Below are 55,985 nucleotides of genomic sequence, written 5' to 3'. Positions count from 1 at the left end.
GGATGAGCCGGGCCACGCCCCCTCCGTCAGCCGCTTCGCGGCTGCCACCTCCCCCAGAGGGGGAGGATTTAGCTCACACGTCGAATTCCAGCTCGCGCGGTTCGGCGCCGCTGGCCAACTGCCCATGGATCGACACCAGTATGCCGCACAGCAGCACGGCCGTGAGCGCTCCGACCACGCCCGACAGCAGCCCGAGCACGAGCGCGGTTCCGCCCGCCGGCTGCGAGCCGGCAACGAACCCGAACGCGCCGAACACGATGAACAGCAGCAGGCTGATGACCATGTAGGCGACGAACAGCAGGGCGAAGAAGGCGAAGATCGCCCCGGCTCGCGGTTTGGTGAGGCGCCATGACCGCCGCAGCGCCGCGACAGGTCCGAGCCGTTCGAGAACGATCGCCGGCAGCGTCAGGCAGAAGCGCACCATGACGTAGAAGATGATGACGATGAGCACGGAGGACATGATCGCCCCCAGGCCCGCTGCGGCGCTCTCGCTCGCCATGCCGAACAATGCCGCGACCAGACCGACGACAAGGCCGAAAATCAGGGTAGCAGCCAGGTAGCCGACCGCGAAAAGCAGCACCGCGCCGAGCAGCGCCGGCAGCCCCTTGATCCCGCGAACGATCGACTGGCCCACGGTCGGCCGGCCATTTCCGATCAGCGCGACCATCGCCATGTAGCCGACCATCTGCAGCAGCAAGGCGGCCAGCCCCGCGATCGGGAGCTGCGGCATCATCGCCAGCATCTGCCCCTCGACCGCGTCCGGGTCTGCTGTGACCGACATCATCGTCAGGATCTCGGGAAAGGCGACGTAGAACAGGACCGAGGGCAGCAACATGAAGACCCCGGCGATCAGCGCCAGGAGCTGGAAGTTCCTGCGTACCAGCGCCAGCGCCTGGGACCAGGTCCGGTTCATGTCGAATTGCATGGGTGCATTCCCTTCTCGCGGGCCTTGATAAACGGGCGCCGCCCCGGCACGCAATCGGGGCGATGAACGAACAGCCCATAGAATGGCGGCGCGACTATGCCCAGGTGCCTTACCGCACCGCGCTGGCCGAGCAGGAGTCGCGCAACGCGGCGATCGCCGCCGGCGAGGCACGTGAGCTCGTCTGGCTGCTGGAGCATCCGCCGGTCTACACCGCGGGCACAAGCGCGGCGCTGGCCGAACTGCTCGATCCGCGCTTCGAGGTGGTCGAGACGGGGCGGGGCGGGCGCTACACTTACCACGGCCCCGGCCAGCGCGTCGGCTATGTCCTGCTGAACCTCGCCGCGCGCGGGCGCGACGTGCGGCGCTTCGTCCATTCGCTCGAAGGCTGGGTGATCGCCACGCTCGGCGATTTCGGCGTCGAGAGCTGGCGGGCCGAAGGGCGCATCGGCATATGGACGCGCGACATCGACGGCACCGAAGCGAAGATCGGCGCTATCGGCGTGCGCATCCGCCGGTGGGTGACGATGCACGGGTTTGCCGTGAATCTCGCTCCGGACTTGTCCCATTTCGGCGGCATCGTGCCCTGCGGCATCGCCGAGTACGGCGTCACCAGCCTTGCGAGGCTGGGGATCGAGGTTGCGCCGGAGGAGTGGGATGAGGCATTGGAGCGCCGCGCCGGCGAATTCATCGCCGCGCTGACCGCTACGGAGTGACGAGCTTGGCCCTGACGCGTTTCCTTGCCCCTCTCGTGCCGCTGGCGCTGCTCGCTGCGTGCGGCGACGAGCCCGCAGCGGACGGCGACGGGCGCTCGGCTTCGGGCCAGGTCCTCGAAGGCACGATCAGCGACGACATGCTGCCGCTGGACAAGCTCCAGTCGGAACCGCCCCTGCTCGCGCCGGAATTGGCGCCATCGCGCGACGGTGCCCGCGGCGAGGCAGGCGAAGCAGGCGCGGCGGGCGGCACGCCTGACGAAGCCGAGCCCGCCGGTGACGAACCGGCAGAGGCCGAGGCAAGCCAGCCGGAGCCCGAGGACGAGCCGGCGGCGGGATAGCCCACACCCTCCGTTCGTCCTGAGCCCGTCGAAGGACGCGAGGCCGAGCGCGTGGTTCGACAAGCTCACCACGAACGGACACGGGAACCTGGTTCCGAGACACAGATCCGTTCGTCCTGAGCTTGTCGAAGGACGGGAGGTTGCGCGCATCGTGGTTCGACAGGCTCACCACGAACGGACATGGGGCTCTTTAGATCGGATGATACGCACCGTTCGTCCCGAGCCCGTCGAAGGACGCGAGGCCGGGCGCCTCGTGGTTCGACAAGCTCACTACGAACGGATCGGGGGGTAGCGATCCCAAAGAACCAAACCCGTTCGTCCTGAGCGTGTCGAAGGACGCTCTAGCCCAGCCCCGCCAGCAGCTTGCGGGCTTGCTCCAGGTGCGGCTGGTCGAGCATGCGTCCTTCGAGCGAGAGCGCGCCCGTGCCGGGGGAGGCGGCGAAGGCCTCGACGATGCGGCGCGCTTCGGCGATTTCCTCCTCGCCAGGCATGAAGGCGGCGTTGATCACCGGCACTTGCGCGGGGTGGATCGCCAGCATGCCGGCGAAGCCGTCCGCGTAGCTCTCCCTCGCGACGCGGTTAAGGCCCTCCACATCGCGGAAATCGGCATGGAGCGTGTCGATCGGCAGGACGCTGCAGGCGTGCGCGGTCAGCAGGACTTGCGCGCGGACCATGCGGAAGACGTCGGTCCAGCGGCCGGCGCTGTCGCGCTTGCGGCTCGCGCCGATGGCCGCCGAGAGGTCCTCCGCGCCCCAGGTGAGCCCCGCCAGCCGTGGGAGCGAAGCGGCCGCGTATGAAGCGATACCGACCGCGGCGGCGGGCGTCTCGCTGACCAGGGGCAGGAGCCTGGTGCTGCCGGCGGCCAGGCCGTGGCGCTGTTCGAGCTCGCCAATCTCCGCCGCGAGCGCCTGAAGCTGATCGGGGCCGCTGGCCTTCGGCACCATGATCCCGTCGGGAGCGCCGGGCATGACCGCCGCGAGGTCCTCGCGCCAGAGCGCAGTGTCCAGGGCGTTGATGCGCACCCAGCGCCGGCTTGCGCTTGCCCGGTTCCCGGCGAGCCACTCGCAAGCGAGCGGCCGGGCGGCGGCCTTGGCCTGCGGGGCGACCGCATCCTCCAGATCGACGATCACCACGTCGGCGCCGCACTCCGCCACCTTGCCCAGCTTCTTCTCGCTGTCGCCGGGTACGAAAAGCCAGGATCGCATCGGCATCGTTCCGCCTCCCTTTCGTTTCCCTATAGCCAATGCCGCCGCCGCCGCTAGACGCACCTCCGATGAATCCCTCGGCCCCTCCCGCGCCGCGGCACCGGTTCCTGCCGCTCGCCGCGCTGCTGATCGGCAACGCCGCGCTGGCGCTCGGCCCGTGGCTGGTGCGGCTGGCCGATACCGGCCCGGTCTCCGCCGGCTTCTGGCGCCTGACATTGGCCCTGCCGTTCCTGCTGCTGCTCGCCCGGCGGGAAGGGCCTCCGGCGGTGCCGATGACGCGGGCGATGATGCTGACGGTCATCGCTGGCGGGGTGTTCTTCGCACTCGACTTGGCCGCCTGGCACGTCGGCATCGGCTACACCCGGCTCGGCAATGCCGCGCTGTTCGGCAATTCGGGCAGCGTGATCCTGATGATCTGGGGCTTCATCGCCTGGCGCCGCTGGCCCCGCCCGAAGGAGGGGCTGGCGATCTTCGCCGCGTTGACCGGGGCCGCGATCCTGCTCGGCCGCAGCTTCGAGGTTTCGGCGCAGACCCTGCAGGGGGACTTGTTCTGCCTTCTCGCGGGCCTGTTCTACGCCGGGTACCTGATCATCCTGAAAGACGCGCGCCGCGGGCTCGGCAGCTGGCGACTGCTCAGCTGGGCTACCGCCGCCGGCGTGCCGGTGCTGCTGGCAGCGGCGCTGCTGGCCGGGGAGCCGGTCTGGCCGCAGAGCTGGGGGCCGGTCGTCGCGCTCGCTTTCTCGAGCCAGCTCGTCGGGCAGGGCCTGCTGGTCTACGCCATGCGGCACTTCACGCCGCTGGCCATCGGCCTCGCGCTGCTCAGCCAGCCGGCGATCGCCGCCCTGGCCGGGTGGCTGGCGTTCGGCGAGACGCTGGGAGCGATCGACGTCGCCGGGATGCTGCTGCTCGGCATGGCCCTGGTCATTGCCCGGGTGGCGCGCGAGTCGACGCCCGCCGCACCCGCTGTTAATCCGGTCCTGACCAGTGGGAGACGTGACGAGTGACCAAGCGCCTCATGACGATGATCGCCGGCCTCGCCGTCGCTGGATGCACCGCGGCAGGCGAGCTCCCGCCACCGCCGGCTGCCGGCACCGCGCAAACGATCGCGGCGCCCACGCCGGCCGAAGCGAATGCCGCCTTCGAGAAGCTCGGCGCGGCCTACATCGACATCGTCACCGCGATGAACCCGGTCGCCGCCACGCAGATGGGCGATCACGCGCACGACGGCGAACTGCCGGCGATCGACGGCGCCGCCCGCACCCGTCAGGCAATGATGGACCGCGAGCTGCTGCAGGCGCTGGCAGCGATCGATCCGGCGCTGCTGACGCGCGACAACCAGGTCGACTACGCGCTCCTCAAGAACGCCGTCGAATACGATCTGTGGGATGTCGAGACGCTGCAGACCTGGGCGTGGAACCCGCAATATTACAACGATATCGCCTCCCAGGCGCTGTACTCGCTCGTGGCGCGTGACTTCGCCCCCTGGCCGGAGCGCTTCCGGCACATCGTGGAACGGATGGAGAAGCTGCCGGCGTTCCTGGCGGAAGCGCGCGTGCAGCTCGATCCGGCGCGCGTGCCGAAGGTCCACGCGGAAACGGTCGCGCGGCAGAACGCCGGCATCATGGAGATCGTCGATGCCGCGCTGCTGCCGGAGGTGGAGCGCAGCGATGTCGACCGCACGCGCTTCGACGCGGCTCTGAGCAATCTCAAGGCAGCGCTCGCCGAGCACCAGAACTGGCTCGACAATGTGCTGGTGCCCAATGCTCGCGGCGAATTCCGTCTCGGCACCGAGCTCTACGACACCAAGATGCGGTTCGCGCTGATGAGCCCGATGACCAGGCCCGAGCTGAAGGCCCAAGCCGAAGCGGCCTTTGCGGAGGCGCGCTCCGAAATGGAGCGCCTCGCCCGCACGTTTCCCGATTGCGACAACGGCAGCCAACAGCAGGCGATCGAATGCGCGCTGGCCAAGAGCTATGCCAAGCGCGCCACGCGCGAGACGCTCGAGCAGACTGCGCGCGAGACGCTCGCCCAGGCCACCGCGTTCACCGCGGAAAAGGGCTTCGTGGGCATGCCGGAAGGCCCCGTGCAGGTGATCACGATGCCGAAGTTCTGGCAGGGCAACGCGGTGGCTTACGACGACGCGCCGGGCCCGCTCGAGCAGGACTTGCCGAACTACTACGCCGTCTCGCCGATCCCCGAGGACTGGACGGACGAGCAGGCGGAAAGCTTCCTCACCGAATACAACCTCTACATGCTGCACGATCTCTCGATCCACGAAGGCGTGCCGGGGCATTACCTCCAGCTCGATCACTCGCGGCGCAACGACAACCTGCTGCGCGCGGTGCTGATGAGCGGTCCCTTCGTTGAAGGCTGGGCGGTCTATGCCGAGCGGGTGATGGCGGAGCAGGGCTATCTCGGCGGCGAGCAGAGCGTGGACGGCAAGCTGTTCGCCCTGACGATGCTCAAGATGCGATTGCGGTCGATCACCAACACGCTGCTGGACATCGGCATTCACACCGAAGGCATGACCCGCGAACAGGCGATGACGCTGATGATGGAGGGCGCCTTCCAGCAGGAGCGCGAGGCCGCCGGCAAGTGGACCCGCGCGAATCTCTCCTCCGTCCAGTTGCTGAGCTACTTCACGGGGTACGAAGAGCACATGGCGCTGCGGCGCGAGGCGATGGAGCGCTGGGGCACGTCGTTCGACTTACGCCGCTACCACGACACGGCGCTGAGCTTCGGTTCCCCGCCGGTGAAGTATGTACGGGCTCTGATGTTCGACCTGCCGGTCGAGTGAGGCCCTATCGCGCGAACTTCGTCGTGAAGCTGGCGTAGCGCGCTTCGGCGAGCTGCAGCTCAGGGCCCTGCAGGTGCACGCGGGCCTGCTCGATCAGCGCTTCGCCCTGCTGTTTCAGCTCGGCCCTGCGGGTCTCATCCTGCAGGGTCGTCGCGGCGTCGGCCAGAGCGTCGAACATCACCATGGCGGCGATTCGGTTGGTCGCAACGGCGCTGCGGATCGCGCCGAACCCGCGGGCCACGAAGTGCCGGTAATCGTCGTCGAGCGGGATCACGAGCGCGGCGTCCAGCATGACCTCGCGGTCGAGCCGCAGGCGCAAGTCGCGCTCGCCCAGCCGGGCCGTGGCCGCGCCAAGCCAGTGCAGCGCGGTGATGGCGGTGAACGGATCGTTGATCCCGGGCGAAAGGGCGCGCAGCCCGATCTCGACCAGTTCGTCGATCAGGAACTGCAGGTCCTGGTGCGGCGTGCGTGCGCTGCCGAGGGCGAGGCAATTGCGGATCGTGTCGGCCGGCGGCTCGGCATCGCTGGTGCCGTCATCGGGGCACCAGTAGGCGATCGGGACCGAAGGGTGGACGAAATCGCCGGTCCGCACGGCCATGACGATCCGCCCGCCGTGCTTCTTCGCCACCGTGTGCAGCCGGGCGAAGTCCAGCACTTCGATATAGCCCGCTCCGAGCGCGCACACCGCCACGCCTTTGCCGTGCTCCGGGAGGCGCACACCGCTGTTGGGTTCGGGATAAGTCTTGTCGATTCCCTGCAGCAGCCGCAGCCCGATGTCCTTGAGCACGCTGTTGATGCGGATCGACGCGGGGATGTGGTTGAGGAAGTAGACCAGCACCGCGACCGCCAGGCCCATCAGCAGGTAAGCGGTCAGCAGCGAGATCTGCGGCACGAAGTCGGCCTGTTGCACCGCGCTGCCGGCTGCCGCGGCCGCCTGTCCGTCGCCCTGCCGCACCGCCCGCAGGATGGTGAAGGCATAGACGAATGTGCCCATGAAGGTGCCGAGGCTCAGCTGGTTGCCCCGGTCCTCCATGAAGTTGTTGAGCAGGCGCGGGCCGTAGCTGCCGCTGGCATAGACCACCGCCGCGATGGTGATCGAGAACACCGTCGCCGCCACGCCCATCATCGACACGGCCATCGCGTTGAGCATCGTGCTCGCGCTTTCGGCATTGGCTGGGCGCAAGATCAGATGGTCCTGCAGCCAGCCTTGCGGGGTGCGGCCGTCGATCCACAGGGTCAGCGTAGCCAGCGCCAGCGAACCCGCGACGAACAGCGCCGGGTAGAACCAGTAGCTGGCGTTGACATCCTGCCAAAGCGCCCGAAGGCGTGTGAACATGGTCGCTCCCCCTGCTGCGCGTCACTGCTCAACGCACGGCAGGCGGAAGCGTTGCGTGGGCGTCAGGCCCGCCCGAGGTCGCCCTTGCCGATCGTGCCGCTGGCCATCTCCAGCATCCGGTCAAGGCTTCGCTTCGCCGCCAGGCGCAGGCCTTCCTCGATCTCGATGCGCGGCTCCAGGTCCCGCAGGCAGGTGTAGAGCTTCTCCATCGTGTTGAGCGCCATGTACGGGCAGATGTTGCAGTTGCAGTTGCCGTCCGCCCCGGGCGCTCCGACGAAGTTCTTCTCCGGCAGGGCCTTCTGCATCTGGTGGATGATGTGCGGCTCGGTCGCCACGATCAGCGTGTCGCCGGTGAACGTCTTGGCGAACTGCAGGATCGCGCTGGTCGACCCGACGTGATCGGCATGGTCGATGATGTGCGGCGGGCACTCCGGGTGCGCGGCGACGGGCGCGCCGGGATACTGCGCCTTGAGCTTCATCAGCTCCCGCTCGCTGAACGCCTCGTGCACGATGCACACGCCCGGCCAGAGCAGCATCTTGCGGCCGAACTTGCGGTTCAGATAACCGCCCAGGTGCCGGTCGGGCCCGAAGATGATCGGCTGGTCTTCGGGGATCTGGCTGATGATCGTCTCCGCGCTGGAGCTGGTGACGATGATGTCGCTGAGCGCCTTCACCTCGGTCGAGCAGTTGATGTAGGTCAGCGCGATGTGGTCCGGATGCGCCTCGCGGAAGGCCTTGAACTTGTCCGGCGGGCACGAGTCCTCGAGGCTGCAGCCGGCTTCCATGTCCGGCAGCACGACGATCTTCTCGGGGCTGAGTATCTTGGCCGTGTCGGCCATGAACTTCACGCCGCAGAACGCGATCACGTCGGCATCGGTGTCGGCAGCCTTGCGGCTGAGTTCGAGAGAGTCGCCCACGAAGTCGGCCAGATCCTGCAGTTCCGGCTTCTGGTAATAGTGCGCCAGGATCACCGCGTTGCGCTCCTTGCGCAACCGGTCGATTTCGGCACGCAGGTCGGTGCCGGTCGGCATTCTGGTCTGGACGGACATGTGGGGTCTCCTCTTGCCCGCCATATAGGGACCGGCGCGCGAAATGTCGCGGGGTCGGCGGGCGAGATTTCGCACGGCGAGGGCGCGGAAAACTTTCGGCCGTGCAACCTGCACTACCGGTTGCGGCCTAAGCCCTCCCGTCCTTCGACAAGCTCAGGACGAACGGACCTAGTTTATTGCACCCTACGTGTGAGGGGCACTCCCCTTTGTGCTGAGCCCCCCCGGTTTGTGCTGAGCCCCCCGTTCGTGCTGAGCCCCCCCCGTTCGTGCTGAGCCCCCCGTTCGTGCTGAGCCCCCCGTTGTGCTGAGCCCCCCCGTTCGTGCTGAGCCCCCCCGTTCGTGCTGAGCCCCGTTCGTGCTGAGCTCCGTTCGTGCTGAGCCCCCCCTTCCGTTCGTGGTGAGCTTGTCGAACCACGATGGGCGCGACACATCCGTTCGGCCGGGCGGAACTCACCCCGGCATGAACGCCGCCATCGGCCGCTCGGCGCCGGGCGTGCCGGCGAGGAACCATTCGGTGAACTGCGGGCCGAGGGGGCTGTAGGCGAGGAGGTCGGCGACGATCTGGATGCCGATCACCACGCCGATGCCCCAGAACCAGGCAGGATGCGCGCGGCCGTAGCGCCGCCGGTCGGCCAGGATGCCGACTACCGCGAACAGGATCGGCGGCAGCACGGCTGCGATGTACCAGGCGTAAGGAATGAGCAGCGGAGCCGGGATCAGGCGGCCGACGCCGGGCCCCAGCAGCATGGCGAAGCCGCAGTACATCAGCCGGCGGTGCCAGCCGGTGTCGCTGCGCACCGTCACAGCCCAGGCGACCATGCCGGCAAAGCCGAGCAGGTGCAGCGGGTTGCTGATCAGGAACTGGTTCTGGTCGAAGAAAGGCGGCCCACCGCGCTCCTGCAGCGAGATCTGCGTCAGCAGCAGTCCGCTCAGCACCATCAGCGGCACCCAGCCCGCGGCGATCCATCCCAGCCGGCGATGCAGCGCCACGTTGCCCGCCAGGATCAGCGAGTTCTGCGCCACGTAGAGCCCGAGCCCCGCCATCATGACGATGCCGTGGAAGTGATAGACCAGCGGCAGCGAGAAGCTCGAGCGGCCGGTGACGATATTGAAGGAGAAGCCGCCGACGATGATCGCCGCCAGCAGGCAGCTCATCGTGAAGAAGAACCGCGCCTCGCCGCGATCGGCGCCCGTTGCAAATGGAACACTAGCCATCAACCGAACTCCCCGTCCGGCGACCCACCGCATATTTACGCTCTGCCGATGAGTCGCGGAAGCCCGAAAGTCGACTCAGTTCGGAACCGCTGCCGGCTCCTGGCCTTCGAAGTGAACGTTGACGGTCACGTCTCCATATCCGGCCACCTGGAGCGGAATGGCGAGGTTCTGGCGGATCGCCTGGGCGGCCGCTTTCCGGGCCATTGCCAGGATCTGCGGGTTCCTGGCGAACGTGGCCGCGCGTTCCGCCGCCTGGCGCGAGTTGTTGCGGCTGAGCGCGACCGATGCGTCACGGCTGACGTAGAGCCCGTCGGTGAAGTAGCGGGCGGCGGCCTCGTCGATATTCGGGGGCGAGACACGCAGGCCGGGCAGGACGACGTCGAGCGTCTCGGTCTCAGGGTCCCAGGCGAAGTCGCTCCGCTCCATCTGCGACAGGTCGAGCCGGTATTCGACCAGCGCCGGCACGATCATCGCCTGGCGCGCTTCCAGCGCGGCGATGTCGAGCGGGCCGACGGAGGGCGTGTTGACGCTTTCCGCCACCACTTCGAACCGCGAGCTGAACACCGTCAGCGAGTTCTGCTCCTCGAACGCGAGCATGGCGCTGCCGACGATGTCGCCCTCCTCCTCGTGGAAGAACGCCCGCCAGCCGAGCCAGGCGACGGCGGCAAACAGGACGATGACGATCAGCCAAGGCACCGCCTGCACGCGGGCGAGCCCTGGATCGTGGCGGGGAGCGTGCTGCAGCCGGTCGCCGGCGGCATCGCGCTTGATCAGGTTCGGATCGTCCATAAGTCCCCTGAACGGACGACGCGCCTACGCCGTTCCAGGTCCAGGAGATGCGCGGTAACCGATAGGCCGGCCGCGCCCCAGAGACGTTCGCTCACGCCTTTGTACATCTGCGGCACGAGTTCGAGGACGGTCTGCGGCGTCTCCGCCAGCAGGCGTAGCACCTGCCGCTCGCGCAGGCGGCGGTGGCCGATCATCCCGCGCACCAGCTGCCGGGGCTTGTGCACCGCCGGGCCGTGGGCCGGATAATAGACCCGGTCGTTCCGCGCGTGGAGCCGCTCCAGGCTCGCTATGTAGTCCGCCATGTCGCCGTCCGGCGGCGCGACCACGGTGGTCGACCAGCCCATCACGTGATCGCCCGTGAACAAGGCGCCGGTCTCCTCCAGCGCGAAGCACAAGTGGTTCGAGGTGTGCCCGGGGGTAGCGAGCGCAGTCAGCGTCCAGCCGGGCCCGGCGATCTGCTCGCCGTCGGCCAGCACGCGGTCGGGCGCGTAGCTCTGGTCGAACGGCGCATCCGCGCGGAGTTCCCCGCCTTCGATCGCCAGCGGAGCGCAGCCGACGATCGGCGCATCGGTGAGGGCGGCGAGCGGAGCGGCCGCGGGCGAATGGTCGCGGTGCGTGTGGGTGCAGGCGATCGCCAGCACCCTGGCGTCGCCGATCGCCCGTTCCAGCGCCTGCAGGTGCTCGGGCTCCGCCGGGCCGGGATCGATCACCGCCAGCCCCTCGGCGCTGCCGACCAGGTAAGTCTGCGTGCCGGTGTAGGTGAACGGGGAGGCGTTCGGCGCGAGGACCCGGCGGACGAGCGGTTCGAGTTCGTCGACCGCGCCGGTCGGCCAGGGTTGCGGGGGCAGTGCCATGGGCTCCCCTATCCGACCGCCTTGCGCGAAGTCGAGGATCTAGAGCGCGCCCATTTCCTGGCTGAGCCGCTCGCGCAGCCGGTGGATAGCTGACGGGTGCATGGCGAAGTGCTCCCGCCAGGCGCCGTCCAGGCGGGCGATCCGCGCGTGGAACCGCTCGGTCCGGCGGATCAGCTCGTGCATCTCCGGCCCGAGCATCGCCAGCTGGTCATCGCTGCTCGGCGGCTGTGCGGCGGGCAGGCGGCCGTGCTGGCGCAGCTGGAACTCGGTCAGGTCGCCGGCGAAGAAAGCGCGCTGGTTCAGCAACCAGGCGATCGCGTGCATCATTCGGGTGGTCGTGCGCAGCGCCTCGCAGCTGAGCGCGACCCGCGCCAGGGCGTGGTCTTCGCCGATCACATCGATCCGGCCCGACAAGTCGAAGGCCGCGCGCGCCTCGTCGGCGAGCTCGAGCGCCTCGCAATAGAGCGATTCGATGATCGTCGGGCTGAGATCGGCAGTTTCTGTCATAATCGAGGCGAAGCTAAATCAGATTCGCCGCCCCCGCGCCAGAGTCGCACGGGCGCGTTTCCCGGCGCAGGCTGGCGCTGCCCCGCGCTGGGACGGGTCAGGCGATGATATCCGGCGTAAGGAAATCCTCGATCGCGGCGATCTGATCGCGCAGGCGCAGCTTGCGCTTCTTCAGCCGGGCGATCTGCAGCTGATCCTGGCTTTCGGTGGCTGTCAGCGCCGCGATCGCGGCATCGAGATCGCGGTGCTCGGTCCGCAAGATCGCCAGCCGCCTGCGCTGTTCCTCTTCGTTCACCGGGCGCAGAACCTTTCCGATAACCATTCGCGGCCAAGCGCTCACGCTTCGCCGCTCCAGCGTTTGCCGATCCATGAAACTTGTGTTTTGATACCAATTGCGCGGCCGGGTCGCCAGTACGAGTCGAAGCGGATCGCGCCAAGGGACTCGCAACACTCCCCGTAGAAGATCAGGAGAAAGCTATGGAAACCTCGCACGTCGCTGCCCTTCAGGCCAAGCACGAGGGGCTGGAACGCCGGATCCGCGAAGAACTCAACCGCCCGGCACCCGACGAGTCGATGGTCCAGGTACTCAAGAAACAGAAATTGCGCATCAAAGAAGAAATGTCGCAGTTCTGAGGTGTCGCGCCCGGTTCCTTGCGGAGCCGGGCAGCAGCGTTTCCAAACGCTTCCGGATGCGATAGGCGAACTTCATGTCCGCCGTCGCCGCCGCCCGATCGATCCTCACCCAGCTGCATGAGCTGATGGCCTCGCGTATTTCCGCGCAGGGCAAGCTCAACCAGGTGGTCGACATTATCGGCGAGGCGCTGAACAGCGAAGTCTGCTCGATCTACCTCCTGCGCGACGGCATGCTGGAGCTGTTCGCCACCCGCGGCCTGGAGCAGGCGGCGGTCCACGTCACCAAGCTCGGCGTGGGCGAGGGCCTGACCGGCACGATCGCCGCCAATATCGAAACGCTCAACCTGGCCGAGGCGGCCGCGCATCCCGAGTTCCAGTACCGCCCCGAAACCGGGGAGGAGAAGTTCCACAGCTTCGCCGGCGTGCCGATCGTGCGGCGCCAGCGGGCGATCGGCGTCCTCACCGTGCAACACGTGGAGCCGCGGCGCTATGAGGAAGTCGAGATCGAAGCGCTGCAGACGGTCGCCATGGTGCTGGCCGAGCTGATCCAGAACGCCGGCCTGGTGGACGACGAGCACCCCGGCTCGCTGTCGAGCAACCACACCGGCCAGGAAGTGCTCGACGGCCTGCAACTCGTGAAGGGCCTCGCGCTCGGCCAGGCAGTGTTCCACCAGCCGCGCATCAACATCGAGCAGACCGTGGCCGAGGACGTCGAGGCCGAGCGCCAGCGCGTCTATCTCGCGTTCGACAAGATGCGCGAGCAGATCGACCAGATGACCGGCCAGGCGGAGTTCGGCGTCGGCGGCGAGCACGAGGAGGTCCTGCAGACCTACAAGATGTTCGCCTACGACGAAGGCTGGAGCCGGCGCATCAACGAAGCGATCGATTCCGGCCTCACCGCCGAAGCGGCGATCGAGCGCGTGCAGCAGCGCACCCGCATGCGCATGCGCGAGATCGACGATCCGCTGCTGGCCGACCGGATGCACGATCTGGAGGACTTGGCGAACCGCCTGCTGCGGATCGTCTCCGGCCAGCTCGGCACCGCCGCAAGCGTGGGCTTGCGCGGCGACTCCATTCTGATCGCCAAGAACCTGGGGCCGGCGGAGCTGCTCGAATACGACAAACGCCGGCTAAAAGGCGTCGTGCTGGAGGAAGGATCGCTCACCTCGCACGTGGTGATCGTCGCGCGGGCGATGGGGATCCCGGTTCTCGGCCGGGTGCGGAACGCCCGCGGGCTGATCCGCGAAGGCGACACCCTGCTGCTCGACGGCGACTTTTCGAAGCTCACCGTCCGCCCTTCCCAAGGGGTGCTCGATGCCTTCGAAGCGCGCTTCGTGCGCAACCGGGAGCGTCAGGCCGCTTACGCCAAGCTGCGCGATGTCGAACCGTTCACGCGCGACGGGCAGCGCATCCAGGTGATGATGAACGCCGGCCTGCGCGACGACATCCCGATGCTCAGCCTGACCGGGGCCGATGGCATCGGCCTGTTCCGCACCGAGTTCCAGTTCCTCGTGTCCGCGGCGCTGCCAGCGCGCGACCGGCAGACGCGGCTCTACCGCGATGTGCTCGACGCCGCCGGCACCAAGCCGGTGATTTTCCGCACGGTCGACATCGGCGGCGACAAGCAGCTGCCCTATCTCAGCAATGAGTACGGGCGCGAGGACGAGAACCCGGCGATGGGCTGGCGCGCGCTGCGCCTGGCGCTCGAGCGCGAAGGGCTGCTGAAAGTCCAGGCCCGCTCGCTGCTCGAAGCGGCCGGCGGCAAGGCCCTGAACGTGATGTTCCCGATGGTCTCCGAACCCTGGGAGTTCGAGGCGGCCAAGGCCGTGTTCGAAAAGCAGATCGTCTATCTCAAGACGCTCAAGCGCAAGCTGCCCGAAGCGATCAACTACGGCGTCATGCTGGAAGTGCCGTCGCTGGCGGAGATGCTCGACCAGTTGATCCCGCAGCTTTCTTTCATTTCGATCGGCACCAACGACCTGACGCAGTTCCTGTTCGCCGCCGACCGGGCCAACCCCAAGCTGGCGGAGCGTTACGACTGGCTCAGCCCGGCGATCCTCCGCTTCCTGGCGCGCGTGGTGCAGGCGACCGCGGGGCACCGGGTGGAGCTGGGCGTGTGCGGCGAAATGGGCGGGCGGCGGCTGGAGGCGCTGGCGCTGATCGGGCTCGGCATGCGCCGGCTGTCGATCACGCCGGCGGCGGTCGGCCCGATCAAGGAACTGGTGCGGCAGATCGACACGGCGCAGATCGGCGCGGCGATGTCGCGCTGGCTGGCCAATCCCCCGCCGGACATGCGGGCGGCGCTGTCCGACTGGGCGGTGCAGCAGGGCATCGAAATCGACTAAATGGAGGCCCATGGGCCGGGGCGGGCAAGCCGCACTTGACTTGAACCTCGCGGGACAGTCTCTTGGCAACCTAACGGGTTCGCCAAGATGAACCATAACCGCCAGACTGGAGCGGGAATGGACGAGAATTTCATAAGCACGGAAGCAACCGGAACGCCGATGGGGATCGGGGCCCAGCTTCGCGCCGCGCGCGAGGAGAAAGGCCTCTCGCTGGAGCAGGTCGCGGCGCAGACCCGAATTCCGCAGCGCCACCTCGTCGCCATCGAGGCCGGAGATTTCGGCCGCCTGCCAGGCCGCACTTACGCGGTCGGCTTTTCGCGCACCTACGCCAAAGTGGTCGGGCTCCAGCAGGAGGAAGTCGCGGCCATGGTCCGCGCCGAACTCGACGCCCAGCTTGGCGAGGAAGAGTACCGGCCGGCCACTTTCGAACCGGGCGACCCGGCCCGGGCTCCGTCGCGCGCGCTGTTCTACTTCTCCATCTTCGCGGCAATCCTGGTCGTCGCCGGCATCGCCATGTTCCTGAGCACGCTGTTCACCCCGGCGGCCGAGCTGCCCTCGCTGATCGAGCAGGAGCAGGCGAAGCAGGCTGCTGCACAGCGCGTCGCCCCGAAAACCGGGACTCCGGCGGCCCAGGCAGCCCCGCGGGCCGCCGGCCCGGTGGTGTTCACCGCGCGGGAGGAGGCCTGGGTCCGCTTCTACACCCCGCAAGGCACGCTGATGGAAGCCGTCATGGCTCCGGGCGACACATATACCGTGCCGGCCGACGCGGTCCAACCGATGCTGCGGACCGGCCGCCCCGATGCCCTGCGCATCACCGTCGGCGGACGCGAGCTGCCGCGGTTGTCGGAGCAGCAGCGGGTCGTCAGCGACGTGCCGGTCACGGGCGAAGCGCTGGTGGCGCGCGGGCGGGCCGCCCCGGCGGCTGCCGCGACGGGGGAAAACACCCGCTCCGGCACGAACTGAGGGCTGTCGCTCCCTCGACAAGGGAATCCCGCCTTGGCACATTCGCGCATGCGTCGTTCAGCCGCCGTTCGCCCGCTTCCGGCGAATACGGGCGGCGAACTCAGGAGGAATAAGGACAGGATGAGCTTCACTCATTGGCAGACGTCGCGCACGGTCATCGCCGCCCTGCTGCTGGCAGGCGGCGCGGTGATCGCCGCTCCCGCCGCTGCTCAGGCGGACGATGCCCGGCTGCGCAAGATCGAGGCCGAGATCCGCGCGCTGCAGCGGCAGGTCTTCCCGAACAGCGACGGGCGCTTCTTCACGCCCGAAGTGGTTACGCCCGGGCAGGCCACTCCGCAGCAGACCGGCGCCCCGTCCGAGAGCGCCGTCACGGACATCCTCGCTCGCCTGCAATCGATCGAATCGCAGCTCGCGCAGTTGACCGCCCGGGGCGAGGAGAACGCCAACGAGATCCGCCAGATCCAGGAGCGGTTGGGCATCCTCGAAACAGCGGCGGCACCGGCCCCGGTGGCGCAGCCCAGCGGCGCGATCCGCGTGCCCGAGGTCGGCAACGGCTCCAGCAGCAGCCCCGCGGCGCCCGCAGCCGCGGCCGGGCCAAGCCCCGAGCGGCTCGCCCGGGTTCAGGCGATCGCCAAGCCGGACACTGGCGATGCAGGCGAGGACGAATACAGCTACGGCTTCCGCTTGTGGGAGGCGGGCCTGTTCCCCGAGGCGCAGCAGCAGCTCAAGCTGTTCGTGGAGCGTTACCCCAGCCACCGGATGATCAGCTATGGCCGCAACCTGCTCGGCCGGGCCTATCTCGACGATGGCCAGCCGCGCCTCGCCGCGCCGTATTTCCTGGAGAACTACCAGTCGGCCCCGACGGGCGCGCGCGCGCCGGACAGCCTGCTGTTCCTGGCCGGCGCGATGGTCGCGCTGCAGGACACCACGCGCGCCTGCCGGGCCCTCGCCGAGTTCAGCGAGAAGTATCCGGCGCTCGCCACCGGGCGGCTGAAGGACCAGTATGAAAGGGAGCGCCGGCGCGTCACGTGCCGCTGACGGAGTGACCGCGGCCGAGGCGGCGCGCTTCGCCGCCGCCCTCGATCGGCTGTGGCCGGAGGGTGGCCGGCTGGGCCTGGCCGTCTCCGGCGGGCCGGACAGCCTAGCGCTCCTGCTGCTTGCGCATGCCGCGGTTCCCGGACGGTTCGCCGTGGCCAGCGTCGATCACGGCTTGCGCCCGGCGGCGGCGGAAGAGTGCCGGGCGGTGGCGCGCGTCTGCGCGGAGCGGGGGATCCTCTGTGCGATCCTCACGGTCCAGACCGGTACAGGCAATCTCCAGACCGCCGCGCGCGAGGCTCGCTACGCGGCCCTGGCAGGCTGGGCGGAACGAGAGGGACTGGGGGCGCTCGCCACCGCCCACCATGCCGACGACCAGGCCGAAACGCTGATCATGCGCCTCAACCGAGCCAGCGGCCTCTCCGGGCTCGCCGGGGTGCGCCGGCGCGGCGTCGTGCCCGGCACGGCCCTGCCGCTGCTGCGCCCACTGCTGGACTGGCGCCGCGCCGAGCTGGCGGAAATCGTCTCACGCGCCGGTCTGGAACCAGCCGCCGACCCCAGCAACCGCGACGAGCGCTTCGATCGCGTCCGCATCCGCGCCGCGCTAGCAACCGCGGACTGGCTCGATCCGCCCGCCCTGGCGCAGAGCGCGGCCCACCTGGCGGAAGCGGACGCGGCGCTCGAATGGGCGGCCGAGCGGGAATGGGCGGAACGGGTCGTCACCGCGGCCGACCGGGTTCGCTACAACCCCAGCGCTCCGCGCGTGATCGTGCTGCGGGTGGTGGCGCGGATCATTGCTCACTTCGGCGGAGAGGGTCGGGGAGCTGCGGTCGCACAGCTCGTAGACGGTCTGGCGGCAGGGCGTACCGGCAACCTCGGTGGTGTCATGGCAAGCGTGGAGAAGGACGCTTGGCTCTTCCGCCCCGAGCCCCCGCGTCGTTCGTTCTGAGCCTCTCCTCCAATCCGTTACCTCAGCCAAACCTCGTCACCCTGAACTCGTTTCAGGGTCCATCTCTCCACCTTCACCGCCGTGACGGCGGAGGCATGGATGCTGAGACGAGCTCAGCATGACGATCAACTCATCAGCGCGTCGCCCAGGCCCGCCATCCTGCCGCGGGTGATGATCACCTTGTCACCCTTGCGGGCGGCGGCGAACAGCTTGGAGACGAACCCGTCCGGGGCGCCGATGCAGCCGTGGCTGGCCCAGCCGTTGCGCACCTGGCTGCCGCCGTGGATCGCGACGCCGTCCCAGGTCAGCCGCAAGGTCCAGGGCATCGGCGCGTTGCCGTACTTCTCGGAGATGTTGTGCCGTTCCTTGCTCAGGATCGGGAACACGCCGAGCGGGGTAGGGTAGTCGTCGGTGCCGAGCAGGACGGCCGTGGCGCCGATCTCATAACCGCCGCGGAAGACCGAGAGCACTCGCGCTTCGAGGTCGACCGTCATGACCAGTGGACCATCGGGCACACCTTCTTCGTCCCAGTGCCATTCGCCATACCTGATCGGCCCCTCGATCGGCAGGATCCGCTTGATCACGAATGGGGATTCGGCCGCCGCGGGCGTGGGCAGCGGCTGGACCATAGCCACGTTTTCGATCGCCGGCTCTTCTGGAGCCACGACCCGATCGTCCGCGACGAGCACGTCCTCGGCCGTCAGCCAGGTGTCAGGCCTGCTCTCCTGCGCCTCCAGCGCATTGCTGCCGACAACGGCCGAAGCGAGCAGCACCAATACCGCCGCGGTCGCGCCGCCGATCCATTTCAATCCGGCCTCCATAGATATGGATAATGCCAGATTTACCAAATCGTGCCACGGCCGCCTGTCCCGCGTCCCGCTGCGAGACGCACCGGCGCCGGTGCGTCAACCGTGGGCGCCGAAGAGGTTGGCGATGGCGGTCGAGATCCGCAGCGACAGGGCGTGGGCCTGCTCGATCGGATCGATGAACCTGCGCCGCAGGGCCTCGTACCCTTCGTCGGCGCCTTCGGGATATTCGGTCGGCTCGTCGAGATCGAAGTCGGCCAGGCGGGGGAACTCGGTCGGGAAGGCACGCCTGAGCTGCGCCAGGGCATCCTCGATCCGCAGCGAGAAGACCATCTCCAGCACGTCGTCGCGGCTGATGTCGTTCGCGCGGCTGAAGGCCGGGACCGAGACCGCCCGCAGGAACATGTGCTGCATCAGCGCCAGCCGCAGCGCGTGCAGCGCGCCGATCGTGCGGCGCAGGTGCTCGCGGTCCTCCCCCGGCTCCTCGGCGGGCAGCAACGCGAGCAGGCGGTGGAGCTTCAGCGCATCGATCCGCAGGCGCGAGGCGAGGCGGCGGAACACGCCGACACGGTCGTCCTTGACCAGGTACTCGGCCAGGGCTTCGCATGGGGCCGACAAGTGGCTCTCCGTGCCGCGGTATGGCCGGCTCGACCAGTACGCCGAGTTGAACAGCTCGCCCCATGCGGCCACCGTCTTCACGCTGGCGAGCGCATTGGCGGCACGCACCAGCCGCAGGATCTGCCCGCCGCGTTCGCTTTCGCTCAGCAGCTCGGCAATTTCCTCGTAATTCCCCTCGGCCGCGCTGCCGACCCCGGCGATGACGTTCACCGGATAGCCGAGCTGCTGCAGGACCGCGTTGTGCGGGATCGCGCGGATCTGCCGCAAGCTCATCTCGCGGTCGGCGGAAATGTCGCTCTGCCGGCGCGAGACACGGCTGCCCGTGGGGTTGAGCAGGCCGAGCCCGAAGGCGGTCACCGCGCGCGCATACGTGCGGCTTTCGAGGTGCGAGTGCTGGTGATCGCGGATCGCGCGGTAGAAATCGAGGCTCAGGTCGGTCCGGCGGTAGAACGGGTCGGCCGGCGCATCCGTATCGGCCTCGCCCGGATGCAGCGCGGCGATGCGGGTCAGCGTCGCCAGCGCCAGCTCCGGCGTGGCGAAGAACAGGTAGCCGTCGCCGCCCTGGAAGCTGACTTCGGGCTCCAGCGCGATGCCCGCCCGCCCGAACCGTCGCCGCGCCCAGGGGCTCAGCGGCCAGTCGAGCCGATCCTTCAGGCCGCACGGATGCGCCCCGCGGCCCATGCTCTCGCCGTGGGTGTCGAAGATCAGCGCGGCGACATCCGCCAGCCCGTTCGCCGCCATCGCCGCGGCCAGCCGCCCCTGCAGCCGCTCGATCGCAAGGCTCGCGGGTATCTGTCCAACGAACCGCCCGGCGTCGGAGAAACCGGTCTGGATCGCCACCCGCCCGCGCGCGCGGGCGTAGCTGCGGTAGTCCTTCTCGGCGAGCAGCTCGTCGAGGAACCGCCCGCCGTGCTCCAGCGCGCTTTCGGTCTCGAACAGCGGCGAGATGTCGACTTTGTCCTCGATCCCGAACAGCTTGGCGAAGTAGAGCGCCGCGAGCATCGTCGCCGGCTGCTCGCACTCGGCCACCAGCATGCGGATCGGCGCGTCGGCGTCGATGTGGGCGAGGATCTGCGCCATCGCCAGGAACTGCCGGATCGCCGTGCTGCTCTCGATCGCCAGCGCGGCGAAGTTGGAACGGCGCGGCTGCACCTCGGCGATGGCCTCACGCAAGTGCACGACAGCGCTCTTGCTGGCGAGATCGAGCTCTCCCTTCGGATCGAGCCGCCGGCGCACGGCGTTGTGCAGCTGCTTGGCGTTCACCCGGAAATGGATCCAGCCCATCCCGAGCCCGTCTGCGCGCATCGCGGCGGCGAGGGTCTTGAGGGCCATGGCGCGCTGCGGATCGGCTTCGAGTGCCTCCTCCTCCAGCCGCTCGATCCAGTCCCGCAGAGAAAGCAGCTTGTGCGGATGGTCGGCAGTCAGCCGGTTCGCCGCCGCGGACAGGGCCGCGGGCTCGGACAGATCCGCCGCAAAGTCCCGCGCGCGGTCGGTGGCATAGTCGGCAGCAGCGCGCATTTCCCCGAGTAGCGGGTGGCCGGCATCGATCGCCTCCAGCGACGCGGCATAGCGCGCCAGGCGCTCGGCTTTCTCGGATAGGCGGAAGCCGATCGAATCGTGCCAGGCGATGTCGGTGCGCCCGTCCATGTCGTAGCCGACCCAATGGGCGAAGCGGAACGGCAGCGGGGAGAAATCGTGCCACTCGTCGGGCCAGCGCTCGCGCGCAGCGCCGAGCAGCGTTGCGACGATCCGGTCGCGCGCATCCTGCGCATTGCCGATCGCGCGCATCGCCTCCGCATGTTCGAAAGCGAGCGTGATGCCTGTGCGGTCCGACGGAACGGCGCAGGCTTCAGGCTTGATTGGGCCCTCGCGGCTTGCCTGCTCGGCCACAGCCTCGGCCTGGGCTGGCGGGAGCAGGAACGTCGGATGAGCGGTGAAGACCGCGTGCAGCCGGGGCTTCTCCCAGCGCGCTCGAAAGGCGGAGAAATCGCCCGCCTCGTCCGCCAGCGTTGCTTCCAACTCGGCGATGTTCGCCGCAGGATCGACCGGCGCGACGAGCCGCCGCAGGCGCCGCGCACGGCTGGTCAGGGCCTCGCATTCGAGCTCGGCTATCAGGTCTCCGCACTCGTCGAGCGTCAGCTCGCCGCTCTCGATCTGCCGCGAGAGGTCCAGCGAAAGCTGGAACACGGGGTTGAACAGCGGCGTCTCCTCGGTGCGGCGGTGCAGCGCCTGCAGCCGGTCGAGGAGATCGCCGACCGATTTCATCCCAGCCGGCTCGCCCTGCGCGCGGCTTCCGCGATGGCAATATAATCCGGCGGCCCCTTCGGCACGATCCAGCTGCCGCCGACGCAAAGCACCGGATCGAGCGCGAGCCACTCCGGCGCCGTCTCCTCGCTGATCCCGCCGGTCGGGCAGAACCGCACTTGGCCGAACGGCGCGGCAAGCGCCTTCAGTGCCGGCGCTCCGCCGGCAGCCATGGCGGGGAAGAACTTGAACCGGTTCAGGCCCAGGTCCATCCCGCGCATGATGTCGCCAGCGCTGGCGATGCCGGGCAGGAAGGGCACGCCGCTGGCCACCGCCGCCTTGCCGAGCGTCTCCGTGAGGCCTGGCGAGACGATGAACTCGCTGCCCGCCTCGAGCGCCGCCTCCAGCTCGGCTGGGTTGGTGACCGTACCCGCGCCGACGATCGCCCCTTCGACCTGCTTCATCTCGCGGATCACATCGAGCGCCGCCGGCGTGCGCAGAGTCACTTCGAGCACGCGCAGCCCGCCGGCGACCAGCGCCTCGGCCAGGGGGCGGGCCTGCCGCACGTCCTCCACCACCAGCACCGGAATCACCGGGGCGGTGCGCATGATGTCTTCGATGGTGCTCACAGGTGCTCCCTGGCGAAAGCCGCCGCGGCGCCGAACAGGCCCGGCTGCGGGTGGATGATCAACTTGATCGGAATGCCCTGCATCATCCGCTCGTAGCGGCCCTTGAACAGGAATCGCTCGGCGAAGCCGGAGCGCGGCAGGACGTCCTTGAGCTTGAGGCCGAGCCCGCCGGCCAGGACAACGGCGCTCGCCCCTTGGGCCAGCGCATAGTCGCCGCACACGCTGCCCAGCGAGAGGCAGAAGCGCTGAACGGCGGCAACGCACAGCGGGTCCTCGCCCGAGAGCCCGAGCTGCCAGATCGTCTTGTCCTCCAACTCGGCGAGCTGCCGCCCCTCGATCGCGCCGAGCACGGCGCGGATCTCCACGATCCCGGGGCCGGAGACCACGCGTTCGAGCGAGACCCGGCGGTGGCGTGCGCGCAGGCGCGCCAGCAGCCGGTCGTCGATCGCGTCGACCGGCGCGAAGTCGACATGGCCGCCTTCGGTCGCCTGGACGTGATAGCCGCCGGGAAACCGGTGGAAGTGCGCGACGCCGAGGCCGGTGCCCGGGCCGACCACGCTCACAGTGCCGCTTTCGGGCAGCGGCAGGTCCGGCCCGGCGATATGGACCAACTCACTCGCCGGAGCGCGCGCAACGGCATGGGCGACGGCGCCGAAATCGTTGAGCACGGTGACTTTCTCGATCCCGAGCTGCTCGTCGAGCGCGCCGGTGTGCAGGACCCAGCTGTTGTTGGTCATCCGCACTGTCCCGCCGGTCACCGGCCCGGCGATGGCGATGGCCGCCGCGCCTGGCAGCGGCCCGCCGGCCTGGGCGGCATAAGCGTCCCAAGCGCCTTCGATGCCGGCGAAGTCGGAGGTCTTCAACGTAACCGGCTCGCCCAGCTCGATCGCCCCATCGGTTATCACCGCGCGGGCGAAGCGGGCATGCGTGCCGCCCACGTCGATGGCGATGAGCTCGGTCACAGCCCACCCACCGCCAGCATGGCGGAGCCTCCCCGCTCGGCCTCGTCGGCGAAGTTGCGGAACATGCCGAACAGCTCGCGCCCGGTGCCGAGCTCGATTTCGCGCATCTGCGCCGGCTCGCGGGACGCGAGGTTCGCCGTGGTCGAAAGCGTGCCGTCCTCGGCCGAGAGGCGCACTATGTCCCCATCGCGCAAGCGGGCGAGCGGTCCGCCGCCAAGCGCCTCGGGGCTGACGTGGATCGCGCCCGGCACTTTGCCGCTGGCGCCCGACAGCCGCCCGTCGGTCACGAGCGCCACACGATAGCCGCGGTCCTGCACCACGCCCAGGATCGGGGTCAGCTTGTGCAGCTCCGGCATGCCGTTGGCGCGCGGGCCCTGGAAGCGCATGACCACCACCACGTCACGGTCCAGCTCGCCGGCCGCGAACGCCTTGGCCACATCCTCCTGCCGCTCGAACACCAGGCATGGGGCCTCGACGGTCCAGCGCTCCGGATCGACCGCGCTGGTCTTGATGATCCCGCGGCCCAGGTTGCCTTGCAGCAGCCGCATGCCGCCTTCGGGGAAGAAGGGATCGGTCGCCGGCCGCAGGATGTCCGCGTCCCCGGAAGGGCCCGGATCGCGCCAGGCGAGCTCTTCGCCGTCCAGCCACGGCTCTTGCGCGAAGGCGCCGAGATCGTCACCGAACACCGTCATGATGTCGCGGTGGAGCAGCCCGGCGCTCAGCAGTTCGCGCACCACGAAGCCGAGCCCGCCGGCGTTCTGGAAGTGGTTCACGTCGCTGGCGCCGTTCGGATAGACCTTCGCCAGCATCGGCACCGCGCCGCTGAGTTCCGACAAGTCGTCCCAGTCGATGATCACGCCCGCCGCCCGCGCGAAGGCGGGCACGTGGATCGCGTGATTGGTCGATCCGCCGGTCGCCAGCAGGCCGACCGCCGCGTTGACGATCGAGCGCTCGTCGACGCACTGCGCCAGCGGGCGGTAGTCGTTGCCGTGGCGGGTGATCTCCGCCAGCCGGTGCACCGATGCGCGGGTCAGCGCCTGGCGCAGCGGCGTGCCGGGATTGATGAAGGCCGCACCGGGCAGCTGCAGGCCCATCATCTCCAGCATCATCAGGTTGGAGTTGGCGGTGCCGTAGAACGTGCACACGCCCGGCGAGTGGTAGGACCCGCTTTCGCTTGCGAGCAGCTCGGCGCGGGTCGCCTTGCCCTCCGCATAAAGCTGGCGAATGCGCTGCTTCTCCTTGTTGGAGATGCCGGTCGGCATCGCCCCGGCGGAAAAGAACACCGTCGGCAGGTACCCGAAGCGCAGCGCGCCGATCAGCAGGCCCGGCACGATCTTGTCGCACATGCCGAGCATGGCCACGCTGTCGTACATCGCGTGGCTCAGGCTGACGGCGGTCGAGAGCGCGATCACGTCCCGGCTGAACAGCGACAGCTCCATGCCGTCGGTGCCCTGCGTCACCCCGTCGCACATCGCCGGGGTGCAACCCGCCACCTGCGCCGTAGCGCCGACTTCGCGCGCCCAGATCTTCATCTGCGGCGGATACGCCCCAAACGGCTGATGCGAGGAGATCGTGTCGTTATACGCGCTGACGATGCCGATGTTCGGGCCACGCTGGGTAGCGATCGACTCCTTGTCCTCGCCCATCGCCGCGAAGCCGTGAGCGAGGTTGGAGCAAGGCAGGGCGACATTGCGGTCGGCATGCTTCTCGCCCTCGATCCGCATCAGCTCGAGATAGCGGCTGCGGCTGTCGCGCGACCGCTCGATGATCCGGTCAGTGACCCGGGCGATGGTGGGGTGAAGTGTGGTCATCAAATCCTCCCCGGCACGGGGAGGGGGACCATGCGTAGCATGGTGGAGGGGGCCCGAGAGAACGTCGGGAGCCGCTGCGGGCCCCCTCCGTCACCGGCCTCCGGCCGGCGCCACCTCCCCGTGCCGGGGAGGATTTTTGTCGGCACGCGGAGCCGCGGAGCCGCGGAGGTTTTTAGGGCGCTCGCAGAGGCGCAGAGGCGCAGAGTTGTTGTGGCTGCGGCGAAGCCGCTTTCAAAGCCATGCGCTTCGGCTCGAATTCGAACCAACGTCCGAGGAGAGCGCCTGCGGCGCGAAATCGTCCCTCTGCGCCTCTGCGCCTCTGCGAGCGCACAAAGAGACGCAGCGATCACGCCGCGGATTGCCCCCTCCGCATCTCCGCGTCTCCGCGTGAACAAATCACTCATGCCAGCTCACTCCATCGCGCTCCGCCAGGGCGATCGCGGCGCTTGGGCCCCAGCTTCCGGCCGAATAGGGCTTCGGCTGCAGCTTCTCCTTGGCCCATTCGGCGCGGATCGCGTCGATCCAGCTCCACTGCGCCTCGACCTCGTCGCGTCGGACGAACAGGGTCTGGTCGCCTTCTATGAGGTCCAACAACAGACGCTCGTAAGCGATCCGCTTGTATGTGCCGGTGAACGCATCCGGCATGGCGATATCCAGCGGGACGGGGCGCAAGGCGATCCCCTCCCGGTCGAGCCCCGGCACTTTGGCCATCAGCGAAAGCGTAATGTTCTCTTCCGGCTGGATGCCGATCACCAGGCGGTTGGGTTGCATCCTGGCGCCTTCGAAGATCGAGTGCGGCACGCTGCGGAACTGCACGACGATCTCGGTCACCCGCTCGGGCAGGCGCTTGCCGGTGCGCAGATAGAACGGGACGCCCTTCCAGCGCCAGTTGTCGACATGGGCCTTCAATGCCACGAACGTCTCGGTGTCGCTGTCGCGGCCGAGCTCCTCGTCATATCCGGGCACGATCTTCCCGCCCACCGCGCCGCCGCGGTACTGGCCAGTCACGCTCTCGCCGGCCGACAGCGGCCTCAGCGCGCGCAGGGCTTTGACCTTCTCGTCGCGCACCGCGCCTGAACCGAAGCTCGTCGGCGGCTCCATCGCCACCAGCGCGAGGAGCTGCAGCATGTGGTTCTGGACCATGTCGCGCAGGGCGCCGGTCTGGTCGTAGAAGTCGGCCCGGTCTTCCAGGCCGACCGTCTCGCCCACGGTGATCTGCACGTGAGCGATGTGCTGGGCGTTCCATAGCGGCTCGAACAGGATGTTGGCGAAGCGCAGGGCCAGCAGGTTCTGCACCGTTTCCTTGCCCAGGTAGTGATCGATGCGGAAGATGCGCCTTTCCGGGAAGGCCGCGGCCACCGCATCGTTGATCTCGCAGCTCGACGCGAGATCGACCCCGAGCGGCTTCTCCAGCCCGATGCGCACGCCCTCGCCGGCCAAGCCGACGCGGCTCAGCCCGGCGATCGAGGTTTCGAACAAGCTCGGGGCGGTCGACAGGAAGATCGCCAGCTTGTCCTTTGAGTCGCCGACCTGCTTCGCCAGTTCGTCGAATCCTTCGGACGTGGTCACGTCGTTCGGCTGGTAGTGCAGCCGGTTGAGGAAGTCGGCGATGCCGCCGCGGCGGTCGTGCGGGAGGAACTTCTCCACCGCCTCGCGCGCGAAGTTGCGGTACTCGCTGTCGCTCATGTCTGATCGGGCGGTGCCGACGATACGCAGGTTCTCCGGCAGCAGGTTCTCCGCGTCCAGCGCGCAGAGCGAAGGCAGCAGCATGCGCCGCGCCAGGTCCCCGGTGGCCCCGAACAGCAGCAAAGTGTCGGCGGTGAAGCTCATTCTCGTCAGTGCCTTCCTTGTGGAGGTCGTTCGCCTCTCTCGTTCACGTGTGACGCTGCACTGCAACATTGGCAGGGGCAAGGGCAAATCACGGCGACAGCGTCACCCTGACATCCTTCTCCCTGAACTCGGCCATGCCGAACACGGTCATGAAGCTGACGTCGGCCGCGTCGCGCCCGACGCCGATCTTCACCATGTGCTCCGGATCGGCCATGCCGGTCGCGTCGACCAGGTGCCAGGCCCCGCCGCCAACGATCGTGTGATCGGCCAGGAACACCTCGGCCACGGCGTGGAAGTCCGGCGGCTCCACCCCAGGCGCATAGACGCTGACGTAGCGTGCCGGGATCGAGGCCGCGCGGGCGAGGGTGACCATGACATGCGTATAGTCCCGGCAGATGCCGCGCCGTTCCACGAAGCTGTCGAGCGCCGTGGTGTTCGAATTGCTGCTGCCCGGCTCGTAGGAGAAATTGCCCGCCACCCAGTCCCGCATGGCGGCAATCAGGGCGCCGCCTTCCAGGTCGGCGAACTCGGCGGTGACGAACGGATGGAACCGGGTCGCCGGACAATAGCGGGAATCGAACAGGTACTGCACCGTCTCACCGGGCAGCGCGTGCGGCTGCAGCCAGTCGAGCCCGGCAAGGTCCGGAAGCATGCGGCCCACAGACACTCGGGCGCGGTATTCGACCTCGTACACCCCTTCCGCCCGCAGCCACACGCGTTCGCCGATCCCGTCCTGCGCCGGCACGCGGACCAGCTTTTCCGCCGTGCTCAGCCGGCATTCGCTCGACAGGATCCGCTGCTCCGGGATCCTCGCCGCCTCGAACTGCAGGAGCACGTCGGTCGGTTCGGACAGCCCGAAGGAGAAGCTGGCGGCGATGTCGATGGGCATATCCGGGCCAACGTATACCGGCCCAGGTTGTTTCGCGCCCGCTATGTTTCGCGTCAGTCGCCGAGCGCGTGGGCGACGACGTGGCGCCTGTGCGGCCGCCGGCGGTGCTCGGCCAGGTAGATGCCCTGCCAGGTGCCCAGCATCATCCGGCCGTTCGCCACCGGGATCGTCAGGCTGTTGCCGGTGAGCATCGCCTTGATATGCGCCGGCATGTCGTCCGGCCCCTCGGAGTCGTGCTCGTAGCCTCCGCCCTCGGGCACCGCCTGGTCGAGCCAGCGCAGCAGGTCGCGCTGCACGGCCGGGGCCGCGTTCTCGTTGATCAGCAGCGAAGCGGAGGTGTGCTGGCAGAACAGCGTGACGAGGCCCGTACGAATTTCGGCCGAGCCCAGCCACTCCGCCACCTCATCGGTGATCTCGTGGAGGCCCCGCCCGGCGGTGTCGAACGTAAGAGTGGCAAGCGTCTGGTGCATCGCCACCCTATATAGGCAGGATGCCACAGCAGGGTGAACTGTTTGCTCCGCCTCCACCGGTCCCCGGCCTCCGGCTGGTGCGCGAGGCTGTGAGCGAGGCCGAGGAGGAGCGGCTCGCCGCCCTCATCGACGCCGCACCGCTCGCGCCGTTCCAGTTCGGCCAATGGGAAGGCAAGCGCCTCACGGTCAACTACGGCTCCGCCTACGATTACCAGCGCGCCCGCCCGACCGAAGCGCCGCCGCTGCCTGCCTGGCTGGCCGACTTGCGCACCCGCCTCGCGCCGCTGATGGACCGCGCGCCCGAGGATTTCGTCCAGGGCCTGCTGATCCGCTACGATCCGGGCGCCGGCATCGGCTGGCACCGCGACCGTCCGCAGTACGGCGAAGTCCTCGGCCTTTCGCTATCGGCACCGGCGATGCTCCGCCTGCGGCGGCGCACCGAAGCCGGCTTCGACCGCCGCACCGTCGAACTCCCGCCCCGCTCGCTCTACCTCCTGTCCGGCGAAGCCCGCCATGACTGGGAGCACTCCATCACCCCGATGGAAGTCACCCGCCGCTCGATCACACTGCGGACGATGGCGGGGCCCGCCCCTCCTCTTCAGAGGAGGGGCAGCGAGACTTGGTGAGCCGAAGGCGAACCTAGTCGCAGCGGGGTGGTGCTGCGGTTGGCGAGACGTCGCACTGCGCCTCCACCACCCCCAACCCCCTTCTCTGAAGAGGAGGGGGCTTTGGCTCAGCCAAACTCGTCACCCCGGCGAACGCCGGGGTCCATCGGGCCTCAGGCACAACAGGTGCGATGGATTCCGGCCTTCGCCGGAATGACGAAGATGCTAGCAACGCATCAATCCGCGCCGTCGATCGTCACTTCGCTCACCCGCCCGCCGGCCGGCGCGGTCACTCCGCCGGCGATGTAAGCCTCGAGCGCATCGATATCCGCCCCGCCTTCCGCGACCGGCCGCGCTTCGGCGAAGACGGTGAAGCCGTCGCCGCCGCTGGCGAGGAAGTTGTTGACCGTCACCCGGTAGCGCCGCTCCGGCTCGATCGCCTGGCCGTGCAGCGTCATGGCCACGATCCGCTCTCCCGGCGCTCTCGTGCGGTCGAACGCGAAGCTGAACCCTTCGGAGGGGATCAGCAGCGACTGGCGGATCTCTGCCGGCTGGCTGCCGGTGAATTGCTGTTCCAGGAGCTGCCCGATCTCCCTGCCGGTCATCTCCAGCACCACCAGCGTGTTGCCGAACGGCTGCAGCGCGAAAAGCTGCCCGTAGGTGACGCTGCCGTCCGCCCCCGGCTGGAACCGCGTGCGAACTCCGCCGGAGTTGATGAACGAGATCTCCGCGCGGCCTGCCTGCGGGCCGCGCGTCGCCGCAAGCTGCGCGTCGGCGATCAGGTTGCCGACCGGCGTGTCCAATCCACCGCCAGGTGCCTCCAGCGAACCTTCGATCCGCCCTGCCACGCGCGCCGCGATCGGCGCCGTCGCTCCGACATAGCGCTCCACGATCGCGGCGACCGCCGGGTCCTCGCCCGCTTCGGCGCGCACCGGCACGTTCTCGGCCTTGAGGCTCACCACCCGGTCCCTCTGCGGATCGACCGTCATGGCAATCCGCGTCACGAAAGAGCCGTAGCGGCCCGCGCTCGTCAGCAGGCGCTTCGATCCGTCCGCCGCGTCCAGTTCGCACACGTAAGCCGCATGCGTATGGCCGGAGACGACCAGACCGATCGCCGGGTCGAGCCGGTCGAGGATCGGCAGGATATCGCCCGACAGGCCGGGGCAGGCCGCCAGGTTGAAGTACGGCTCCACAGATCCGCCCTGGTGGATCAGCAGCACCACCGCGTCCGCTCCCGCAGCCCTGAGCTCCGCCGCCAGCGCATTGGCCGTGCCGGCTTCGTCGGCGAAGCGGTAGCCGGCGGTTCCGGCGGGGGAGACCAGTTCGGCGGTCTCCTTCAGGGTCAGGCCGATGAAGCCGATCCTCGCGCCGCCGAAATCGTGCACGGCGGTGCCGGGGAAGAAGCTGCGCCCCTCCTCGTCGAGGACGTTGCCCGCGAGATAGTCGAACCCGGCGCCGGCGAAGGGTTCGAGAGCGCAGGGCTGGCGTGCCGTGTGGGCCTCGCAGCCGCCTTCCTGGACCCGACGCAGCTCCGCCGTCCCGCGGTCGAACTCGTGATTGCCCACTGCGGCGATGTCGAGGCCCATCGCGCTCAGCGCCGCGATGGCAGGCTCGTCGAGAAAATAGGCCGAAGCCAGCGGGCTGGCGCCGATCAGGTCGCCGGCGGCCACGGTCACCGTGTGCGATTGACCTTCGCGCAGGCGAGCGAGCGTTGCCGCCAGCCGGGCCGCTCCGCCGAGCGGGGCCTGCTCCATGCCGCTGGGCGTTGCGTATGCCACCGCGCCGGTGGGCGCTTCGATCGTGCCGTGGAAATCGTTGAGCGCGAGGATCTGGACCGCGACAGGCGCGGCCGGGGCAAGCGGCTCCACTCGGTCGGCCGCGCATCCGCCGAGCGCCAGGAGCGCCAGCGCACCCGCGCAACCCTTCCGAACAACTCCTCTCCTCCGTTCGTGGTGAGCCTGTCGAACCACGCGAGGCCCGGCGCTACCGTCCTTCGACAAGCTCAGGACGAACGGCAGGGCCTTAGGAAGCTCCCTCCACCGTTCGTGGTGAGCCTGTCGAACCACGCGAGGCCCGGCGCTACCGTTCTCCGACAAGCTCAGGACGAACGGAACGTAGGAGGCCAGAAGGGCTGCGGGCCGCATGAATCTACTCCTAGCGCAGAAAAAAGAAGTAGCAGCGGCGGCACCCCCCAGTGCCGCCGCTGCCGGAGCGGCTTAGAAGCCGACGATCAGCGACACGCTGCCGGCGCGCGGTGCGCCGATCTGCGCGAACGGCGTGCCGGTCAGCCCGCCGCCGAACCCGCCGACGTAGAAGGTGTCGAACAGGTTGGTCAGGTTGGCCTGCAGCGCCACCGTCCCGCCGGTCGGCAGTTCGGTAACGTTCCACCGCACGTCGAGATCGACCAGCGTGTAGCCGTCCACTTCCACGTCGTTCAGGTCGGTGGTGAACCGCTTGCCGGTGTGCTTGGCCTGGGCGCCGAGCTCGACCGGCCCGAGGCGGACTTGCCCGCGGGCGCCGAAGGTCAGGTCCGGAGTGCCGCTTTCACGGTTGCCCGCGGTGTCGAGGAACACCGGGTTGCCCGCCGCGTCCACGCCGCTCTGCACGTTGTCCTTGATCTCGGACTCGTTGAGCGATCCAAACACGTAGAGCATCGTGTTGCGCGTCGGCTGCCAGGCAACCGAAGCGTCCAGGCCGTACTTGTCCACCTGGCCGAGGTTGCGGAAGACGGAGCGCTCCAGCACCGGATCGTAGGCCGAGGCAAGACGGTTTTCGTACCGGGTGAACCAGCCGGCGACTTGCGCCTGCAGGGTTCCCGACTTGAAGCGCAGCCCCGCATCGAAGCTGTCCGTCGTCTCAGGCGCCGGACGGGCTTCCTCCACGTCCGGGAAGAACAGCGAGTTGTACAGCGGGTCCGTTCCGGGGACGGACAGGCCTTTGGAGTAGTTCGCAAACACCGATGCGTTGCCCGTGACGTCGAACACCAGCCCGGCGCTGGGGAGGAGCTTGTCGTACTCGTATTCCCGCGTCAGCGGCAGGACCGCCGAGGGGTTTCCTGCTTCGTAGGCAGCGGCATCCTCTGGCCGGATGCAGTCGACGAAGCCGCGGTCGGACGTGGTGTAGCAGTTCTGCGTCAGCTCGCGGGTGAAGAACGGCGCCCGCAGGCCGATTGTCGTGACAAGGCGATCGTCCATGAAGCTGCCGCGATACTCGCCCGACACCTGGTGCAGGATCGCGTAGGACTGGCGGTCACGCTTCTGCAGCGTGGTTCCGTTCACGTCCACCAGCGGATCGTCGATCGGGAAGACGTCGAACGGCTCGCCGTCGTCCTGCAGCAGGCCCACCTGCCCGGTCTGGCGGTGATTGGCGCGGTCCCAGGTATAGGCCAGGCGCACCCGGTTCTGGTCGTTGATCGCATAGCTCAGCGATGAGATCACGCCGTAGCGGTGGGTCCGGGTGTGGCTCGGCGCCACCAGGGTGACCCGGTCGAGCATATCACCGTCGCCGTTGAGATCGGCGCCGACGTAAGGGGCGCCACCGATGTAGCCGAACAGCGGCGTCGTCGCTCCGGTGAAGCTGGCCGACTGGCAACGGCCCGCGGCGAAGCGGCAGGCATATTCCTGTCCGGTAACGGTGCCGCCGCCGTTCGCCTTCACATACTGGTAGCTCGGGTCGACCGTGAGGACGAGGCCGTCGGCCAGGGTGAAGCGCGACGACGCGCGAATGTTGCCGGTGTCCGAGGGGTTGTAGCGGCGGTCGAATTCGGTTCCGCAGCTATTGGCCGCATCCGCTGCGCCCGCCACGCCTTCGGCCAGCTCGCAAGGGTAGTTGATGTCATAGAACCGAGCGGTCTTGTCGCCGTCCTCGATCATGTCGATCAGCGTGGTGACCGGGAACGATCCGAAGAAGTTGTTGCGGTTCTCGTTGTAGTGGCCCGCCACGGAGACGAAATCGCCGTTGCCGCCGATCTCCTGCAGGATGCGGCCGTTGAACTGCTTCTTCTCGACCTCGCCGTAGTTGTTGAACGGGTTCTCGTAGGTCGTGTAGCTGCCCGAGAGGAAGGCGGTCGTGCCCATGCCGGTGATGTCGCCGGAATCGACCATGCCGAAGATCCGGTAGTACGGGCGGTCTCCCGCGCCATCGGACAGGATGTTGCCGTAGCTGGCCGTCGCGGTGATGCCCGGGATGTCCGACGGGCGGCGGGTGCGCAGGTTGATCGTGCCGCCGGTGGCCGAAGCGGTCGGGCTGTCGATGTCGGTCACGCCCAGGTTGACGTTCACCTCCTCGAGGATTTCGCTGTCGACCTGCTGGTTGGTGTAGAGCGCGTAGTTGCCGGAATCGTTCAGCGGCAGGCCGTCGAGCGTCTGCGACACGCGGTCCGACGCGAAGCCGCGGATGGTGAAGGATCCGCCGCCGGAGCCCCACGGGTCGTTGTTCTGAAAGCTGACGCCGGGCACCAGGTTGACGCTGTCGTTGATTGTCTGGCCGGGGCGCTGGCGGCGGATGATCTCCTGGTCGAGGACCTGCTTGGCCTTGGCCGTATCGGGAAGCTCGACGCCGCCGATGCCGCGCTCGAAAGCGCCGGTCACGACGATCTCGTTCTCCTCGAACTCGACCGAGCCGGTCGACTGCGCCGTTGCGGGCGCTGCGAACATGGATGCGGCCGACAGCCCGAACGTGCTGGCGGCGGCAAGATACTTCAGTCTCATGGGGGTTCCCTCCGGTTGTTCCCTTGTGTCCGAGCGGGCCGATAGGAGCGGCTGGAGACAGGCTCGCGACGGTTCCGTGACGATCCGGTGAAACATGCAATCGGACCATGAACCGCTATTGATAATTATTCGCAGCCGCGATAGGGCCCCCCGAAAATAGGGAGGTCCAATGTCCATTCGCTCTAATCTGCTTGTCGCCGCCGCTTCGCTCGCCATCGCCACCCCGACGCTGGCGCAGGATGGGAGCGGAACCCGGCCAGCAGACGGCGCAACGCCGATCGTCGTCACTGCCGCGCGCACCCAGCTCCCCGCCACGGCTCTGCCGATGGCGACCGACGTGATCGATGCCGAGGCGCTCGAACGGCAGGTGCAGATTTCGGGCTCCACCGTGGACGCGGTCTCGGCGCTGCTGCCGTCGTTCTCGCCGACGCGTGAGAAACTCTCCGGCGCCGGGGAGAGCCTTCGCGGCCGTTCGCCGCTTTACGCGATCAACGGGATCGCCCAGTCGACTCCGGTCCGTGACGGTTCGCGGGACGGGTACACGATCGATCCGTTCTTCATCGACCGGGTGGAGGTGATCTACGGCTCCAATGCGCTCCAGGGCATCGGCGGCACCGGGGGCGTGGTGAACCAGGTCACGGTCGGCGCTCCCGCGCGCGACGGAGTCTCCGTACGCACGCTGCTGCAGGGCACTGTGGCCCAGGGCTTCGACGGAGAAGCCCTCGGCGGCAAGGCCGGCGCGCTCGTCGGCTACCGCGCCGGGGCCTTCGACATAAGCGTCGGCGGCACGTTCGAGCGCCGCGGCGCCTTCCTCGACGGCCATGAGAACCGCATCGGCGTCGACGGCACGCAAGGCGAAGTGCAGGACAGCGATTCTTGGTCGGTCTTCGGCCGCTTCGGCTACCAGCTCTCCGGTAGCGCCCGGCTCGAGGTCGTCGCCAACCGCTTCGAGCTCGAAGGCAACGGCAACTACGAGCTCGTTCGCGGCAACCGGACGTTGGGCATTCCCGCCAGCAGCAGGCCGGGCCGGCAGCCCGGCGACTTGCCGTCGAACCGCGCCGAGCTGCTCTCCGCCTCCCTGGTGGATGACGACCTCGCCGGCGGCACTCTGAACGCCCAGGCATTCTTCAGCCGCACCAACGATGTCTTCGGTGGCGGAACCTTCGCCACCTTCCAGGATCCGGCGATCGACCCCACCGGCGCCCTGTTCGACCAGTCGGCCAACCGCTCGCGCAAGATCGGCGGCAAGCTCTCCTACGAGCGCGAGGTCCTGAGCGACCTGTTCCTCACCGGCGGGTTCGATGCCCTGTACGACCGCACGAAGCAGTCGCTCGTCCAGACGGATCGCGACTGGGTGCCGCAAACCGATTTCCGCAGCCTCGCGCCCTTCGCCCAGGCCAACCTCGGTCTGCTGAACGGGGTCGTCCGTCTCGCCGGCGGCGCCCGCTGGGAGAACGTCCAGCTCAAGGTCCGCGATTACGAGACCCTGGCCTTCTACGGCGCCACCAATCCCGCCAATGTCGCGACGTACAAGCCGGTCTTCGTCTCCGGCGGCAGCCCGAGCTTCGACAAGCTGCTGCTCAACGGCGGCATAGTGATCGAGCCGATGAAGGGCCTGCGCGCTTACGGGTCCTACGCCGAAGGCTACACCATCGCCGACGTCGGGCGTATCCTGCGCGCGATCGAGGACGAAGGTGTCGATATCGACGATTATATCGCGCTCGAGCCGGTCATCTCCAACAACCGCGAACTGGGCCTGGAGTGGGACCGCGGCCCGATCAGCGCCTCGGCCGGCTACTTCTGGTCGTCCAGCGATCTCGGGTCGCTGCTGGTCGAAGGCGCGGACGGCATCTTCAGCGTCGCGCGCGAGCCGATCGAGATCGAAGGGCTGGAGGCGAGCCTCGCCTGGCGCACTCCGCTGCCCGGCCTCACGCTCAGCGGCGGCTATGCCCAGGTGGAGGGCCAGACCGACAGCAACGATGCCGACGAACTGGTCAACAACGACCTCGACGGTGCCAACATCTCGCCCGACCGTGCCAACTTCGCCGCCGACTTCACCCGCGGCCCGCTCAGCGCCCGCGTCCAGGCGCGAATGTATCTCGAACGCTCGTTCAACGATGCTGATACGCGGACCGACTTCGAGGGCTACACCCTGTTCGACGCCTATCTCGCCCTTCGCACGGGCCTCGGCGAATTCGCTCTCGCGGCGCAGAACCTGACCGACGAGTACTACATCACCTACAACAGCGACACGGTGCGGATCACCGACAACGATCGCTTCTTCGCCGGGCGCGGGCGCACCGTCACCCTCAGCTGGCGCGGCGCTTTCTGATGAACCTGCTGGCTCTCCTCCACCGCTGGACCGGCGCCATCGCCGGGCTGCTGCTGGCCGTCATCGGCCTTAGCGGCACCGTGCTGGTGTGGGAGGAGAGCTGGATCGGCCTTCCCGGCGCAGGCGATGCGTTGGTCGCCGAACCGGCGGCCATCGGCGCTGCCGTCGCCGCTGCGCTCGCCGAGGATCGCTCGCTCACTCGGATCACCTTCGCCAACGAGGACCTGGGCCTGCACCAGGCGATCTATGCCGGCGGCGGCGGGGCCTATCTCGACCAAGCCGGCCGGGTGGTCGACCGCTGGGACAGCATGTGGGGCCGGCCGGAGCTCTGGCTGTTCGACCTTCACCACTATCTGTTTCTGGGCGAAGATGGCAAATATGTCACCGGCGTGCTCGGCCTCCTGCTGTTCGCTTTTGCCGTCACCGGACTGATCCTCTGGTGGCGCACGCGCCGCACCTTCAAGTTCCGCCTCTGGCCGGCACGCATGACCCGCCCTGCGATCGTCCGCCAGCACCGGGACATCGGCGTCGTCGCCTCGCCGCTGCTGCTTCTGGCGGCGTTCACCGGGTCAATGATGATCTTCCCGGCCGTTTCCACCGCGCTGGTGTCGCCTTGGGCGGGGCCAGAGCGAGCCGAACCGATGCTTCCGACGGGCCTAGCCGCCCATGGTCCGCAGACCGACTGGAGCACGGTCATGACGAATGCTCAGGCTGCCTTCCCGGATGCGCTGCCCCGCCGCCTGATGCTGCCGGTAAAACCCGGCGAGCCGCTCGCGTTGCGGATGAAGCAGCCGTTCGAATGGACTCCCAACGGCCGCACCTACGTCTGGCTCGATCCCGCCACCGCGCAAGTCGTTGCCACGGACGATCCCGCCGCCGGAGACACCGCTTCGGCGATCGAGGAGAAGTACTACCCGCTCCACGCCGGCAAAGTCGGTGGGGTCCTCTGGCGCGTCGCGTTGACGTTCGGCGGCCTCGCGCTGGTGCTTCTCGGCACGCTCGCCGCCTGGAGCTTCTGGTTCCGCCGCAACCAGGGCCGCGCCGTGGCACGTCCGGTGCAGCCGGCGGTTTTGGAGCCGGCGGAGTAACTATGCCCACCCTTAGCCCCTCCCGCAAGCGGGAGGGGCTAGGGGTCAACTCTACTCCCGTTCGTGCTGAGCTTGTCGAAGCACCGCTTTTCCTCTGGTGCGGTGCTGGAGTGAAGTGCGGCCCTTCGACAAGCTCAGGGCGAACGGGGGGTGGGGCGAGTATGCCTGCAACTTAACCCAGCACCGTTCGTGCTGAGCCTGTCGAAGCATGTTCAGCCGATCACGCCGTAAAGGTCGTGCGCGTCGGCGTCCTCGATCAACGCGCTCGCGAAGTCGCCGGGTTGCAGCGTTGCGGGCACATTGCGCAGGAACACTTGGCCGTCGATCTCGGGCGCATCGGCCTGGCTGCGGGCGGTGGCGCCGATGTCGCCGTCCTCGTCCGGCTCGCCGACTTCGTCGACGATCACCGGCAGGGTGCGGCCGACTTTGGCTGTCAGCTTGGCGGCGCTGATCCGCTCGGTCACTTCCATGATCCGGGCGTAGCGTTCTTCCTTCACCGCTTCCGGCACGTGATCCGGGAGGGCGTTGGCCGCGGCGCCTTCGACAGGCTCGAAGCGGAACGCGCCGACCCGGTCGAGCTGGGCTTCCTCCAGCCAGTCGAGCAGGTAGCGGAAATCGTCCTCGGTCTCCCCGGGAAAGCCGACCACGAAGCTGGAGCGGATGGTGATGTCGGGCGCGATCGCGCGCCAGGACTTCAGCCGCTCGAGCACTTTGGCTTCGTTGGCCGGGCGCTTCATGGCGCGCAGCACTTTGGGGCTGGCGTGCTGAAACGGAATGTCGAGGTACGGCGTCAGCAGCCCCTCGGCCATCAGCGGGATGACCGCGTCGACGTGAGGGTAGGGATAGACGTAGTGCAGCCGCACCCACGGGGTCTCGCCGCCGGGCGTGCGCAACTGGCCGAGCTCGCGGGCGAGATCGGTCATATGCGCGCGGACGGGATGGTCCTTCCACATCCGCTCCTCGTGGCGGGTGTCGACGCCGTAGGCGGAAGTGTCCTGGCTGATGACCAGCAGCTCCTTCGTGCCCGCGGCGACGAGCTTCTCCGCCTCGCGCAGCACGGCATCGATGCGCCGGCTGGCGAGCTTCCCGCGCAAGGCGGGTATGATGCAGAAGGCGCAGGAGTGGTTGCAGCCCTCGGAAATCTTCAGGTAGCTGTAGTGCCGCGGCGTGAGCTTCACGTCGTCGGGCTGCGGGATCAGGTCGACGAACGGCCCCTGGGTCGGTGGTGCGGCCGTGTGGACGGCCTCTACCACCTGCTCGTACTGGTGCGCGCCGGTGACGGCGAGGACTTGGGGAAAGCGGGCGCGGATCGTCTCCGCCTCTTCGCCCATGCAGCCGGTCACGATCACGCGGCCGTTCTCGGCGATGGCTTCGCCGATGGCCTCGAGGCTCTCCTCCTTGGCCGAGTCGAGGAAGCCGCAAGTGTTGACCAGCACGACGTCCGCACCGTCGTAATCGGCGCTCATCGCGTAGCCGTCCGCGCGCAGCTTGGTCAGGATGCGCTCGGAATCGACGAGGTTCTTGGGACAGCCGAGGCTGACCATGCCGATCTTCTTCGCCTCCGGAATGGAGCGAACTGCGGGTGTCGAGATTGTCATGATTGACGGGCCCCCTACACTGAAAGCAGCGTTTCCGCTAGTCTCGCGTTGGGTCGCCGTAGGGGAGGGGATTATGGGCAATATCGATTGGCTTGCGGTGTTCCTGGGCGCGCTGGCGTTCTTCGTGGTCGGCGCCATCTGGTACACCGTGCTGTTCGGCAAGGCGTGGCAGAGCGCATCCGGCTTCGGCGAGGAGCAGCTCAAGACCGCCAACATGCCGCTGATCTACGGCCTGGCATTCCTGCTGGAGCTGCTGATCGCAACGACCCTAGCGCACCAGTACGCCATGACCGGCCCGAGCGATCGGGCCAAGATGATGATCGCGGTCGGCTATGGCGCGATGCTGATGGCCCCGGCGGTGGGGATCAACTACCTGTTCCTGCGCAAACCGCTGAAGCTCTTCCTGATCGATGCCGGGCACCTGATCGTCGGCATGGCGGCCATGGGCGCAGTGTTCGCGGCGCTCGACTGAGCGGCTAGCGGGTGAAGTCCTTCGCGGCGGTGTCGCTCGGCCTGATCTCCACGATCACGTCGCCTTCCTGCAGCTCGGAGGCTTCGTGCTCCCAGAAGCCGCAGGCGCCGCCGTTGCGATAAATGCGCAGGCCTTTGCCGCCGCTCGACAGTTCGCCGAGGGACTTGCCGATTTCTTCCGGACGCACCGGCCGCTCGACGAGCTGGACCCGCCCGTCGACAGAGGCGAGATCGGCCATGTAGTCGGCTACATGCGCTCCTTGCGCGCTCCCGGCCAGCAGCAGGCCGGTGAAGCGCACCGGATTGATGACGTTGTCGGCCCCGGCCTGCTTGGCGAGCAGTTCGTTGTCGACCGCCCGCACGACCACGCTGATCGGCACTTTGGGCGCGAGGTGGCGAACGGTCAGGACGATCAGGATCGAGGCGTCGTCGCGCCCGGCCGAGACCAGCACCGTCTTCGCCTGCGCGATCTGCACGGCCCTGAGGTTGTCGTCCCGGCTCGCGTCCGCTGCGATGATGTTGCAGCCTAGTTCCCCGGCCAGGGTCAGCCGCTCCTCGTCGGGATCCATCACGACGATGCACTCCGGATCGGTGCCCCGGGCGATCAGCTCGGCCACGGCCTCCGATCCCGAGACGCCGTAGCCCAGCACCACAATGTGGTCGGTAAGGTCTCTTTGAATGCGGGCCATGCGCCATTTCTCCCAGCTGCGCCTGATTACGAATGCATATGCCGTGCCGATGAAGATGACGAGCACGGCGACCCGGATCGGCGTGACGATGATCGCCTCGAACAATCGCGAGCGGTCCGAAATCGGCGCGATGTCGCCGAAGCCCGTGGTCGTGATCGAGATCATCGTGAAATAGACCACGTCGAGGAAGCTGACATGGCCGTCGGCGGAATCGACCAGCCCGTCGCGGTCCAGCCAATGGATCAGGACGACGACCGAGACGAGCGCCAAGGCCGCGCCGAGGCGAATGGCGATGTCGGCCCAAACCGGCACTTTGACCGCGCGGCGCAGGGGATTGAAGCGGCGCGCGCGGGTCGCTTCGGCTTTCTGCGCTGCATCCTTCCAGCGCGCCATGATCAATCGCCTCGGGCCGTCTCGAGATTCATTTGCGCATAGCTTTCAGCCAATGTGGCGATCGATGGATGATGCGTCAGGTCCAGTTGCAGCGGGGTTATCGAGACATAACCGTCGTCGACCGCCTCGAGATCCGTGCCGTGGTCGAGCGTGTGCTCGACGTCCTCCAAGCCGAACCAGTAGTAGCTCCGCCCGCGCGGGTCGGTCCCCTCGATCAGCGAGCCGCGCGAGTAGTCGTGGAAACCCTGCCGGGTCAGGCGGATGCCGCGCACGTCCTCGGCCGCGCGCGCCGGGAAGTTGACGTTGACCAGAGTGCGCGGCGCCATCGGCACGTCGAGCAGCGGCGCGAGCACCTGCTGCGCCCAGGCTTCGGCGGCGGAGAAGCCGTGGTCGCCGTCGCGGATCGCCTGGCTCATGGCCACGGCCTTGATGCCCGCGAGCGCACCTTCCATCGCTGCCGAGATCGTCCCCGAATAGGTGATGTCGTCGGCCAGGTTCTCGCCCGCGTTGATGCCCGAGATCACGAGATCGGGCTTGCGGTCGGTGAACAGCTTGCGGAGCGCCAGGTTGACCGCGTCGGTCGGCGTGCCGGTGACGGCGAAGCGCTTCTCCCCATGCTCGTGCAGCCGCACGGGCAAGTGCAGGGTCAGTGAATGGCCTGTGCCGGACTGCTCCTCGGTCGGAGCGCAGACCCAGACGTCGTCCGACAGCGTCCTGGCGATGCGCTCCAGCAGCGCCATGCCAGGGGCGTAGATGCCATCGTCGTTGGTTAGGAGGATTCTCACAGCGAAACACCTATCGCCGTTCGCCCTGAGCTTGTCGAAGGGCCATTGTTCCAGCGCGTTTCACGCGGCGAGAGAGGGCGGGGCTTCGACAAGCTCAGCCCGAACGGTTTTGAGTTGAGGTGAGCACTTCGACGCCGCCCATGTACCCGCGCAGCGCGGCAGGCACGGCGACCGAGCCGTCCTCCTGCTGGTAGTTCTCTAGCACCGCCACCAGCGTGCGCCCGACCGCCAGTCCGGAGCCGTTGAGGGTGTGGACGAACTCGGTCTTCTTGGCGCCTTCGGGGCGGTAGCGGGCGTTCATCCGCCGGGCTTGGTAATCGCCGCACCAGCTGACCGAGCTGATCTCGCGGTAGGCGCCCTGGCCGGGAAGCCAGACCTCGAGGTCGAACGTCCGCTTCGCCGTCGCGCCCATGTCGCCGGTGCACAGCAGCACCTTGCGATAGGGCAGCTCGAGCGCTTCGAGCACTAGCTCGGCCGAGCGGACCATGTGCGCGTGCTCGGCCTCGTGATCGTCCGGCCGGCAGACGGTGACCAGCTCGACCTTGGAGAACTGGTGCTGGCGGATGTAGCCGCGCGTATCCTTGCCCGCCGCGCCCGCTTCCGAGCGGAAGCATGGGGTGAGGGCGGTCAGGCGGATGGGCTGTGTCAGGTCCTCGAGAATGCGGTCGCGCACGGAATTGGTCAGGCTGACCTCGGCGGTGGGGATCAGCCAGCGGCCGTCGGTCGTCCGGAACAAGTCGTCGGCGAACTTGGGCAGCTGCCCGGTACCGAACGCGGCCTCGTCCCGCACCAGCAGCGGGGGGATGCATTCGGTGTAGCCGCGCTCGCCGGTCTGCAGGTCGAGCATGAACTGGCCGAGCGCGCGTTCGAGCCGCGCCATCTGCCCGCGCAGGAAGGTGAAGCGGGCGCCGGACATCGCCGAGCCGGTTTCGAACTCCAGCCCCAGCGGCGGGCCGAGGTCGGCGTGCTCCCGGGGCTCGAAAGCAAACTCTCGCTGCTCACCCCAGCGGGAGACTTCCCGGTTCTCGCTCTCGTCGGCGCCAAGCGGCACGTCTTCTGCTGGGAGATTGGGCAGGGCCGCCAGGACGCCGTCCAGTTCCTCCCCCAGCGCGCGCTCTTCGCTCTCGAGCGCCGGCAGCGCGGTCTTGAGCTCGGCCACTTCGGCCTTCAGCGCCTCGGCGGTGGCGGTGTCGCCTTTGCCCATTGCCGCGCCGATCGCTTTCGAGGCTTCGTTGCGCCGGCTTTGCGCCTCCTGCAGCCGCGTCGTGAGCGCGCGGCGGCGTTCGTCCAGCTCCACGATGCGGTCGGCGGCGGGCTCGGCTCCGCGCGCGGTCAGGCCGGCGTCGAAAGCTTGCGGGTTTTCGCGAATGAAGCGCAGATCGTGCATGGCGGGGGGCTATGCCTGTACGATGCGGCGGCTGCAAGCAGCCGAAAGGCAGCCCGGGCGCGTTGTCCAGCGAAGAGCGCAGCAGAGACAGCAGCGGGAACGAGGGTTGCCGCAAAGCGTCTGATTTGCAATGCGGCCTCAGGCGGGCCGCAAGACCGGCGCGAGATTATCTTAGCCGCCTGAGGGAAGGAAGTGCACGACCTGACCACTCTCCCCCCGCGGCGCACGCACTTCATCGATATCCTCAGTGCCGGGATGCGGCTGGCCCGCAGGACCGGCCTAGCCGAAGAACCCCAGCTCGAACGGCGCGCACTCATGGAGCGGGCGCGCGAGTACACCGGTCTCGACGATTTCGGCGATCCCTGGTTCGAGCAGCCATTCAGGAAGCTCCTGGAGGCGATTCACGCGGAGGCGCGCCTCAACGCGGCGGGCCGATGGGCGGCCGGCAAGCAGTTCGAGAAAGTCCTGCACGACAGGCTGTGGGCGCAGCAGTGGTTCGACCGCCATCCGGAGATCCTCGCGCGCCCGCTGCCGCACCCGGTGATCGTCGTCGGCCCGATGCGTTCGGGCACGACGCGCATGCACCGCCTGCTCGCCAGCGATCACCGCTTCACGCACTTGCGCAGCTTCGAGACGATCAGCCCTGTGCCGCGCCCGGACTTCCGGCACGGGGGACCCGACTCGCGGATCGTGCTCGCCGGCCGGATCATGCGTGTGGCCAGGCTTGCCAACCCGCGCACGCTGACGATCCACCCGACCGGGCCGATGGAGCCGGAGGAGGAGCTTGGCCTGCTCGTGAACAGCTTCTGGAGCACGAAGCACGACGCGCAGTGGTGGGTGCCGAGCTACGGCCGCTGGTCGGAGCGGCAAGACCCGCTGCCCGCCTACCTGCAGATGGCGCGCCTGCTGCAGCTGACGGGATGGGCGCAGCAGGCATCGAGCCTGCGGCCGTGGATCCTCAAGACCCCTCAGCACATGCTCGACCTGCCGGCGCTGCTGAAGGTCTTCCCCGATGCGCGGCTGATCTTCACCCACCGCGATCCGCTGTCGGTGGTCGGCAGCGCCGCCTCGCTGGCCTGGAACCAGACGATCATCTATTCCGATCATGCCGACGCCCGAAAGATCGGCGAGGAATGGCTGCGCAAGACGCGCCTGCAGATCGACCGCATGCGGAAGGCGCGCGACGACATTCCGCGCAGCCGCTTCATCGACGTGCACTACGAGGAGATGGATAACGACTGGCGGGCGGCCATGCGCCGTGTCTACGACTTCATCGGCTTCGACATCGCCCCGGCGCTGCCGGCGATGGAGCGCTACCAGCTGCGCACCCGCAACCTGAAGCGCCACCCGCACCGCTACAGCCTGGAGGAATTCGGCCTGACGCCCGGCCGCGTGCTCGAGGAACTCGGCGATTACGTGAAGACTTACGGCATCACCTCGGACGCCAAGGCCGCCGCATCACGCAGCTGAGGTGATGGTGGGCGCGGCAGGGATTGAACCTGCGACCCCACCCGTGTGAAGGGTGTGCTCTACCACTGAGCTACGCGCCCGTCCTGCCTGGACAGGCGCGCGCCTTTGCCACGGTGCGGGGGCGATGACAAGCGCTCAGTCGAGCAGCAGGCGAGCGACCATGCCAGCGAGCCCGGGCGCTTCGGAAGCCCATGGCCGGGCCGGGCGGGCGGTGGTCCGGCCGGCGGGACATTCCAGGCACAAGGCCTGCATTCCGCGCATGCCCATCAGACGGTCCAGATCGGCGAGCAGGCGGTCGCCGAGCTCCGCCTGCCGGCCCGCGAAGTAGCCGAACATGTCGCGCGCCTGCGGAGCCTCGCCCTCGTCGCCGGTGATGAGGGTCAGGAGGAACGAATCGAACGAGTCGGCAGGCTCGCCGAGGTACTGCGGATACCAACCGCCCTCCTTCAGCTTGGCCTGGCCGGCCGCCCAGGCGAGCGCGGCGTCGAGATCGCCGAACTGGTCGACCAGCCCGAGCTGCCGGGCGCTGCCGCCGTCCCACACCCGTCCCTGGCCGAGTTCGTCCGCGCGCGCGGTGGTCATGCCGCGGGAGCGGGCGACGAGGTCGAGGAAGCGCAAGTAGCCGCTTTCGACCGAACGCTGGAGCAGCGCGTCGGTCTCCGGCGTGAAGCCGCCGAACAGGTCCGGCTGGCCCGAGAGCGGCGTGGTGCGCACCCCGTCGCTGGTCACGCCGTACTGCGCCAGGGTGTTCTCGAACGTGGGAACCACGCCCCAGATGCCGATGGAGCCGGTGATCGTCTCCGGCTCTGCAAAGATCCGGTCCCCTGTGGTGGCGATCCAGTATCCGCCGCTAGCGGCGACGTTGCCCATCGAGACCGCCACCGGGATGCCGCGCGCCTTGTGCCGCAGGATCGCCCGGCGAATGGCTTCGGAGCCGGTGACCGTGCCGCCGGGGGAATTGACCCGCACGACGAGCGCGGCAAAGTCCTCGTCTAGCGCCTCGTCCAGCAGTTCCACGATGCGCTCGGCGCCCGCCTCGCCGGGGCCGGCCCGTCCGTCGCTGATCTCGCCGGCGATGGTGATGACGCCGACCGGATTGCCCGAACCCGTCTGCGCGCTCATGTCGGCCGGATCGATCTCCGCCAGCCAGGTGTCGAAGTCGGTCGCGGCGAAGGCGCCGGGCTTGTCGTCCCACTGGTCCTCACCGGCGATGGTGGCGACATGCTCGCCCCAGGCCACCCGGTCGCCGATCTTGTCGACCAGCCCCGCCTGCACGGCCGCCTTGGCGAGATCGCCGCTGCTCTGTTCCAGCCAGGCTTCGATCTGCTGCGTCGCCAGCGCGATATTCGCCTGGGGCCGGGCCTGCTTCACGTTGGCCTGCCATTCTTGCCATAGCGAGCCGTAGAGCGCCTCGGCGTTCTCCCGGGCCTCCGGGGACATCCCTGATAGGATATAGGGCTCCACGGCGCTCTTATAGGTGCCCACGCGGTAGACGTGCGTGTTGACCCGCAGCTTCTCCAGCAGGTCTGCGTAGTAGATGCTGTGCCCGCCCGGCCCGGCAATGGCGGCGCCGCCCAGCGGATCGATCCAGATTTCCGTCGAATGCGCGGCCAGCAGCAGGGAATCGTCGGTATAGGCGACGGCGTAAGTCAGCACGGGCTTCTTGGTGCGGCGGAAGCGGTCGAGCGCATCGCCGATCTCTTCCATGTGGACCAGGCCGCCGCCCAGGAACGTGGAGAGGTCGAGCGCCAGCGCCTTGATCCGCTTGTCCTTCGCGGCTTCGTCGATCGCGTGAACGATGTCGCGCGCCGCATATTCGCGGGTGGGAACGGCGCTGCTCAGCAGGGTCTGGAAGGGGTCGATGGCGGAGCGTTCCTCCACGATCGTGCCGTCGAGCTGCAGCAGCAGTGCGCCCTCGCGCACCGCGGCCGGGCTGGGCCGGGCATTGAGCACGGCGAACAGGGCGCCGAAGAACAGCAGCAGGAACACGAGGGCGAGCGCATCCTTGATCCCGACCAGCAGCCGCCAGACTTTGCCTGCAAAACTCATGCGTGCTTTCCCGATAGCCATCGAAGCCCCTGTTCTTCGATCCCTTAAGGGGGCGCGCCGTGCGGTGCCAGCCGAAAGCGCTTGAGCCCCCGGGTTCACTTCACTAAGCGCTGGCCTTTAATGACATCGCCAGCAGACACCTCCCACGCGGGCCGCTACCCGGCCGGCGGAAGGGCATTCCCGCATCGGCACCTCCTGTCGATCGGCCAGCTCGAAACCCACGAGATCCTCTACCTGCTGGACGAAGCGGAGCAGTGGGTCGCGCTCAACCGCCAGTCGTCCAAGCATTCGGATGCGCTGTCCGGCCTGACGATCATCAATGCCTTCTTCGAGAATTCGACCCGCACGCTGCTGAGCTTCGAGATCGCGGGCAAGCGCCTCGGCGCCGACGTGGTGAACATGCACGCGGCCCAGTCGAGCGTGAAGAAGGGTGAGACGCTGATCGACACGGCGGTGACGCTGAACTCGATGCGCGCCGACGCGATCGTCATCCGCCATCAGTCGAGCGGAGCGGTGGCGCTGATCGCCGGTAAGGTAGACTGTCCGGTCCTCAATGCCGGGGACGGGCAGCACGAGCACCCGACGCAGGCGCTGCTCGACGCGCTGGCGCTGCGCAACAAGCTGCGGGAGCAAGGGCGCGAGAGTCTCAATGGCCTGAAGGTGACGATCTGCGGGGATGTGCTGCACAGCCGCGTGGCGCGGTCCAACATCCTCTGCCTCCAGGCGCTCGGCGCGGTGGTGCGCGTCTGTGCGCCGCCTGCGCTGATGCCGGCCGGGATCGAGGCGATGGGGGCGGAGCCGTTCCACGATTTCGAAGCGGCGCTTGCCGGGACCGACGTGGTCATGATGCTGCGGCTGCAGAGCGAGCGGATGGAAGGGCAGTTCATTCCCTCGCCGCGCGAATACCGCCATCTCTACGGACTGACGCTGCCCCGCCTCAGGCGCTGCGCGCCGGATGCGATCGTCATGCATCCCGGGCCGATGAATCGTGGGGTCGAGATCGACAGCGACGTGGCCGAACTCGCCGGGCAGTCGATCATCACCGACCAGGTGGAGATGGGCGTGGCCATCCGCATGGCATGCCTCGACGTGCTGACCCGCCGCGCGCGCGGCTTGGAGGGCTGGGCATGAAGCAGCAGCGCCCCCTCGTCATCACCGGCGGACGTCTGGTTCTGCCCTCTGGCGTGACCCCCGGCGCGATCCGCTGCGTCGAAGGCAGGATCGCTTCGCTCGGCGACTTGAACCCGCAGAACGGCGATGAGATCGTCGACGCGCGCGGCGCGCTGGTCGCGCCCGGTCTCATCGACCTCGGCGTCTTCGCGGTCGACAAGCCAGCCTTCCATTTCGGCGGGATTACGCGCGCCGGGCTGATGCCGGATCGGGCTCCGCCGCTGGACCGCCCCTCGGCGGTGCGTTTCGCGGCCCAGAGCGGCAAGCCCGACTTGTGGGTCCACCCGCTCGCCGCCGCCACGGTCGGGCTCGCCGGCACCCAATTGGCGGAGCTGGCGCTGATGCGCGAAGCCGGGGCCAAGGCAGTCGCGACAGGGCGGCAATGGATCGCCGACAGCGGCACGATGCTGCGCCTGCTGCAATATGCCGCGATGCTCGACCTGGTGGTCGTCAGCCATGCCGAAGACGGCGGACTGACCGGCAGCGCGGTCGCCACCGCAGGCGAGATGGCGAGCCGCCTCGGCCTGCCGAGCGCTCCCGCCGAAGCCGAAGCGCTGGCGGTGGCGCGGGACATCGCACTGGCCGAAATGGCCGGCGCGCGGCTGCATTTCCGCCAGGTGACCACGCGCGGGGCGCTGGCCCTGGTGCGCGCCGCGAAGGCTCGCGGCGTGCCGGTGACGGCCGGCGTCACGCCCGCGCATTTCATGCTTTCCGATTTGGCGCTGCAGGATTTCCGCACGTTCGCCCGCCTCTCCCCCCCGCTGCGCAGCGAGGACGACCGGCAAGCGGTGATCGCGGCGATCGGCGACGGCACGATCGACGTCATCTCCAGCGGCCACGATCCGCGCGGGCCGGAGGACAAGCGCCTGCCCTTCGTGGATGCCGCACCCGGAATGGCCGGGGCCGAAACGCTGCTGGCCATGACGCTGACGCTGGTGCGCGACGGGGTGATCGCCATCGAGCGCGCCTTCGAACTCGTCGCCGCCGCACCCGCAAGGCTGCTGGGCGTCGATGCCGGGGAACTGCGCGCGGGCGCCGAGGCGGACCTGGCGCTGGTCGACGCGGAGAAGCCGTGGGTGGTGGATTCCGCCAAGATGGCAGCCAGCGCGGGCAACACGCCCTTCAATCGCCAGCCGGTCGAGGGCCGCGTCACCGCGCTTTGGAAGGGCGGAGTGCCTGTCGGTCGCTGAAGCCTCGCGCGATCGGTTGCACTGGCAAGCCGGTGCTGTGCTTGCCTGGGCGCAGCCGATGGTCCAGCCTGCATTACGATGACCAGAGCGGCTTCCGATCTTGCGGAACTTGGCTGGCGGCCCTTCTTCAGCGAGCAGGTTCCGCCCGAGGACGCGGGCCTGTGCCCGGTGCGAGTCATGGCGGCTCACCGCGGCAAGATCGCCATCGCCGGCGCCGGTCTGGACTGCCTGATCTCCCCGTACATGAAGGATGCTGAAACCACCGACGATCGTCCCGCCGTGGGCGACTGGCTGCTGGTCGATCGCACGACCATGGAAATCGTTCGCATCCTGCGCCGCGCAACCGTGTTCAAGCGGCCGGCGCCGGGCAGCGACCGGAAGGTCCAGCTGATCGCAGCGAACGTCGACACGGTGTTCATTGTCGCGTCGTGCAACCAGGACTTCAGCGTCGCGCGGCTGGAACGCTATCTGGTTCTGGCGCGGGAGGCGGCGGTGACGCCTGTCGTCGTCCTGACCAAGGCCGACCTGGCCAACGATCCCGAAGGTTTCGCGGCGGCCGCCCGCGACTTGCAGCCCGGGCTGACGGTTGAAACCCTGAATGCCAGGGACCCAGCGAGCGCCCGGCGCCTCGCCCGCTGGTGCGGCAAGGGCGAGACGGTGGCGCTTCTGGGATCGTCGGGCGTCGGGAAGTCTACGTTGATCAACAGCTTGCGCGGCAGCCAGAGCATACTCACCCAGCCGGTGCGGGAGGCCGACGCGAAGGGCCGCCACACCACCACGGTTCGGGAGATGCACAGGCTCGCCGATGGCGGTTGGCTGATGGACACCCCAGGTATGCGTGAGCTGCAGCTGTCCGAAGCCGCGGCCGGGGTGGCCGAAGTGTTCGACGATATCGTCGTCACTGCCCGCCAGTGCCGCTTTTCCGACTGCACCCACGCGGTCGAGCCGGGCTGCGCCGTGCAGGCCGATTTGGCGAGCGGCAAGCTGGACCGGGCCCGCTACGACCGCTGGCGCAAGCTGAGCGAGGAGAACGCGGCGAACGATCCGGCGCGCGCGAAGTGGCAGCGCGGACCGAAGAAGCCCGCTTCTCGCTGATTCAGACCGTCTTGGGTGCGGGCGGATCGAACGGCCGGCCGCCCTGGGGCGCCTCGTGCCGGACCATCTCGTGCAGCAGATCGTCGCCGCCGTAGTCGGGGATGTTCATCCCGTCCTTGGTTGCGAGATGATCCACTACCGCGGGGTGCAAGGACTGGGTGAACTCCAGCCCGGCCCAGAGATTCCTGGCCCACACCACCCGGCCGACCAGCAGCTCCACGCCTTCCGTCTTCAGCGAGTAAATCGCGCCTTCACGCAGGCACGTGTTCTCGGTCAGCAACGCGCAGCCGTATTGCGAGATATTGAAAAGATGCGCTTTCATGCGGCTGCCGGTGCCGTTCCGCAGCAGCACCGAGGATTTCATCCGCAGGCGCTTGGCGCGCCGGTCGACATGTCCGGTTTTCATGCAGGCGAGTCCTCACCGCGCGCTTTGTTGCGCGCTTCCAGCCTCAATCTGCGTGAATGACTAAGAAAGCGTTCATCTTTCGACGAACGCTTCTGCTTTCAGGCTACGATTGCACCCTGGTCGAACGGAGAATCCGGTTCGCCGTGTCGGTCACGACTTCGTAGACCGCCCCGTCGCTGCCGCGGAGGCGGCGCACGGTCTGGCCCGCGGCGTTGACTGTTTCGCTGACGGTGGTGAGCCCGCTGCGAGCGATGTCGAGCACCGCGCCGGAGCGCAGGACATTGCTCGTCAGATCCCCGACAGTGTTGACCGCGTTGTTCGCCACGTTTCCGGTCACATTGACCGCATTGTCGAGAGTTCCGGTCAGTTGCGAGATGATCTGCGGGTTGTTGTCGAGCGTCTGCAGCGTGCGCTCGATGATCGCGCGAACGTTGTCGAGCCGCACGATCAGCGCCGCTTGGGCCTGAACGCCCTTGATGTCGAGCTTGACGCTGTCCAGCCGCACATCGGCGCCGGCGCTGAGCTTCAGGAGATCGGCGAGCTGTGCGTTGAGCGAGACGTGGGCTTCGAGGCCCTGCACGTCCAGCGTGATGGATTCCACCGACAGGTTCGGGATGTCGAGCACGACGTCGGGCTGCTGGTCGGCCGGGACCTGGCTGAGATAGGACACCGCCGGGCTGCTGGCCTGGCCTTGTTGCCGCTGCTGGGCCTGCGCCGGCGCGGCGAGCAGTGCGAGGGCGGCGAAAGTGGAAGTCGCAAGCAACGCATGGCGCATGATCGTTTAGTCCCCTGTTCTTGGTACGTCGGTCGATAATGTGAGTGGGTCGGCCAGGCGGCCTTTGACTTTCAGCGTCAGATCGAGATTGCGATAGCTCGATTGGCCTTTGGGCAGGTTGCGGTCCACCTGGACCTGCTTCGCTGCCTCCGGCTCGATGCGCACCTCGGCGCTGGCGCGGCCTTGTTGCCGGATCCTGACCTCGCGTGCCTTCACGCGGGCGGCGATCTCGATGTCGGGAAGTGCGGCCGGGGCCGGGCCTGCGGCCGCGGCCAGCAACAGCGATATCGCTCCGTTCATAGCGTCGGAAACCCGCTTCGCGTCAGCAGGTTCCGGGCATAGGAGCTTGGATAACGGGCCCTCAGGCCGAGGCTCAGCGCCGCGCGAGCCTTACGCCGGTATCGATGGCGCCGGGGAGCGGGCGGCTCTCGGCATAGGCGATGCAGCCCTGACCCTTGGTCTTCAGCTGTCCACAAAGGGCGGCCGAACTGGCCTGGCCGAACCCGGCGGCGGAGACCCGGAAGTAGCGCTTGCCGTCCAGGACGGCCTGGCTGATGACCATCTTGTGGCCGGCCAGTTGCGGATAGCGCTTGGTGTAGGTCGTCCAGGCGCGGCGGGCGCTCTGTTCACTGAGGAAGCTGCCGAGCTGAACGAGGTGAGTGCCTTCGGCCTGCGTGGTGCGGGCGGGGCGAGCGGCGGGCACGGCGGCGGCACGCTTGGGCGCGGCGACCGCGCGGGTCGGGGCCGGCTGGATGACCGGCTGCTGCACGAACTGCATCGCGTCGTGGGTCACCTGCGCAAGCTTGGCCACTGCGGGGGCGAGCGCCGCGAAGGCTTGCTGGAGCCCGTTCGGCTCGGCCTGAGCGGCGGCAGGAGCGGGCACTGCAGTCAGGGGAGCGGAGTCGCCCACCGGCAGCAGTTCGCCGTTGTCGGCGAGGACCGGAGGCGGCGGGATCTCTTCTGTCGGCGCCGCAGGAGCGGCGGCATGGCCGGCGAGCTCTTCGACACTCGGATGATTGGCCAGGGCCAGCTGCACAGGCTGGCCGCGATCGGCCACGCCGACGGGCGCGCCGAGCAGCGCCGCGACGCGGGCCTGCCAGGCCTGCGGCTGGACCATGTGGGCCCATTCTTCGATCCTGGCGCCGAGCTTGTCGGCCGGCACGTCCTGCGCCGCCATCAGCCGCGCTTCCTTCCAGCGCCCGGCGAGCGCGTAGGCATAGGCCAGGTTCTGCCGCATCTTCGGCGTGTTGTCGCCGCCGCGGATGGCGTGGGACATGATGTGGATGCCGCGCTCGGCTTCTCCGGCGAGGGCGTAAGCCAGGCCCAGATCGTCGGCCGCTATGTCCGCTTCCGCCTGGCCGAGAACGACAGTGGCCTGGTGGTAATCGGCGATGCCGATGAGCGCCAGGGCGAGGCTCAGCGCGGTCCGGGGCGAGCTGTCGCCGAGCTTCACGGCATCGTCGAACGTGGTCACTGCCGAAGCGAAGCGGCCCGCGTCGAGATAGGCGGAGCCGAGCATCGCGCGGTAGGCGGCGTTGCGCGGTTCGGCGAGAACCGCGGCTTCGGCGTGCTCGATCGCGCGGCCGTGCTTGCCCTGCGCCAGCGCGGCCTCGGCCTTTCCGGCGGAGAGATCGGCGCGCGGAGCCGGGCTGGTGGCGCAGCCGGCCAGCAGGGCGGCAGCCAGGGCCGTGGTCGCGGCCAGCTTGGCCGTGCGGGTGCTCTCGGCAGTGCGGTTCATCTCGGTTGACCTCTCGTGGTCGGCTTCAATCGCGCTGGAGCTGTGCCGCCAGCGACTGGATCTCGGGAATTTCGTCAAGGAAGCGGTCGAGCGCCTCGGTGACCAGCTGCTGCGCGCTGCAGTTGTGCATCGTGCTGGCCAGGCGCAGCTTCAAGTGGCGCTCTGCATCGAGGCGCAGGGTGAAGGCGGCGCGGCGGCCGGACTTGCCCGCAGCGCGGCGAGGCTGGGCCGCGCGCTCGGCGCGAACGAGATCGAGCGCGCGCACCGTCTCTGCCGTGGCCGGCGCGTTTCTCCGGGGTTCGGCTGCAGCGGGTGAGGCTTTCTCGGCCTCTTCGGCGGGCTCCGCCTCGGACAGCCGGGCGGCAAGCTCGTCGTGCATGCTGCGGACGAGCGGCCGGGGCGAAGCCCGGTCGGTCTGAGCGACCGCCGCGGGATTGTGCGGCGCCGGGGTCAGCTGGAGCACCTCTCCGGAATGCACGGGCGCGTAATCGTCCTCGCCCATGTCGTTCCAGCCGAGGTCCTCGAGGTTCTGCGCCGCGGCCTGCGAGCTCATCCCGGCGAAACCGGCGAGCTGCGGGCGCATGGCCGGCTTGGCGCTGCCCTTGCGGGCGAGCAGCGAGGAGCCCAGCGAAGCCATCGGCTTGGGTTCGTTCATCACGCCGTGGTCCTCCATCCTACTGGGCAATGCGGCGGCCGAAGCCGCCCTGCGGACGGTGAGCGCCCGGGATTTGCGAAACGGCGCCCGGAGCGGCGAACACGGTGCGGCGGAAGTTCCGTTCCAGGCGGTCGGCGACATAATGCCACAGCGCGGTGACTTCCTGCGCGCTGCGGCCCTGCGAATCGACTTCCATCACTGTGCGGCCGTCGATCATCGAAGCGGCGAAATCGGTGCGGTGATGCAGGGTGATCGGCGCGACGGTGCCGTGCTGCGACAGCGCGACCGCGGCTTCCGAAGTGATCTTCGCCTTCGGAGTCGCGGCGTTGACCACGAAGATCAGCGGCTTGCCGGCGCGCTCGCAAAGATCGACCGTGGCGCCGACCGCGCGCAAGTCGTGCGGGCTCGGGCGAGTCGGGACGACGATCAGCTCGGCCACGGTGATGACCGACTGGATCGCCATCGTGATCGCCGGCGGGGTATCGATAACGGCCAGCTTGAAGCCCTGCTGACGCAATGTGGCGAGATCGTTCGCCAGGCGGGCGACGGTCGTGTGTGCGAACGCCGGATACTCGGCCTCGCGCTCGTTCCACCAGTCGGCCAGCGACCCCTGCGGGTCGATGTCGATGAGCACCACCGGACCGGCACCGGCGCGCTGCGCCTGTACGGCGAGATGACCGGAGAGCGTCGTCTTGCCCGAACCGCCCTTTTGCGAAGCCAATGCCAAAACGCGCAAGGCCAAATCCCCCTGAGAATTGCGACTGGCGGGAAAATCTCCAGCCCCTTCGGCAAGCGGGATCGCAGATCACCACTAAATTTGAGTTAACGGGGGGCAGGGCCTGTGGGGTCTTCACGGCCCGGCCGCGATGTGTGCCGCTTCGGGCCGGCCGCGAGATGCGGTCTCGCCGGCATAAAGCTTTTGCTAACGCTGCGTTTACTATGGCAGGTTGAAATGCAACGGACGCGATCCGTGGGGTAGAGCGATGAAGCAGAGAACCGGGCGAGCGATGCTGACGGCGGCGGCGCTTGGAATGCTGCTCGCCAGCGGCGCGGCCCTGGCCGACGTGAAGGCCGGCGTCGACGCCTGGGGCAGGGGCGATTACGCCACGGCCGTGCGCGAATGGGAAGGCCCGGCGGCGGCCGGCGACGCCGATGCGATGTTCAACCTGGGCCAGGCCTACCGACTCGGGCGCGGCGTGACCGCCGATCCGGCGCGGGCGGAGGCGCTTTATGCCCGAGCGGCAGCGGCCGGACACCTGCAGGCGGCCGACACTTACGGGCTGATGCTGTTCCAGAGCGGCCGGCAACTGGCTGCGCTGCCCTACATCCAGAATGCCGCGGCACGCGGCGATCCGCGCGCGGCTTACCTGCTCGGGGTTGCTCACTTCAACGGCGACATCGTGCCGGAAGACTGGGTGCGCGCCTATGCCCTTCTGACGCTTGCCAACGCGCAAGGGCTGCCGCAGGCGGCGGCCGCCCTGGCGCAAATGGACCAGCACATCCCACTCGCGCAGCGACAGCAGGGGGCGGGCCTTGCCGTCGAGCTGCAGCGGCAGGCCGATGCGACGCGCGGCCGCCAGTTCGCTGCAGCCGATCTCGAGATGGGGCCGAGCGTCAGTGCAAGCTCGGGTGCAACTGCAACTGCCGGCGCGCCGATGGCCCAGCCGCCGCTGGTGGTCGCCTCTCCGCCCCGGCCTCCGCAGCCAGCGGCCAGCGCGGCCGTCTCTCCCTCCGTTGCCGCGGCCCGCGCCGCGGTCGCCGAAGCGAGCCGGGCCACCGGCACGGAAAGCCCTGCGGAAGCTGGCGCAAGCTATGCCCGCGCTCCGGCCGTGGCCCCACAGCAGCGGGCCGCCGCGTCCAAGCCGCAAGCCAAGCCGGCAGCCAAGTCCGGGGCGCCCGCACGGCCTGCCGTCGCCGCCTCCGACGGGCCCTGGCGCGTGCAGCTCGGTGCATTCTCGGTGCGCGGCAACGCGGACCGGCTGTGGGCCAAGCTCCGCGGGCGCGGCGAACTGGCCGGCAAGAGCAGGCTCCTGGTCGCCGCTGGCGGCATGACCAAGCTCCAGGTCGGCGGCTATGCCAGCCGCGAGAGCGCCGAATCCGCCTGCCGCTCGCTCAAGCGTGCTGGGCAGGAGTGCCTTGTCACCCGCTGACGATCACGGCTAACCGCGGTTCTCACGCGGGAGATCGCCACCATCGCCATGACCGAAGCGGGCCTCTCGCACACGCCGGCTGCCGGCGCGCCCGTTCAGCCGGTCCGGGCCGGGGAGCGGCTCGTCACGCTGGACTTCATCCGCGGCGTGGCGGTGCTGGGCATTCTCTTCGCCAACATCACCGCGTTCGGGCAGCCCTACATGGCCTACTTTTGGCCGCCGGCGCTAGTCGAACCGGCAACCGGCGGCGACAAGCTGGTCTGGCTCTTCCAGGCGATCTTCGTCGACAACAAGTTCCGCGGGCTGTTCTCGCTGCTGTTCGGCGCCGGGATCTATCTGTTCCTGCAGCGCGCCAGCGAGCGCGGACTGGGCCATTCGCTGCAGTTCCGGCGCCTGGTGGTCCTGCTGGCGTTCGGGCTGCTCCACTACTTCCTGATCTGGCGCGGCGATATCCTGACTGTCTACGCCGTTGCCGGCATGTTCGCGCTGCCGATGCTGGATTGGACGGCTCGCAAGCAGCTCTACGTCGGCGTCGCTTCGTATGTGTCCGGGCTCGTCGTAATGATCGCGTTGCTGGGCGCCGCCGGCGGTGCCGAATTGGGCTCGCCCAAGGCGGCGCAGGATGCGCTCGATCAGGCGCGAGCGGAATCCCTCCTCTACCGGGAGGGAAGCTACGCCGAGATCGTGCAGGCGGCGGTGAGCGAGCATTCCGGGCAACTGCCGCAGGAAGTGGTGCTGGTCGTATCCACCGAAACGCTCCCGCTGATGCTCATCGGCGCGGCGCTGTTCCGGATGGGCCTGTTCAGCGGCGGGATGGATCCCGCGCGATTGCGCCGCTGGGGCTGGATCGGCGTTACCGTGGGCGCGCTGGCTACGGTGCCGATCGCCTTGTGGCCGTACCGTGCGGATTTCCCCTTCGGCCTGACCCTGTTCGTGTTCAACGGCCTGGCGCGCGTGGGCCAGCTGCCGATGGTCCTGGGCCTCGCGGCGCTGCTTTCGCTGTGGGCGCCGAACGCTGTGCGGGGCTGGCTCGGCAGCTGCTTCGCCGCCGCCGGGCGGATGGCGTTCAGCAATTATCTCGGCACTTCGGTGCTGATGATGTTTGTCTTCCACGGCTGGGCCCTGGGGCTGTTCGGCCAGCTGGGGCGCGTGGAGCTACTGGGCGTCGTACTGGCGGCATGGGCGCTGATGCTGGCGTGGTCCCCGGCGTGGCTGGTGCGGTTCCGGTACGGCCCGCTCGAATGGCTGTGGCGTTGCCTCACGTACGGCAGGGTGTTTGCGCTCCTTCGGTGACACGAGGCTTGATATTGCAACCCAT

49 protein-coding genes and 1 tRNA gene are annotated in these 55,985 nt (G+C 68.4%); 19 read left to right on the top strand and 31 right to left on the bottom strand.

Annotated elements, in window-relative coordinates; genetic code table 11:
* Positions 1–73 precede the first annotated feature (73 nt).
* On the bottom strand, positions 74–925 hold the full coding sequence (locus GRI75_RS09275) for a glycerophosphoryl diester phosphodiesterase membrane domain-containing protein (RefSeq protein ID WP_160746674.1): 852 nt from the start codon (positions 923–925) through the stop codon (positions 74–76).
* A gap of 62 nt (positions 926–987) precedes the next feature.
* Between GRI75_RS09275 and lipB the strand changes: the two genes are divergently transcribed.
* The gene (lipB, locus tag GRI75_RS09270) at positions 988–1,638 is read left to right on the top strand and encodes a lipoyl(octanoyl) transferase LipB (protein ID WP_160746673.1); all 651 of its coding nucleotides are present in this window, start codon (positions 988–990) and stop codon (positions 1,636–1,638) included.
* A 5-nt stretch (positions 1,639–1,643) separates the two neighbouring features.
* Positions 1,644–1,976: a hypothetical protein gene (locus tag GRI75_RS09265; RefSeq protein ID WP_160746672.1), complete on the top strand. Its 333-nt coding sequence runs from the start codon at positions 1,644–1,646 to the stop codon at positions 1,974–1,976.
* 341 nt (positions 1,977–2,317) lie between these two features.
* Here the strand turns inward: GRI75_RS09265 and GRI75_RS09260 are convergent, their stop codons facing one another.
* The gene (locus GRI75_RS09260) at positions 2,318–3,187 is read right to left on the bottom strand and encodes an HpcH/HpaI aldolase/citrate lyase family protein (protein WP_160746671.1); all 870 of its coding nucleotides are present in this window, start codon (positions 3,185–3,187) and stop codon (positions 2,318–2,320) included.
* 62 nt (positions 3,188–3,249) lie between these two features.
* On the opposite strand from GRI75_RS09260, the gene GRI75_RS09255 reads away from it, so the two are divergent.
* Positions 3,250–4,185: a DMT family transporter gene (locus tag GRI75_RS09255; protein ID WP_160746670.1), complete on the top strand. Its 936-nt coding sequence runs from the start codon at positions 3,250–3,252 to the stop codon at positions 4,183–4,185.
* A complete protein-coding gene (locus GRI75_RS09250) occupies positions 4,182–5,978 on the top strand; it encodes a DUF885 domain-containing protein (RefSeq protein ID WP_202389669.1) in 1,797 nt (598 codons plus the stop codon). Before GRI75_RS09255 ends, GRI75_RS09250 begins: the two co-directional genes overlap by 4 nt.
* Positions 5,979–5,982: 4 nt before the next feature.
* On the opposite strand, the gene GRI75_RS09245 is transcribed toward GRI75_RS09250, so the two are convergent.
* From GRI75_RS09245 to GRI75_RS09215, 7 genes are all read right to left on the bottom strand, one after another.
* Positions 5,983–7,314: a DUF2254 domain-containing protein gene (locus GRI75_RS09245; protein WP_160746669.1), complete on the bottom strand. Its 1,332-nt coding sequence runs from the start codon at positions 7,312–7,314 to the stop codon at positions 5,983–5,985.
* A 62-nt stretch (positions 7,315–7,376) separates the two neighbouring features.
* Positions 7,377–8,363, bottom strand: coding sequence for a quinolinate synthase NadA (gene nadA / locus GRI75_RS09240; RefSeq protein WP_160746668.1), 987 nt, complete (start codon positions 8,361–8,363; stop codon positions 7,377–7,379).
* Positions 8,364–8,813: 450 nt separating this feature from the next.
* Positions 8,814–9,578 (bottom strand): hypothetical protein, encoded by a 765-nt coding sequence (locus GRI75_RS09235; protein WP_235911427.1) that lies wholly within the window; start codon positions 9,576–9,578, stop codon positions 8,814–8,816.
* 75 nt (positions 9,579–9,653) lie between these two features.
* A complete protein-coding gene (locus GRI75_RS09230; protein WP_160746667.1) occupies positions 9,654–10,367 on the bottom strand; it encodes a DUF4230 domain-containing protein in 714 nt (237 codons plus the stop codon).
* A complete protein-coding gene (locus tag GRI75_RS09225) occupies positions 10,349–11,221 on the bottom strand; it encodes an MBL fold metallo-hydrolase (RefSeq protein WP_160746666.1) in 873 nt (290 codons plus the stop codon). Before GRI75_RS09225 ends, GRI75_RS09230 begins: the two co-directional genes overlap by 19 nt.
* Before the next feature lie 39 nt (positions 11,222–11,260).
* The gene (locus GRI75_RS09220; protein WP_160746665.1) at positions 11,261–11,728 is read right to left on the bottom strand and encodes a DUF1465 family protein; all 468 of its coding nucleotides are present in this window, start codon (positions 11,726–11,728) and stop codon (positions 11,261–11,263) included.
* 97 nt (positions 11,729–11,825) lie between these two features.
* Positions 11,826–12,023: a YdcH family protein gene (locus GRI75_RS09215; protein ID WP_160746744.1), complete on the bottom strand. Its 198-nt coding sequence runs from the start codon at positions 12,021–12,023 to the stop codon at positions 11,826–11,828.
* A gap of 182 nt (positions 12,024–12,205) precedes the next feature.
* On the opposite strand from GRI75_RS09215, the gene GRI75_RS09210 reads away from it, so the two are divergent.
* The 5 genes from GRI75_RS09210 to tilS all read left to right on the top strand — a co-directional run bounded on the left by GRI75_RS09210 (position 12,206) and on the right by tilS (position 17,653).
* A complete protein-coding gene (locus GRI75_RS09210) occupies positions 12,206–12,361 on the top strand; it encodes a YdcH family protein (protein WP_160746664.1) in 156 nt (51 codons plus the stop codon).
* Between the two features lie 74 nt (positions 12,362–12,435).
* The gene (gene ptsP / locus GRI75_RS09205; RefSeq protein ID WP_160746663.1) at positions 12,436–14,706 is read left to right on the top strand and encodes a phosphoenolpyruvate--protein phosphotransferase; all 2,271 of its coding nucleotides are present in this window, start codon (positions 12,436–12,438) and stop codon (positions 14,704–14,706) included.
* 117 nt (positions 14,707–14,823) lie between these two features.
* A complete protein-coding gene (locus GRI75_RS09200) occupies positions 14,824–15,669 on the top strand; it encodes a helix-turn-helix domain-containing protein (RefSeq protein ID WP_160746662.1) in 846 nt (281 codons plus the stop codon).
* 120 nt (positions 15,670–15,789) lie between these two features.
* Positions 15,790–16,707: a tetratricopeptide repeat protein gene (locus tag GRI75_RS09195; protein WP_160746661.1), complete on the top strand. Its 918-nt coding sequence runs from the start codon at positions 15,790–15,792 to the stop codon at positions 16,705–16,707.
* A complete protein-coding gene (gene tilS, locus GRI75_RS09190; RefSeq protein ID WP_160746660.1) occupies positions 16,673–17,653 on the top strand; it encodes a tRNA lysidine(34) synthetase TilS in 981 nt (326 codons plus the stop codon). The genes GRI75_RS09195 and tilS overlap by 35 nt, the downstream gene beginning before the upstream one ends.
* 125 nt (positions 17,654–17,778) lie before the next feature.
* Here the strand turns inward: tilS and GRI75_RS09185 are convergent, their stop codons facing one another.
* From GRI75_RS09185 to GRI75_RS09150, 8 genes are all read right to left on the bottom strand, one after another.
* On the bottom strand, positions 17,779–18,474 hold the full coding sequence (locus tag GRI75_RS09185) for a L,D-transpeptidase family protein (RefSeq protein WP_160746659.1): 696 nt from the start codon (positions 18,472–18,474) through the stop codon (positions 17,779–17,781).
* A gap of 84 nt (positions 18,475–18,558) precedes the next feature.
* Complete coding sequence (locus tag GRI75_RS09180; protein WP_160746658.1) at positions 18,559–21,342, bottom strand: phosphoenolpyruvate carboxylase; 2,784 nt, start codon at positions 21,340–21,342, stop codon at positions 18,559–18,561.
* A complete protein-coding gene (eda, locus tag GRI75_RS09175) occupies positions 21,339–21,950 on the bottom strand; it encodes a bifunctional 4-hydroxy-2-oxoglutarate aldolase/2-dehydro-3-deoxy-phosphogluconate aldolase (protein WP_160746657.1) in 612 nt (203 codons plus the stop codon). The genes GRI75_RS09180 and eda overlap by 4 nt, the downstream gene beginning before the upstream one ends.
* Positions 21,947–22,912 (bottom strand): glucokinase, encoded by a 966-nt coding sequence (locus tag GRI75_RS09170; protein WP_160746656.1) that lies wholly within the window; start codon positions 22,910–22,912, stop codon positions 21,947–21,949. Before GRI75_RS09170 ends, eda begins: the two co-directional genes overlap by 4 nt.
* Positions 22,909–24,723, bottom strand: a complete 1,815-nt coding sequence (gene edd / locus GRI75_RS09165) for a phosphogluconate dehydratase (protein WP_160746655.1) — start codon at positions 24,721–24,723, stop codon at positions 22,909–22,911. The genes GRI75_RS09170 and edd overlap by 4 nt, the downstream gene beginning before the upstream one ends.
* 396 nt (positions 24,724–25,119) lie before the next feature.
* Complete coding sequence (gene zwf, locus GRI75_RS09160; RefSeq protein ID WP_160746654.1) at positions 25,120–26,553, bottom strand: glucose-6-phosphate dehydrogenase; 1,434 nt, start codon at positions 26,551–26,553, stop codon at positions 25,120–25,122.
* An 88-nt stretch (positions 26,554–26,641) separates the two neighbouring features.
* The gene (locus GRI75_RS09155) at positions 26,642–27,442 is read right to left on the bottom strand and encodes a transglutaminase-like domain-containing protein (protein WP_160746653.1); all 801 of its coding nucleotides are present in this window, start codon (positions 27,440–27,442) and stop codon (positions 26,642–26,644) included.
* Positions 27,443–27,495: 53 nt separating this feature from the next.
* Complete coding sequence (locus GRI75_RS09150) at positions 27,496–27,912, bottom strand: secondary thiamine-phosphate synthase enzyme YjbQ (protein ID WP_160746652.1); 417 nt, start codon at positions 27,910–27,912, stop codon at positions 27,496–27,498.
* A gap of 77 nt (positions 27,913–27,989) precedes the next feature.
* Here GRI75_RS09150 and GRI75_RS09145 point away from each other — a divergent pair, with 77 nt between their 5' ends.
* On the top strand, positions 27,990–28,538 hold the full coding sequence (locus tag GRI75_RS09145) for an alpha-ketoglutarate-dependent dioxygenase AlkB (protein WP_328597956.1): 549 nt from the start codon (positions 27,990–27,992) through the stop codon (positions 28,536–28,538).
* 215 nt (positions 28,539–28,753) lie between these two features.
* Here GRI75_RS09145 and GRI75_RS09140 read toward each other — a convergent pair whose 3' ends face one another.
* Together GRI75_RS09140 and GRI75_RS09135 are read right to left on the bottom strand one after the other, a co-directional pair.
* Complete coding sequence (locus GRI75_RS09140) at positions 28,754–30,385, bottom strand: bifunctional metallophosphatase/5'-nucleotidase (RefSeq protein ID WP_160746650.1); 1,632 nt, start codon at positions 30,383–30,385, stop codon at positions 28,754–28,756.
* Positions 30,386–30,733: 348 nt separating this feature from the next.
* On the bottom strand, positions 30,734–33,226 hold the full coding sequence (locus tag GRI75_RS09135) for a TonB-dependent receptor (protein WP_160746649.1): 2,493 nt from the start codon (positions 33,224–33,226) through the stop codon (positions 30,734–30,736).
* 169 nt (positions 33,227–33,395) lie between these two features.
* Between GRI75_RS09135 and GRI75_RS09130 the strand changes: the two genes are divergently transcribed.
* Positions 33,396–35,558 carry a TonB-dependent receptor gene (locus tag GRI75_RS09130; RefSeq protein WP_160746648.1) on the top strand — a complete coding sequence of 721 codons (2,163 nt, stop codon included), beginning with the start codon at positions 33,396–33,398 and terminating at the stop codon, positions 35,556–35,558.
* Positions 35,558–36,646 carry a PepSY-associated TM helix domain-containing protein gene (locus GRI75_RS09125; protein WP_160746647.1) on the top strand — a complete coding sequence of 363 codons (1,089 nt, stop codon included), beginning with the start codon at positions 35,558–35,560 and terminating at the stop codon, positions 36,644–36,646. Before GRI75_RS09130 ends, GRI75_RS09125 begins: the two co-directional genes overlap by 1 nt.
* A gap of 212 nt (positions 36,647–36,858) precedes the next feature.
* Here GRI75_RS09125 and rimO read toward each other — a convergent pair whose 3' ends face one another.
* Positions 36,859–38,244: a 30S ribosomal protein S12 methylthiotransferase RimO gene (gene rimO / locus GRI75_RS09120; RefSeq protein WP_160746646.1), complete on the bottom strand. Its 1,386-nt coding sequence runs from the start codon at positions 38,242–38,244 to the stop codon at positions 36,859–36,861.
* Positions 38,245–38,317: 73 nt separating this feature from the next.
* On the opposite strand from rimO, the gene GRI75_RS09115 reads away from it, so the two are divergent.
* The gene (locus GRI75_RS09115; RefSeq protein ID WP_160746645.1) at positions 38,318–38,716 is read left to right on the top strand and encodes a DUF1761 domain-containing protein; all 399 of its coding nucleotides are present in this window, start codon (positions 38,318–38,320) and stop codon (positions 38,714–38,716) included.
* A gap of 4 nt (positions 38,717–38,720) precedes the next feature.
* Here the strand turns inward: GRI75_RS09115 and GRI75_RS09110 are convergent, their stop codons facing one another.
* From GRI75_RS09110 to serS, 3 genes are all read right to left on the bottom strand, one after another.
* A complete protein-coding gene (locus GRI75_RS09110; protein ID WP_160746644.1) occupies positions 38,721–39,797 on the bottom strand; it encodes a potassium channel family protein in 1,077 nt (358 codons plus the stop codon).
* A gap of 2 nt (positions 39,798–39,799) precedes the next feature.
* Complete coding sequence (gene surE / locus GRI75_RS09105) at positions 39,800–40,582, bottom strand: 5'/3'-nucleotidase SurE (RefSeq protein WP_160746643.1); 783 nt, start codon at positions 40,580–40,582, stop codon at positions 39,800–39,802.
* A 94-nt stretch (positions 40,583–40,676) separates the two neighbouring features.
* Positions 40,677–41,969 (bottom strand): serine--tRNA ligase, encoded by a 1,293-nt coding sequence (serS, locus tag GRI75_RS09100; protein WP_160746642.1) that lies wholly within the window; start codon positions 41,967–41,969, stop codon positions 40,677–40,679.
* 192 nt (positions 41,970–42,161) lie between these two features.
* Between serS and GRI75_RS09095 the strand changes: the two genes are divergently transcribed.
* Positions 42,162–43,439 (top strand): sulfotransferase family protein, encoded by a 1,278-nt coding sequence (locus GRI75_RS09095; RefSeq protein WP_328597955.1) that lies wholly within the window; start codon positions 42,162–42,164, stop codon positions 43,437–43,439.
* Between the two features lie 5 nt (positions 43,440–43,444).
* Here the strand turns inward: GRI75_RS09095 and GRI75_RS09090 are convergent.
* A tRNA-Val gene (locus GRI75_RS09090) sits at positions 43,445–43,519 on the bottom strand.
* Positions 43,520–43,574: 55 nt separating this feature from the next.
* Positions 43,575–45,488, bottom strand: a complete 1,914-nt coding sequence (sppA, locus tag GRI75_RS09085) for a signal peptide peptidase SppA (RefSeq protein ID WP_160746641.1) — start codon at positions 45,486–45,488, stop codon at positions 43,575–43,577.
* A 120-nt stretch (positions 45,489–45,608) separates the two neighbouring features.
* On the opposite strand from sppA, the gene GRI75_RS09080 reads away from it, so the two are divergent.
* The 3 genes from GRI75_RS09080 to rsgA all read left to right on the top strand — a co-directional run bounded on the left by GRI75_RS09080 (position 45,609) and on the right by rsgA (position 48,943).
* Entirely contained in the window at positions 45,609–46,619 is a 1,011-nt protein-coding gene (locus GRI75_RS09080) for an aspartate carbamoyltransferase catalytic subunit (protein ID WP_160746640.1), read from the top strand.
* Positions 46,616–47,848 carry a dihydroorotase gene (locus tag GRI75_RS09075; RefSeq protein WP_160746639.1) on the top strand — a complete coding sequence of 411 codons (1,233 nt, stop codon included), beginning with the start codon at positions 46,616–46,618 and terminating at the stop codon, positions 47,846–47,848. The genes GRI75_RS09080 and GRI75_RS09075 overlap by 4 nt, the downstream gene beginning before the upstream one ends.
* A 78-nt stretch (positions 47,849–47,926) precedes the next feature.
* On the top strand, positions 47,927–48,943 hold the full coding sequence (rsgA, locus tag GRI75_RS09070) for a ribosome small subunit-dependent GTPase A (RefSeq protein ID WP_202389666.1): 1,017 nt from the start codon (positions 47,927–47,929) through the stop codon (positions 48,941–48,943).
* Position 48,944: 1 nt separating this feature from the next.
* Here the strand turns inward: rsgA and GRI75_RS09065 are convergent, their stop codons facing one another.
* The 6 genes from GRI75_RS09065 to GRI75_RS09040 form a co-directional block, all read right to left on the bottom strand.
* Positions 48,945–49,349 carry a PilZ domain-containing protein gene (locus tag GRI75_RS09065; protein WP_160746638.1) on the bottom strand — a complete coding sequence of 135 codons (405 nt, stop codon included), beginning with the start codon at positions 49,347–49,349 and terminating at the stop codon, positions 48,945–48,947.
* A gap of 103 nt (positions 49,350–49,452) precedes the next feature.
* Positions 49,453–50,124, bottom strand: coding sequence for a hypothetical protein (locus tag GRI75_RS09060; protein WP_160746637.1), 672 nt, complete (start codon positions 50,122–50,124; stop codon positions 49,453–49,455).
* A 6-nt stretch (positions 50,125–50,130) separates the two neighbouring features.
* On the bottom strand, positions 50,131–50,424 hold the full coding sequence (locus tag GRI75_RS09055) for a hypothetical protein (RefSeq protein WP_160746636.1): 294 nt from the start codon (positions 50,422–50,424) through the stop codon (positions 50,131–50,133).
* Positions 50,425–50,497: 73 nt separating this feature from the next.
* Positions 50,498–51,862 (bottom strand): tetratricopeptide repeat protein, encoded by a 1,365-nt coding sequence (locus GRI75_RS09050; protein ID WP_160746635.1) that lies wholly within the window; start codon positions 51,860–51,862, stop codon positions 50,498–50,500.
* Between the two features lie 25 nt (positions 51,863–51,887).
* Positions 51,888–52,517 carry a hypothetical protein gene (locus GRI75_RS09045; protein ID WP_160746634.1) on the bottom strand — a complete coding sequence of 210 codons (630 nt, stop codon included), beginning with the start codon at positions 52,515–52,517 and terminating at the stop codon, positions 51,888–51,890.
* A 19-nt stretch (positions 52,518–52,536) separates the two neighbouring features.
* Positions 52,537–53,253: a ParA family protein gene (locus GRI75_RS09040; RefSeq protein ID WP_160746633.1), complete on the bottom strand. Its 717-nt coding sequence runs from the start codon at positions 53,251–53,253 to the stop codon at positions 52,537–52,539.
* Between the two features lie 247 nt (positions 53,254–53,500).
* Between GRI75_RS09040 and GRI75_RS09035 the strand changes: the two genes are divergently transcribed.
* Entirely contained in the window at positions 53,501–54,667 is a 1,167-nt protein-coding gene (locus GRI75_RS09035; protein WP_235911426.1) for an SPOR domain-containing protein, read from the top strand.
* A 48-nt stretch (positions 54,668–54,715) separates the two neighbouring features.
* Positions 54,716–55,960, top strand: coding sequence for a DUF418 domain-containing protein (locus tag GRI75_RS09030; protein ID WP_160746632.1), 1,245 nt, complete (start codon positions 54,716–54,718; stop codon positions 55,958–55,960).
* Positions 55,961–55,985 lie beyond the last annotated feature (25 nt).

Source organism: Croceibacterium soli, assembly GCF_009828065.1.
Taxonomy (GTDB): Bacteria; Pseudomonadota; Alphaproteobacteria; order Sphingomonadales; family Sphingomonadaceae; genus Croceibacterium_B; species Croceibacterium_B soli.
This window is presented reverse-complemented; position numbering and strand designations above follow the sequence as displayed.

Excerpts from the sequence above, each read along its gene's own strand:
- GRI75_RS09210 (WP_160746664.1), top strand. The coding sequence starts at position 12,206 with ATGGAAACCTCGCACGTCGCTGCCCTTCAGGCCAAGCACGAGGGGCTG.
- serS (WP_160746642.1), bottom strand. The coding sequence starts at position 41,969 with ATGCACGATCTGCGCTTCATTCGCGAAAACCCGCAAGCTTTCGACGCC.
- GRI75_RS09050 (WP_160746635.1), bottom strand. The coding sequence starts at position 51,862 with ATGAACCGCACTGCCGAGAGCACCCGCACGGCCAAGCTGGCCGCGACC.
- rimO (WP_160746646.1), bottom strand. The coding sequence starts at position 38,244 with ATGACAATCTCGACACCCGCAGTTCGCTCCATTCCGGAGGCGAAGAAG.
- GRI75_RS09275 (WP_160746674.1), bottom strand. The coding sequence starts at position 925 with ATGCAATTCGACATGAACCGGACCTGGTCCCAGGCGCTGGCGCTGGTA.
- GRI75_RS09255 (WP_160746670.1), top strand. The coding sequence starts at position 3,250 with ATGAATCCCTCGGCCCCTCCCGCGCCGCGGCACCGGTTCCTGCCGCTC.
- rsgA (WP_202389666.1), top strand. The coding sequence starts at position 47,927 with ATGACCAGAGCGGCTTCCGATCTTGCGGAACTTGGCTGGCGGCCCTTC.
- sppA (WP_160746641.1), bottom strand. The coding sequence starts at position 45,488 with ATGAGTTTTGCAGGCAAAGTCTGGCGGCTGCTGGTCGGGATCAAGGAT.
- zwf (WP_160746654.1), bottom strand. The coding sequence starts at position 26,553 with ATGAGCTTCACCGCCGACACTTTGCTGCTGTTCGGGGCCACCGGGGAC.
- GRI75_RS09150 (WP_160746652.1), bottom strand. The coding sequence starts at position 27,912 with ATGCACCAGACGCTTGCCACTCTTACGTTCGACACCGCCGGGCGGGGC.
- GRI75_RS09060 (WP_160746637.1), bottom strand. The coding sequence starts at position 50,124 with ATGCGCCATGCGTTGCTTGCGACTTCCACTTTCGCCGCCCTCGCACTG.
- nadA (WP_160746668.1), bottom strand. The coding sequence starts at position 8,363 with ATGTCCGTCCAGACCAGAATGCCGACCGGCACCGACCTGCGTGCCGAA.
- GRI75_RS09045 (WP_160746634.1), bottom strand. The coding sequence starts at position 52,517 with ATGAACGAACCCAAGCCGATGGCTTCGCTGGGCTCCTCGCTGCTCGCC.
- GRI75_RS09260 (WP_160746671.1), bottom strand. The coding sequence starts at position 3,187 with ATGCCGATGCGATCCTGGCTTTTCGTACCCGGCGACAGCGAGAAGAAG.
- GRI75_RS09195 (WP_160746661.1), top strand. The coding sequence starts at position 15,790 with ATGAGCTTCACTCATTGGCAGACGTCGCGCACGGTCATCGCCGCCCTG.
- GRI75_RS09185 (WP_160746659.1), bottom strand. The coding sequence starts at position 18,474 with ATGGAGGCCGGATTGAAATGGATCGGCGGCGCGACCGCGGCGGTATTG.
- GRI75_RS09110 (WP_160746644.1), bottom strand. The coding sequence starts at position 39,797 with ATGGCGCGCTGGAAGGATGCAGCGCAGAAAGCCGAAGCGACCCGCGCG.
- GRI75_RS09075 (WP_160746639.1), top strand. The coding sequence starts at position 46,616 with ATGAAGCAGCAGCGCCCCCTCGTCATCACCGGCGGACGTCTGGTTCTG.
- ptsP (WP_160746663.1), top strand. The coding sequence starts at position 12,436 with ATGTCCGCCGTCGCCGCCGCCCGATCGATCCTCACCCAGCTGCATGAG.
- edd (WP_160746655.1), bottom strand. The coding sequence starts at position 24,723 with ATGACCACACTTCACCCCACCATCGCCCGGGTCACTGACCGGATCATC.
- GRI75_RS09155 (WP_160746653.1), bottom strand. The coding sequence starts at position 27,442 with ATGCCCATCGACATCGCCGCCAGCTTCTCCTTCGGGCTGTCCGAACCG.
- GRI75_RS09030 (WP_160746632.1), top strand. The coding sequence starts at position 54,716 with ATGACCGAAGCGGGCCTCTCGCACACGCCGGCTGCCGGCGCGCCCGTT.
- GRI75_RS09200 (WP_160746662.1), top strand. The coding sequence starts at position 14,824 with ATGGACGAGAATTTCATAAGCACGGAAGCAACCGGAACGCCGATGGGG.
- GRI75_RS09230 (WP_160746667.1), bottom strand. The coding sequence starts at position 10,367 with ATGGACGATCCGAACCTGATCAAGCGCGATGCCGCCGGCGACCGGCTG.
- GRI75_RS09235 (WP_235911427.1), bottom strand. The coding sequence starts at position 9,578 with ATGGCTAGTGTTCCATTTGCAACGGGCGCCGATCGCGGCGAGGCGCGG.
- GRI75_RS09130 (WP_160746648.1), top strand. The coding sequence starts at position 33,396 with ATGTCCATTCGCTCTAATCTGCTTGTCGCCGCCGCTTCGCTCGCCATC.
- GRI75_RS09180 (WP_160746658.1), bottom strand. The coding sequence starts at position 21,342 with ATGAAATCGGTCGGCGATCTCCTCGACCGGCTGCAGGCGCTGCACCGC.
- lipB (WP_160746673.1), top strand. The coding sequence starts at position 988 with ATGAACGAACAGCCCATAGAATGGCGGCGCGACTATGCCCAGGTGCCT.
- GRI75_RS09125 (WP_160746647.1), top strand. The coding sequence starts at position 35,558 with ATGAACCTGCTGGCTCTCCTCCACCGCTGGACCGGCGCCATCGCCGGG.
- GRI75_RS09035 (WP_235911426.1), top strand. The coding sequence starts at position 53,501 with ATGAAGCAGAGAACCGGGCGAGCGATGCTGACGGCGGCGGCGCTTGGA.
- GRI75_RS09080 (WP_160746640.1), top strand. The coding sequence starts at position 45,609 with ATGACATCGCCAGCAGACACCTCCCACGCGGGCCGCTACCCGGCCGGC.
- GRI75_RS09220 (WP_160746665.1), bottom strand. The coding sequence starts at position 11,728 with ATGACAGAAACTGCCGATCTCAGCCCGACGATCATCGAATCGCTCTAT.
- GRI75_RS09065 (WP_160746638.1), bottom strand. The coding sequence starts at position 49,349 with ATGAAAACCGGACATGTCGACCGGCGCGCCAAGCGCCTGCGGATGAAA.
- tilS (WP_160746660.1), top strand. The coding sequence starts at position 16,673 with ATGAAAGGGAGCGCCGGCGCGTCACGTGCCGCTGACGGAGTGACCGCG.
- GRI75_RS09135 (WP_160746649.1), bottom strand. The coding sequence starts at position 33,226 with ATGAGACTGAAGTATCTTGCCGCCGCCAGCACGTTCGGGCTGTCGGCC.
- GRI75_RS09225 (WP_160746666.1), bottom strand. The coding sequence starts at position 11,221 with ATGGCACTGCCCCCGCAACCCTGGCCGACCGGCGCGGTCGACGAACTC.
- GRI75_RS09115 (WP_160746645.1), top strand. The coding sequence starts at position 38,318 with ATGGGCAATATCGATTGGCTTGCGGTGTTCCTGGGCGCGCTGGCGTTC.
- GRI75_RS09055 (WP_160746636.1), bottom strand. The coding sequence starts at position 50,424 with ATGAACGGAGCGATATCGCTGTTGCTGGCCGCGGCCGCAGGCCCGGCC.
- GRI75_RS09245 (WP_160746669.1), bottom strand. The coding sequence starts at position 7,314 with ATGTTCACACGCCTTCGGGCGCTTTGGCAGGATGTCAACGCCAGCTAC.